This window comes from Zobellia sp. 1_MG-2023 (assembly GCF_030549125.1).
GTDB lineage: Bacteria > Bacteroidota > Bacteroidia > Flavobacteriales > Flavobacteriaceae > Zobellia > Zobellia russellii.
Genome location: NZ_JAUOSY010000008.1, coordinates 1 through 57,671, shown reverse-complemented (window position 1 = coordinate 57,671; position 57,671 = coordinate 1). Strand labels below are relative to the sequence as shown.

Below are 57,671 nucleotides of genomic sequence, written 5' to 3'. Positions count from 1 at the left end.
GATAGAGATTAATGGCTCAACCTACGGTATAAATTACGAGCCCGCAGAATCGTCAACAGATTTGTTTGGAGGAAACTCTAACTGGCGCGGACCTATATGGATGCCTATGAACTATCTATTTATAAGTTCTTTTAAGGAATACCATAATCATTTTGAGGATAATTTAAAGTTTGACTACCCTACAGGAAGCAGCAACCAGCTCAACTTGAAGGAGATAGGATTTGAAATAAGTAAAAGACTAATTGGTATTTTTAGAAAGGACGAAAACGGGAATAGACCCGTGAACGAATTGGAAAAAGAAAAATATACCGATGAGCATTTTAAAGAACTTATCTTGTTCTATGAATATTTTGATGGAAATAATGGTCGTGGTGTAGGAGCATCTCACCAAACCGGTTGGACTGCATTGGTAGCCAACCTAATTGAAGAAATCAATAGATAAGCTAGGCATTAAAGGAACCGAATTAAGCCAGAGAGGACTCTAGAACAATAGGGCTTTTAATGGTAAAGGTAAAAGTTGCACCTTCGCCAACTTGGGATGTAACATGTATGCTACCTCCTAAGCCTTCTACAACCTTTTTTACGGTAGCCAAACCAATTCCCGTCCCTTTTTCCCCATATCTGTCCTTCTCTGATACAACCTCAAATATCTTAAAGATTTTTTCTTGGTTATCCTTATGAATACCGGGACCATTATCCTTTACTGCAAATTCATAAAATCCATTCTCTTCTTTAATTAGCAAATCAATTTTAATCTTGGGCTTATCATTATACTTGATAGCATTAGCTATCAGATTTATCAAAATTTGCTCAACGGCAACTTTATTGGCACGGATTTCAGTCAGTTCACTCGTTACATTTATAGAACATTCCTTTTGACCGCCAAAAAGTTCGTTAATGGTTTGCTGCAAATCAGCTAATAGTATATTGGTCTTATCCTCCATTTTGTACTGACCGGATTTACTGTAACTCAACAAGCCCTCTATCAACTTTTTAAGTGTTTCCGAAGAACTTTTTATGAATCCAATAATTTGCTTGCCCTCATCATCCATTTTAGGGGCATACACATCTTTTAAGCAATTAGACAATGTAATGATATTATTTAAAGGAGATTTTAAATCGTGGGCCGCCACGGCAGCAAAATTATCTAGTTCTCTATTCGCGAGTTGCAAATCTTTATTTGCTTTTTCCAACTCCATTTTCTTCTTACGAAGATTAAGCAGGTTCATTACCTGATCGGAAAGTATCTTTAAAGCACTTAGCTGGCTTTTTGTTAACTGTTTTGGTTCATGGTCAATGACACAAAGTGTTCCTAATGGTAATCCGCTAGCTCCTTTAAGGGTAACACCGGCGTAAAAAATTACATTGGGGTCGCCCACAACTATGGGGTTATCATGAAAACGCTCATCAGCTCTTGCGTCCTCAATTACAAATAAATTGCTCGGTTCATGAATTGTATGGCCGCAAAAGGAATACTTTCTTTCCGTTTCACTTACGTCTAAACCATGATGCGCTTTAAACCACTGTCTATCTTTATCTAAAAGGGTAATTACAGAAATAGGTGTTCCGCAAATTTCGGAAGCCAGTAAAACCAAATTATCATAATCTTCCTCTAGCTGTGTATCCAGAATAGCATAGGACTCAAGAAGCTCAAGACGCTCTGCTTCACGGTCATGATTTTTGGGGGCTATCATAATTGCAAGTTTTTACGGACCAAAGATATCGAATAGAATAACGGTCCTTAATCTAAACGGAATTCATTCGCGAATCTTATAGAAGATTAAAGTTAAAAAATAAACGTAGAACTATTCCTACATTTAACATAATTATGCGAAACGTACGCGCCAAGTAAGCATTTATTTTTGCTAATAACTAAAAACCGAAGCATCAACGGAGCAGTTATCCCAAACCAACATCCAAGGTCATCATAACAATAAATCCCGCAACAAAACCCATTGTGGCTATATCTGTATACTTATCTTGCTGGGTTTCTGGTATGACCTCTTCAACTACAACAAAAATCATCGCCCCGGCTGCAAAAGACAAAGCATACGGTAATATAGGTTGAAAAGTTAAAACCGCCCATGCCCCCAAAACAGCAGCAATGGGCTCAACAATTGCGGAAGCTTGCCCATACATAAAGCTTTTTGTCCTGCTCAGTCCCTGTCTTCGTAATGGCATTGCCACCGCAAAACCTTCAGGAAAATTTTGTAGACCTATTCCCAAGGCCAAAGCTACGGCTCCTCCGATACTAGCGCCTTCAAAACCAGCGGCAACACCACCAAATAATACACCTACGGCCAAACCTTCAGGAATATTATGAAGGGTTATTGCCAATGTTAACAAAGTAGTACGGTGCCAAGGGGTTTTAATTCCTTCTTTTTCGCTTTCCTTAAAATTGATATGCAGATGGGGCAGCACCTTGTCTAAACCAAAAATAAAGAACGAACCCAAAAGAAACCCAACAGCGGCGGGAATCACTTTTACAAAACCCTCACCAGGGCTCATTTCTATACCCGGAGCCAACAGACTCCAAAAACTGGCTGCCACCATAACCCCTCCGGTAAAGCCCAACATACCGTCCAAGAGCGCACGGTTCATACCTTTAAAAAGAAAAACCAAAGCTGCACCAGCTGCGGTCAGGCCCCAAGTAAAAAGCGTAGCATAAAAAGCCGCTAAAACGGGATCAATAGATTCAAAATAAGTAATAATCTCTTGCATATTATTCTGTTATTTTTAGATACAGGTTTGCTGCAATTTGGTCCGAAATTCGAATATCATCTCCTTTGACCTGAATATGCAACGACCCGTCAAACTCCTCCCTCTCCATTACCAAAATGGTATCTCCCAAGGCTATTTTATTTTTATCCAAAAATTTAAGAAATGGGGCTGATGAATCTTTTACACCAACACATGTACCACTTGCACCAACAGGTACCTCGTTTAACAATTTTTTTACCGCTTTCTTAAACTCGCCACTTTTAGAAGGAATAGGGTCTCCATGTGGGTCAACCTGAGGAAAACCAAGTAGTTTATCCAGTCTATCCGTTAATTTTTCGCTTTTAATGTGTTCCAATTGTTCAGCCACCTCATGTACCTCGTCCCAAGCAAAATTCAACTTTTCAACTAAAAAAACCTCCCACAACCTATGCTTCCGCACAAGGGTAAGTGCTACCTTCAGGCCATATTCCGTAAGGCAAACACCTTTGTATTTCCTATAGTTGGCCACTCCCTTATCAGAAAGTTTCTTCACCATATCCGTAACGGAAGAGGGTTTTGTATTCATCTGTTCCGCTACCTCGTTGGTAGAAACCAAGCTGTTTTCACCCTTTCCCAGGTGATAAATGGCCTTTATGTAATCTTCTTCTGAAAGTGTCATAAAATTTCAATCACACAAAAATACATTTTTATATCCAAAAACAAATATTTAGTTTTGTCTAAATTTTAGTTTAAGCTGATGAAAATAAATTTAAAGCCGAGTCTATATTTCATATGTTTCCTAATAACCGGACTCGCATATGCCCAAAACAATACAATTGCCGGAACCTTTTCGGATAACAGTGAGACCGTTCCGTTCGCAAACATTTATCTAAAAGGCACCAAAATTGGCACTTCTACATTAGAAGATGGCTCTTATGTTTTAAAGAATATACCTGCGGGCACTTACAAATTGCAGGTTTCGGTATTGGGATATCAAGATTTCTCCACAAAGGTTACTTTCAAAAACAACGAAGATAAAACACTTGACATAACAATAAATCCGGCTTCCGAGCAATTAGAAGAAATGGTGGTAACTGGAACCCTAAAGGCAGTTAGCCGATCGGAAAGCCCTGTTCCTGTAGAAGTTTACAGTCCTACTTTTCTAAAAAAGAACCCCACCGCCAGCATTTTTGAAGCTCTACAAAACGTTAATGGCGTACGCCCGCAAATCAATTGTAATGTTTGTAATACGGGTGATATTCACATTAACGGACTTGAGGGCCCTTACACCTTGGTTTTAATAGACGGAATGCCTATTGTTAGTGGCTTAGGTACGGTTTACGGTCTTTCCGGAATACCCAATTCGCTCATAGAACAGATTGAAATTATTAAAGGGCCTGCCTCTACACTTTACGGCAGTGAAGCAGTGGGAGGATTAATCAATATTATCACTAAAAACACCTTAGAGACCCCTGATTTCTTCGCAGATGCCTTTGTAACCGGCTGGGGTGAATTTAACATTGATGTTGGGGCCAAAATTAACTTGGGAAAAAAGACCGATATGCTTCTAGGCATCAACTACTTTAATTACGATAACCCAATTGATAATAACGGTGACAACTTTACCGACCTAACTTTACAAGATCGTATTTCTGTATTTCAAAAATGGAACTTTCAACGAAAAGAGAACCGTATTTTCTCTCTTGCAGGGCGATTTTTCTATGAAGACCGCTGGGGCGGTGAAATGCAATGGACTCCGGAATTTAGAGAGGGCAATGAAATTTATGGGGAAAGTATCTACACCCGTAGATGGGAGGTTTTAGGAAAGTATCAACTACCTATTAAGGAAAAAGTGCTTTTTTCTTTCTCGTATAATGACCACAGTCAAAACTCCGTTTACGGAGATACGCCCTATATTGCTGATCAGCGCATAGGTTTTGGTCAGTTTACTTGGGATAAGTCCTTAGGGTCTCATGACCTCCTAATTGGTTCCGCCATACGCTATAATTATTACGATGACAACACCACAGCAACCACTTCCGTAGACGAAGTAGTCATACCTAGTTTATTCATTCAGGACGAAATTTCATTGGCCAAACAACATTCCCTTTTATTGGGCATGCGCTATGATTATGACAAGAGGCATGGCAGCATTTACACCCCAAGAACAGCGTATAGATTTAAAATTACTGATAATGATATCATACGTCTTAATGCAGGCACAGGTTTTAGGGTCGTGAACCTATTTACCGAAGAACATGCCGCGCTAACAGGTGCCCGTGATGTTGTCGTAACGGAAGAACTCAAACCCGAACAATCATTTAACGTGAATCTAAATTACCTTAAAAAAATATATGCGGACAATGGTACTTTTGTTAGCATAGATGCTTCGGTATTTTACACGAATTTTAGCAATGCCATTTTACCCGATTATGATACGGACCCGAATAAAATCATTTACGATAACCTTAAGGGAAAATCTGTTTCAAAGGGAGTAAGCGCCAATGCTGATTTTTCTTTTCCCAGTGGATTTAAGTTCTTACTGGGTGCTACGCTGCAAGATGTGAGTCAAACCGAAAACGGGGTTACGGAACGTCAAATATTAACTGAAAGCTTCACGGGAACATGGAATGCATCTTATGAAATTAAGAACATAGACCTATCAATAGATTATACCGGAAATATTTATGGCCCCATGCGTTTACCCACACTTGGCGAAAGCGACCCCAGAAGCGATTATTCTCCTACATGGAGCATTCAAAACATTCAGTTTACTTGGAAGGGCCTTGAAAATTTTGAATTTTATGGCGGAATCAAAAACCTATTAGACTGGACTCCCAACCGCGGCAACCCCTTTATCATTGCCCGCGCCCATGACCCTTTTGACAAGAATGTCACCTTTGACCCCAACGGAAATGTGGTGGCAACACCCAACAATCCTAATGCATTAACTTTTGACCCATCTTACGTATATGGCCCCAACCAAGGTATTCGAGGGTTTTTTGGTTTGAGGTATCGCATCAATTAAAAATAAAATACGCTCAAGTAGAATCGCTATTTTTGAAAAAGTAACGATTCTATATTAGCCCTTGGAAAACACAAAACATTTTGACTACATCATCATTGGTGCCGGAGCGGCCGGTCTAATGCTTGCCAATGCCATGGTCAAAGATGATTTTTTCAAGAACAAGTCCATTTTACTTTTAGATAAAGATGCCAAAAAAATAAATGATAGAACTTGGTGTTTTTGGGAAAAGGGTGATGGGAAGTTTGATTCCATCGTTTCCAAAAAATGGGACCGTATTTATTTTGGAAGTAAACAATTTTCCAAAGATTACTCCATTGCACCATACCAGTATAAAATGGTGCAAGGCATTGATTTTTATAGGGCCTATTTTGATGCTTTAAAGCAGCAATCTAATGTTACCTTTCAACAAGAACAGGTTACCAAAATAGCGGATCAAGGTTCTAAAGTTATGGTCCTTACAGATAATAATACCTATTCAGTTTCCAAAGTCTTTAGCAGTAGTTTTAATTACAAAATGGCTACGCATCAAAAGAAATATCCAGTACTACAACAGCATTTTCTTGGGTGGACCATAAAAACCGACGAGCCTATTTTCAATCCCCTTCAGGTAACATACATGGATTTTTCCGTTCCGCAGAAAGGAAATACCCGCTTTATGTACATTCTTCCGTTTTCAAAAAATGAAGCTCTTGTTGAATACACGCTATTCTCAAAAAATCGCTTGGAAAAAGAAGAATACGAAGAAGCTTTGATAAACTATCTCGAAGACTTTCTAAAAGGTGATTCCTATAGAATTACCGAAATAGAACAAGGAAGTATACCCATGTCTTCCTATGATTTTAGCGAGCACCACACCAAAAATATTCGTTATATAGGTACAGCTGGCGGATGGGCCAAACCCAGTACGGGCTATACTTTTATGAGTACGGCCAAGAAAATTCCTGTACTTGTTGATTTTATTAAAACCGAAAAACCGTTAAATGAACTAAGTTTTAAAAACCGATTTTGGTTTTACGATTTACTGTTCTTAGATGTCTTATCCCAACACAATGAAAAAGGACATTCCATATTTGAATCGCTTTTCAAAAAATGCCCTCCACAACTGATACTCAAATTTTTGGACGAGGACACCACCTTCTTGGAAGACCTCAGATTTATATCCTCCTGCCCCACAAAACCTTTTGTTAAAGCGTTGTTGGGGAGAATAACCTAAACCCTCCTGCGCATAAGCCCTTCACCAAACTCTTGAAGAATCTGCTTTTTATCGGATGAGATATTTAACGAATCCAAAAGTTTAAAAGACCGTTGGGTATATTCCTCAATAGCCTTCTGAGTATGCTCCGCAGAGCCGCTTTTTATAAAAATTTCTTTTATGGTTTCAATTTTAGCTGAAGGGTCTTTAGGCTGAATGGAATACATATCCAACAAATCTTTCTTTTGATCTGCCGTACCTAGCTCCAAAGCATTAAGGTATAAATAGGTTTTTTTGTTTTCAATAATATCTCCCCCCACTTGTTTTCCAAAAGTCTTGGGATCGCCAAAGGCATCTAAATAATCATCTTGCAACTGAAAAGCGATACCCAAATTCAATCCAAAATTATAAATATCTTCCTGTTCTTTTTCCGAGGCTTCGGCAATAATTGCTCCCATTTGCAAAGCAGCCGCAACGAGTACCGCCGTTTTAAACTCGATCATTTTAAGGTATTCCGGTAGGGTTACATCGTCACGTTCCTCAAAATCTATATCATACTGCTGACCTTCGCACACTTCCAAAGCGGTCTTACTAAAGAGCTTTGCCAAGTTTTTAAAGGTATGCCCTTCATAGTTTTCGAATAGCTGATACGCCGTGATTAACATGGCATCCCCAGAAAGGATTCCCGTATTTATATCCCACTTTTCATGTACCGTTGCTTTTCCCCTACGCAACGGAGCATCGTCCATAATATCATCGTGAACCAAAGAGAAGTTATGAAAAGTCTCTACTGCCAGGGCCGCCTCTAGAGCCTTCTTATAATCGCTTTCAAACAATTCGGCGGACAACAATGTAAGAACTGGCCTTAAACGCTTACCTCCCAGACCCAAAATATAGGATATAGGAGCGTAAAGGTTGTTTGGTTCTTTTTTAACGGACTTCTGTTCTAAAAATGAAATAAACTCTGAACGGTAAAATTCTATGGAATGCATTCAAGAAAATTTTTTCAAAAATAAGACCATTTATATAAAGAATGCCAGTTTAGAAGCTTTTGTAAAAAAATAACCTAAAAAAAATGCAATAGATTTGAAAACCATCGTCTTTACTTGTGAAGAATAGCTGCAAAAAGCATTTTAATGACTTCGGACACAGAAAACTATAAAAACCTAAAAACCTTCTTTGACGAAGAATATCGTTCGCTAAAGGCGTATGCAAAATCTAGAATAGATAATGCAGCGGATAGAGATGCTGATGATATTGTCCAAGATGTTGCTTTAAAGCTCTTCTCTCGTTCAGATAGTGCTCTGCCTATTAACAATATTGCAGGCTTTGTTTACCATTCCCTGCGCAATAAAATTGTGGATTTAATGCGAACCCAAAAGCCGGCGGTTAGTATTGAATCCGAAATGGAAAACAAGTTGGCCGACTTTACCGAGCTCCTCTATGGGTCAGTAGACAATTCATATTCCGAAGAAATGAAAACCGAGCTTAAAAAAGCTATTGCCCAACTTAAACCCCATTACAGAAGTATAATTGTAGCCATAGATTTTGAAGGGTATACCTATCAAGAACTATCTAAAGAAACAGACATACCTGCAGGAACTTTAATGTCGCGCCGGCACCGAGCTCTAGCACTATTGTTAAAACAATTGGAATTGAAAAAACAGAATATAAACTAAAAATAAACGGATTATGGAAGACTATATAGAACAAAAAGTAAAGAGCAAAACCAAAAAATATGTAACAAAGTTTGTTAAGGTCTTGTTCTACATCATAGCAGGAATAGCCTTTGTACTGCTATTTGCCTACGTCTTTATGTACCTATGGAATTGGTTGATGCCAGAACTATTTGGATTGACCGCCCTAACCTATTGGCAGGCGGCTGGACTTCTTTTACTATCAAAAATAATCTTTGGTGGCTTCGGCAACGGAGGTGGTGGTGGTAAGAAAAAAGGAAAGAAAAGGAAATCTAACCGGCCCGGCAAGAGCAAGTTTAGCAGGATGTGTAATGATGATTTTTCTAAATGGAAATTCTACGATGAATTCTGGAAAGAAGAAGGAGAACAGGCATATGACAAATATGTTGAACGTAAGCGTAACGAAAAGGAAATTTGAGCGTCCTAAGGATATGTTAAATAACTGTAAAACTTTGGAAACTTTTAATGTTTTTAAAGTTTCCTAACTTATCTTTGCGCCATCTATGAAAGAAAAAATTTTAGATAAAGCAACAGATATGTTCTTGAGCCTAGGGTTCAAGAGTGTTACAATGGACGATCTTGCCCAAGAGATGGGCATCTCAAAAAAAACTATATATACACATTACGCAAATAAAACGACATTGGTACAGGAATGTACCGCCCATCTTTTTAGTGCCATCTCAGCAGGTATAAACCAAATCTGTTCCCTAAACAAAAACCCAATAGAAGAACTTTATGACATTAAAAAATTTGTGATGGTCAACCTAAAAGATGAAAAATCATCTCCACAGTATCAATTGCAAAAATACTATCCAAAAATCCATGCAACCCTTAGGGATAAGCAATTTGAGGTAATGCAAGATTGTGTGTTGGATAATATAAATAGGGGTATTGAAAAAGGTATTTATAGAGAAGGCCTAAATGTAGAGTTTATTTCAAGAATTTATTTTTCCGGAATAACAAGCATTAAAGACCATCGCCTTTTTCCAATGGAAAAGTTTCCCATGCAAGATTTAATGGACAATTATCTAGAGTACCATATACGGGGTATTGTTACTCCAAAAGGAAGAAAAGTGTTAAATGAAATTATCAATTCAAACCAAGAATAAATGAGAAATATATATTTGACTTCACTAGCATTGCTAACCGCTGTGCTCGGAATTTCTCAAGATCCACCCGAAAAGACCTATAGCTTTACGTTAGAGGAAGCCATAGAATTTGCGCTAGAAAATAATTACAGTGCCATTAATGCGGGTCGGGATATTGTTGATGCCCGAAAACAGAAATGGGAAACCATTGCGGACGGACTACCTCAAATAAATGGTTCCGTTAGCTATCAAAATCAGTTAAAACAACCGGTTTCATTAATTCCCGCTGAATTTGCCGGAGGAACACCCGGAGAGTTTGTACCCATAGTTTTTGGGCAAGCCCACCAAGCATCGGCTACGGCCACTTTAACACAGAAGATTTTTGATGGCTCCTATATAGTTGGGGTACAGGCAACAAAATCATTCTTAAGCTATAGCGCCAATAACGAAGAGAAAACGGATCAAGAGGTAAGGAAGTCCGTTGTAGAAGCCTACGGAAACGTCTTATTGGCCAAAGAAAGTGTAGCCATTCTAGAAAAGAACAAAGCCAATCTGGAAAAAAATCTTTTTGAAACGAACAAACTGTACGAAAACGGTCTGGGCGATGAAGAAAGTGTAGAACAATTACAGATTACCCTTTCTTCCATAGAAAGTCAATTAAAAAATACGGTTCGGCTAGAGAACATTACGCGCCAAATGCTAAACCTTGTAATGGGCATTGCTATAGACGCACCTACAAAGCTGGAAGAAGACCTGGATGACCTTGCCGAATCACAGATAGATTTTGCGCTCATGGAATCCGAGTTCAATATGGCAAATAACGTAGACTATAAGCTGGCCATAAATCTAACGGAACAAAGGTTCTTTGAGTGGAAACTGGCGAGAAGCCGCGCGTTACCAACACTTAGCACTTTTATAAACTATGGCTCTACCGCTTATTCGGACAGTTTTACTTTCTTTAAAAGTGAACAAGATTGGTTTGACTCATCCGTTTTAGGCCTAGACCTCAGTATTCCATTGTTCAGTTCAGGTAAGCGTAGTGCAAGTACGGCACGGGCCAAAATTGCAATGGAAAAAGCAAAGACCCAATTATCCGAAGCCGAAGAGCAAATACGACTTCAACTTGAAAAAGCTAAAAGCGATTATATCTTATCTATTGAGGAATACGAGACCGCAAAACAAAATCTAGGTTTGGCAGAACGTATAGAGAACAAAAATCAAATCAAATACGCCGAAGGTATTGCCACTAGTTTTGACCTTCGCCAAGCACAGACACAACTCTATGATGCACAACAGGGCTATTTGCAATCTATGGTTGAAGTCATTAACAAGAAAACTGAATTAGAGGTCATTATAAACGAACCCGTATCTGATCTTAAGCAATAAGACAAATAACATAACAAACTTTTTACGATGAAAAAAATACTATACTTAGCAACTACTGCCTTACTTTTTTCCGCTTGCGGCGAGAAGGAAGCATCTGTTAGCGATATCATTTCACAGGGTAATTTAGAAAGTATACGAGCCAAAAAAAGTGAGCTTTCGGAAAAACAAAAATCGCTGGAATCGGAACTTAAAAAGCTTGATTCCGTCATTGCTACTATGAGCAATGATGAAAAACTGCCTCTAGTTACCACGGTAACCGCCAAGGCGGAAAAGTTTGATCATTTCTTAGAACTTCAAGGTAATGTCAAGACCAAACAGAACGTTCTTGTATATCCTGAAATGTCTGGTACTTTGCAGCGTGTATACGTAAAAGAAGGTCAAAGGGTAGCCGCTGGGCAGATTTTAGCAACTATTGATGACGGAGGCATGAGCAGCCAACTTTCTCAGCTTAAAACACAGGCAGAGCTTGCCAAAACCACTTTTGAGCGTAGAAAGCGCCTGTGGGAACAAAAAATTGGTTCCGAATTGGAATACTTATCCGCAAAGACCAATTACGAAGCTGCTGAAGATGCCGTAAAACAAACACAGAGTCAATTGGGCAAATCATCCATAAGAGCTCCGTTTTCGGGTATTATAGATAACGTAATAAAAGATCAAGGTACGGTGGTTTCACCAGGGCCAGGATCGGAAGTATTCCGTATCGTAAACCTGTCTGACATGTATATTGAAGTAGATGTTCCAGAAACCTACCTATCCGGCATTAAAGTTGGCAAACAAGCTCAAGTATATTTCCCGGTTTTAGGAGATACCGTAACTACCAAGGTTAGACAGACCGGTAATTTCATTAACCCTAGTAACAGGGCCTTTACCGTAGAAATTTCGGTTCCCAATAAAAAAGGGAATATTAAACCTAACCTAACGGCAAAGGTGAATATAAACGACTACACCAATGAGGAGGCCATAGTTATTCCCCAAAGTATCATATCTGAAAATGCCGAAGGCGACCAGTACGTCTACATTGCAGAACCTACTGACGGAGAGAACGAAGCTATCTTGAAAAAGAGCATAATCAAGACCGGAAAAACCCAAGGGAGCCATATTGAAGTACTATCCGGTATAAACGATGGGGACCATATTATAGAGGAAGGTGCCAGAAGTGTGAAAGATGGCCAGAAGGTTAAAATTTTAAACGACCAGACCGATGAGCAGTAAACAGCAAAAAAACGCTAATAAAGAGTTTAGCCTATCTTCTTGGGCCATAGACAATCCTTCGGTCATTTATGTAATGATCGCCATATTCCTATGGTTGGGGCTAAAGTCATACTTTGCTATGCCTCGGGAAGATTTTCCTGAAATTGTAGAGACAAAAATTTACATAAGTACAGTTTACCCGGGTAACACCGCGGAAGATGTAGAACGATTGATAACCGACCCGCTTGAAGACCGTTTAAAAAACGTGAGCAACGTGGTAGAGGTAACCTCAACTTCTCAAGAGGATTATTCTATTATTACCGTTGAGTTTGATGAAGAACTTTCCGTAGAGCAGGCCAAACAAAAGATAAAGGACGAAGTAGATGGTGAAAAGGCCAGTGAAGATTGGCCCACGTTTAACAACGCAAAAGTTGAACCCAATGTTTTTGACCTGAACCTTTCCGAATCGTTCCCTATCATGAACGTGAACTTCACGGGAGATTACCCTGTTGAAAAGCTAAAGGAGTTTGCCGAATATCTACAGGATGAAATTGAAGACCTTCCCGAAGTTAAGGAAGTGAACATTAGGGGAGCTCAAGAAAAGGAGGTTGAAATTGCTGTGGATGTCTATAAAATGATGGCTTCCAAGGTAAGTTTCCAGGATGTTATCAATGCTATAAGCAATGGAAACTCTACCATGTCCGCAGGTAATATTCTTTCTGGTGGGCAACGGCGTACCATCCGTATTTTAGGAGAAGTGAAAGACCCTAAAGAGCTGAATGATTTTGTAGTGAAATCCGAAAACGGAGCAGTTTATTTGAAGGACATTGCCGAGGTTACTTTTTCTGAAGAGGAAAAGACAACCTATGCCCGAGAATTTGGAACTAGCGTAGTAATGCTGGACATCAAAAAACGTTCGGGCAAAAACATGATCGAAGCCACAACAAAGGTTAGGGAAATTGTCAAAAAGGAACAAGAAAACTATTTCCCCGCAGATTTGAACATCACCATTGCCAACGATTCTTCGGGAAGAACACTTAACCAAGTAGATGACCTTGTAAACAATATCATCTTTGGTATTATCCTAGTGGTTACCGTTCTTATGTTCTTCTTAGGATTTAGAAATGCCCTTTTTGTTGGTTTTGCCATTCCTATGTCTATGTTCATGTCCTTTATGATTTTGAACAACTTGGGCTATACTCTAAACACCATGATACTGTTCGGTATGATTATGGGTCTTGGTATGATGGTAGACAACGGTATTGTGGTGGTTGAGAACGTGTACCGCTTAATGAGCGAAGGCATGTCCCGCACCGAAGCCGCCAAGAAAGGTATTGGAGAAATAGCATTTCCAATTATTATTTCAACCTTAACAACCGTAGCCGCCTTTGTCCCGTTAGGACTATGGCCAGGTATATTTGGGCAGTTCATGATCTACTTCCCTATTACATTATCGGTTGTACTGGGGTCGTCACTTTTCGTAGCAATTTTCATGAACTCCATGTTGGTATCGCAGTTTATGGAAATAGGGGAAAAAGAACTCACAGTAAAGCAGCTGATACGTATTAGCGCCATATTGGGAGGGTTTGGACTCTTTATCCTGATTTTTGGCGGAACCATGAGAGGCCTTGGCTCGGTTATGATTATTACCGCCTTAATGTTCTGGATATACAAATATGCTCTTAAAAAATGGGCCATTAGCTTCCAGAACGGTGCCATGGTACGTTTTGAGAATTGGTATGAAAGACGCATTTCGCATGCGTTAAGGGGCAAGAACGTATATTGGTATTTTGGAATCACCTTTCTTTTATTGATCGGGGTTTTCATGGCCTTTGGAGCATCACTAGGCAGTGGGCGAACTAAAGTGGAGTTTTTCCCTGACAACAAACCCAATGAGATATATGCGTATATAGAATACCCACAAGGTACGGCCATTGAAAAGACCAATAGGCTTACCAAAGAAATAGAGGAAAGGGTTTTTGCCGTTGCTAATCAAGATAAATATACCGATGGTGATTACAACTATTTGGTAGAATCAGCGGTATCCCAAGTAGGAGAGGGAGCGGGTAATCCCCAGACCGATGGTGGTTCTGCAGCGGAAATGCCTCACCGTGGAAAAGTAACTGTATCTATGCGCGAGTTTAAGTATAGAAAAGGTCGTGACACCGAAAAACTGCGTGGAGAAATACAGGAAGCCCTTACCGGAATTTACCCTGGCGTTGCCATTTCAGTAGAAAAAGAGGCCAATGGACCACCAGCAGGTTACCCTATTAACATTGAATTGGAAGGTAAGGACTATACGGAATTGATCAGTACCGCCGAGGATGTTAGAAACTTTATCAACACCAAAAATATTGCTGGTATTGAGGAGTTAAAAATTGATGTGAACAAGAGTAAGCCCTCCATGCAAGTTGTGGTAGACCGAGAAAAAGCGGGTGAACTAGGTGTCTCCGTGGGTCAAGTAGGACTACAGTTAAGACGTTCTCTCTTTGGTGAAAAAGCAGGTGTATATAAGCTAGATGGTGAGGATTACGATATTAACGTTCGTTTTAACGAAGACATCAGGTATAATAAAAATGCCCTGTTCAATCAGAATATTATTTTTAGAGATCCCGCAAATGGCCAGATTAAGGAAATTCCCGTTTCGGCAGTAGCCAAACAGCAGAATTCTTCAGGTTTTAGTGCCATTAAGCACAAGGACAAAAAGAGAGTGGTTACGGTTTATTCTCAATTAAAACCTGGGTTTAGTGATGCAGGAGCTATTGTAGCGGAAATCCAGAAAGAAATGGAAAACTTTAAAGGACTTCCTGCGGACGTAAAAATTGATTTTACCGGTCAGATTGAAGAGCAAAATAAGCAAATGCAATTTTTAGTAGGTGCCTTCTTCTCAGGACTTGGGTTGATCATGCTTATTTTGATATTCCAATTTGGAGGAATTTCAAAACCCCTTATTATTATGATTGCCATCTTCTTAAGCTTTATTGGAGTCTTTGGAGGATTAATGATTACCGGGTGGTCCTTTGTAATCATGATGACCATGATGGGAATTATTTCCCTTGCCGGTATTGTAGTGAACAATGGTGTGGTACTTCTGGATTATACACAGATTCTTATTGACCGTAAAAAGGTGACTCTAGGGCTGGAGGACAAAGACCTTATCTCGTTAGAAGAGGTTACCGAAATCATTACCAAGGGTGGTAAGGCAAGGTTGCGCCCAGTAATTCTTACGGCTATTACTACGGTTTTAGGGCTTATTCCTTTGGCTATTGGACTTAATATTGATTTCTTCTCATTGTTCTCTGAGTTTGACGCAAAAATCTATATGGGAGGAGATAACGTAGTCTTCTGGGGACCATTGGCATGGACGGTTATCTTTGGGTTGATAGTTGCTACTTTCCTAACCCTGATTATTGTTCCGGTATTATTCAATATTATCTATAGAATAAAGATTGCTGTTTGGGGAAGAAAAAAGGAACGCACAATACAAACCGAAAACAATTTGGAAGCATCGGTTTAAAAACCAATCTTCATTACATAAAAAAACCCGCCAATTGGCGGGTTTTTGATTTTTTTATCGATTTCTACTAAAACTTAAATGTTAATCCTGCATTAATGACGGTTCCATTAAATCCAAACTGATTTACTTCCCATGGATATCTAAACCTACCACCTAAATCTGTTACAAAATCTCCTTTGGTATCTATCTCATCCGGGTATACATTAAAAAGATTATTAGCTGAAAGAGAACCCGAAATCTTATCTGTAAAATCATATCCTATGATTAAATCCGTTATTACTTTCCCCGCAAAGGTCTGGTCAAAAGCTTCGTCTTCTGTTGGCAATGGGCCATTACCTAAATCAACGCCATTAAGGCCATTGCTACTATGCATCCAACTTACTTCACCAAAATAAGTATTGTTCAAGGACAAATTAAGCTTCCCAATTTCATAATCTAAGCCCAATAACACTTTGCTCTTAGGCCTAGCAGATGTTATCCTAGATTGCTCTTTTCTATTGAAGATAATATAATCGTTTGCTGCTAATAAAGGAGGAGTGTCTATTTGCCCCTTTATTTTGGTTTCATTAAAGTTAGCAGCCAAGGTCGCTGACAGAGAACCCGCACCAAGCGAAACTCCCCTGTAGTTCAAAACAATATCAGCTCCTGTAGTACTGGTATTTACCGCATTAATAAAAAACCTAATACTGGTAACATCATTATCCTCAAGAATTTGCTCAACCGGATTAATTGTAGTATCATCTCCATCTAAACCTATCTCTCCAGTAAAAAGGACCCTATCATCTACTTTTACATTGTAAAAATCAACTGAAGCAGTAAAGTTTTGGGCTAATTCAAAAGTTATACCGGCCGATATATTTTTGGAAGTTTCCGCAGTAAGCTTTGGAACACCAAGACCATCACGAATGATAGGATCAACATTGTTAAACGTACCTTGGTTTGAAACGGTGCCCCCAGATACTAATGTCTGGATATTACTCAAATAAATCTGATGTAATGAAGGAGCTCTAAAGCCAGTGCTATAAGAACCTCGAATCGCTCCTTTATCTCCTAAAGAATATCTACCGCTTACCTTCCAAGAAACATTATCTCCAAAATCACTAAAGTCTTCATATCTAATGGCTCCACCTACTAAAAGTTTTTCAGTTGGCTCCCACTCTAAATCCCCATAAATACCGTAGTTATTTCTCTTCGCAATAACAGCATTAGCAGGCTGTAACCCTGGGAAGGACTCGGATTGTCCTACAGTATGGGATGCAGGTTCTCCCGCTTCTGCAGTAAATCGCTCCTCCTTTATCTCTGCTCCAAAAGCAATATTTACTTGACCTAGAGAGCGAGAAACATCCAAATTCGCAAGCATATTACTAAAGGAATAAGCCCCCACGTCAAAAGATGTAGGACTATTTGCTCCTAAAGCAGTATTTAAACTATTGTTAACCTCATAGTCTACTGCATTTCTTCCATAAGTTCCGCTCAGGTCGAAATCAAAACCAAGGACCTCACTTGTAACACCTACTGTAGCATTATTATCTCGTATATCAGTCTCAAATGTTGGCTGAAACCCTTGATATTCGGAACCTTCTTCATGTAATAAATTAAACGAATCGGAAACCCAGTAAGGTGCGCGGTATAAAGCAAAACTTTTCCCTTTTCGATAAGTTAAGCCACCGAAGGTATAAAATTCTCCCTTTCCATTTTTAAACGGCACTCCAGCATTAAAGAAAATATCTCCCTTGTAGAGTTCAGGCTGACCAATTGTCATCCCTAAATCTGGGTTAGCGGCTAACCAAGACGACCATTGTGGGTCATCTGCTGAAACGCCAAAAAGCAAATCATTACCTGGCGTACCTGCCCTATTAGTTTCTTCTTGCTGATAATAACCCACAGTCAAATTAAGATACCCGCCATTATTTCCAATATTAACAGAGGTATTAACATCTGCTCCTAATTTAAATCCATCGCCCTCTGTAGTAATTCCAGAGTTTACGTTAACCGTAGTAAACTCAACATTTTTATTCAAGACCATGTTTATTACACCAGCAATGGCGTCAGACCCATATTGTGCAGAAGCCCCATCTCTTAGAACTTCAATTCTAGATATAGCAGCAGCTGGTATACTCTTTAGGTCTACTCCAACTTCCCCTTTTCCTGGTGTATCATTAACATACACCAAAGCACTTTGGTTTTTTCGTTTTCCATTAACAAGAACTAAAGTTCTACTTGGCCCCAAGCCTCTAAGGTCTGCAGGATCAAAATGCGCAGTTGCATCAGATACTGTTTGAGTAGTTGAATTAAAGGATGGTACTTTATACGTCAACATTTTATCAACCGAAGGCTGACCGGTATTACGTAATTCCGAAACCCCAATGTTATCTATTGGTACAGGCGAATCCAAAATTGTTCTCGGTTTTGACCTATTGCCCACCAATATCACCTCGTCAAGAGCAACCCCTTCCTGTAAAATTACATTAACAGTTGAAGCTTCATTGACTTTAACTTCTTTAGTGTTATAACCAATGGAAGAGAAAATTAAAACACTTGGAAACGCAGCTACATCTATAGTATAATTTCCATCAAAATCACTGGTGGTACCATTCGTTGTTCCTTTAACCACGACATTGACACCAGGAAGCGGTTCTGAATTTTGGTCCGTAATATTTCCTGAAATCGTTCCTTGAGCAAAAACCGAAATGGGCAATGTCAAAAACGCTAGAAAATACAACTTTCTAAGTAAAGTTTGTTTCATTTTCAAAATTTTGAATTAGTTAATTTCAAAGCAATATAGTTAAGAATTATCATAAAACTAAAACTTGTGTTAAATTTTAGCATTTATATTAGCGCTCTATTCCGCTATTGTCAAAAACATTCACCATCATAATTTTTTAGCCGATACCATCATATCTTCTTACATTTGTTCTTTCATAAATCAACATTTACTTATGTACAGAAGCCATACTTGCGGAGAATTGCGCGAATCTCATATAAACACAAAAGTTACCCTATCTGGATGGGTACAAAAAACTCGTGATAAAGGGTTTGTTGTTTGGGTAGACCTTCGTGACCGCTACGGCATAACCCAATTGGTTTTCGATGAAGACCGTACCTCTTCTAAATTATTGGAGCAAGCTAGACATTTAGGACGCGAATTTGTTGTTCAAGTAACGGGTGAAGTCATTGAAAGATCTTCAAAAAACCTAAACCTTGCTACTGGCAACATAGAGGTTTTAGTAGACGAGGTCATTGTTCTAAACGAATCCAAAACACCCCCTTTCACCATAGAAAATGAAACCGATGGTGGTGAGGACCTTAGGATGAAATATCGGTATTTGGATATCCGCAGAAATCCTGTTAAAAACAACCTTATTTTTAGAAGTAAGGTTTCTATGGAAGTACGCAAGTACCTGAGCGACCAGAATTTTATAGAGGTTGAAACTCCGTACTTAATAAAATCTACTCCAGAAGGGGCCAGAGATTTTGTGGTTCCCAGCCGTATGAACGAAGGTCAGTTTTACGCTTTACCTCAATCTCCCCAAACCTTTAAACAACTCCTTATGGTAGGGGGAATGGATAAGTATTTCCAGATTGTAAAGTGCTTCCGCGATGAGGACCTTAGAGCGGACAGACAACCTGAATTTACGCAGATTGATTGTGAAATGGCTTTTGTGGAGCAGGAAGATATCCTTGATGCTTTTGAAGGTCTTACCAAACATTTGTTGAAAGAAATTAAGGGGGTAGAGATATCCGCCTTCCCAAGAATTACCTATGATGATGCCATGCGCATTTATGGTAATGACAAACCTGACATTCGTTTTGGAATGGAATTTGGCGAATTGAACACCGTTGCGCAACATAAGGATTTTGGCGTATTCAACTCCGCAGAATTGGTAGTTGGCATTGCGGTTCCGGGTGCAGCAAGCTATACTCGTAAAGAACTGGATGCACTGGTAAATTGGGTAAAGAGACCCCAAGTAGGCGCCAAGGGAATGGTTTATGCAAAATATAATGAAGACGGAAGCTTTAAGTCTACGGTAGATAAATTTTATGACCAAGAGGATTTGGCAAAGTGGGCAGAAGCTACACAAGCCAAACCGGGCGATCTAATTTGTGTGCTTTCCGGAGACGCCAACAAAACACGCGCTCAATTAAGTGCACTTAGAATGGAGCTTGCCGAAAGACTTGGCTTAAGAAAGGCTGATGAATTTGCCCCGTTATGGGTTATAGATTTCCCATTGTTGGAACTTGATGAAGAAACCGGGAACTATCACGCCATGCACCACCCGTTTACATCACCAAAACCAGGTCAATTAGAATTGCTTGAAACAGACCCTGGTGCAGTACGTGCCAATGCTTATGACTTGGTATTGAACGGAAATGAAATAGGCGGAGGTTCTATACGTATCCATGATAGGGATGTACAGAGCGTTATGTTCAAACATCTTGGTTTTTCTCCCGAAGAAGCTCAGGCGCAATTTGGTTTCCTAATGGATGCTTTTCAGTACGGAGCTCCACCGCACGGAGGAATCGCCTTTGGTTTAGACCGATTGGTATCCATCCTTGGAGGACAGGAAACTATTAGGGATTTCATTGCTTTCCCAAAAAACAACAGCGGACGAGATGTTATGATAGATGCCCCTGCACCTATTGACCAAGAGCAACTACATGAATTGAACTTAAAAATAGATATCAAAGCATAGAAACCAAATCCCGCTAATAGGCGGGATTTTTTTAATACTTTTAGGTAGCAAACCTTTCTAATGCCCACCAAACTAAAAAGACTATCTACCCGACTTTTAAAGTGGCGATATAAAAATATCTCCAACAAAACCTTTACGCACATCATGAGCGTTCTGGTAGGTCTTTTGGCCGGTTTGGCATCGGTTACCCTAAAGAACATTGTCTATTTTATAGAAGTCTCCTTGGAACGTGGGATTTTTATCTCTAACAACGGACTTTATTTTATCTTGCCCATAATTGGGCTGACCTTGGTATATCTCTATGTAAAATACATACATAAGGAACAATTACAACATGCCGTTTCCTCCATTCTTTTCTCGCTTTCCAAGAAAAAAGGAGTTATAAAGCCTAAGCATATTTACACCCAATTAATTGCCGCACCGCTTACTATTGGTTTTGGTGGCTCTACGGGGCTATTAGGTCCCGCGGTAGCTTCTGGTGCCGCTATAAGCTCTAACCTTGGGCGTTTCTTTCATATTAATGCCAAGACCCGGTCTCTTCTGATTGCCTGTGCTTCGGCCGGAGCCATTGCCTCTATATTTCAATCGCCTATTGCGGCCATTATTTTTGCGGTTGAAGTCTTTAGTTTGGACTTTACCATGCTTTCTATGCTTCCGCTTTTATTAGCTTCAATTTCCGGAGTTCTTACCTCCTATTTCTTTCTGGGCAATGAAGTGCTTTTCAACTTTACGTTAACGCAGAATTTTGAGGTAAAGGACACCCTCTTTTACATTGCATTGGGAATAGGCACTGCATTTGCATCGATATATTTTACACGAATGTACTTTGGCATACAAAAACTATTTGCCAGATTAAAAACCCCAAAATACAAGCTTCTTGTTGGCGGTCTGGCCATAGGAATCATGTTGTATTTAATACCACCGCTCTACGGGGAAGGCTTCAGTTTTATTAACGACCTTTTGCATGGAGACCATATAAAAGCACTAGGTAAAACTCCCTTTGATAAGTACACACAGAATATTTGGGTGGTTATTGCACTATTATTCGGTATTACTATTTTTAAAGCTGTGGCCATGACCACTACTTTAGCGGCAGGTGGCGCTGGTGGAATTTTCATTCCTACCATGGTTATGGGCAGTGCATTGGGCAATGTTATGGCCAAAATTATAAATCATTCCGGGTTAGGTTTTTCCGTTTCCGAAAGTAACTTCACCTTAATTGGAATGGCCGGTCTTATATCCGGAGTACTTCATGCCCCGTTAACGGCAATATTCTTGATAGCCGAAATTACCGGCGGATATGAACTTTTTGTTCCCTTGATGATAACCGCATCCATATCCTATCTCATTACCAAGAACTTTATTGATTACACTATTTATACCAGGGAACTGGCCCAAAGCGGAGATTTACTGACGCACAATAAAGACCAATCAGTATTAACGCTGATGAAGCTAGATGATGTAATTGAAAAAGACTTTAAGACCGTAAATCCAGATATGACTTTGGGAGACATGTTACACAAATCCGTTGCAAAATCCGCTAGGAATATTTTTCCGGTCATTGATAAAAACCAATCTCTTGTGGGAATTGTTCTGTTAGACGATATTAGAGAATTTATGTTCGATACTTCCCTGTACGGGACTACCAAGGTAGAAACTTTTATGCACAATGCCCCAGAGCACATTTTTCATGGAAAGGACAGCATGCAAAAAGTAATGCAAAAGTTTCAGAACAGTGGTGCATGGAACCTTCCAGTGATAAAAGACGGAAAGTACATTGGGTTTGTTTCAAAATCCAAACTTTTAACCGCCTACCGTAGAGAACTCATCAATTTTACAAGATAAGGTCTAAAAGGTTTTGTAATTTTACCGTTACTATGAAATACCTTATATCCATAATTACTTTAGGGTGTTTTGCCGCCATTATTTACGGCTTCAACATTCAAGAGGAAAATATTGCGCTGAGCCACAAATATATTGGCTCTGGCACCCTTGGTCTTTTTCTTGTTGCAATGCCCCTATTCCTGTTTACATATAGCAAAGGCAAAAAAATGAAAGACTATATGCTAACCGAGGAGAACATCAAAAAAATGAGAGCAAATAAACCCGAAAAGACTGATAATCAAGACGGTTAATTGGAAATATTAGTTCATTTTAACTTCGCCTAATTAAAAAATTTATAATTTAGTTGGAAACTATTATCAACTAATTTTAATTTATCATGATTGGCACAGTAAAATTTTTCAATGAATCCAAAGGCTATGGATTTATTACAAACGACGAGACGGGAAAGGACATTTTTGTACATGCTACCGCATTGAACGGTACAATTCTTAATGAAGGTGATAAAGTAGAATACGCAGAAGAAGAAGGCCGAAAAGGCATTGTAGCCGCACAGGTTCAAGTTGTAGGCTAATATATAAGCTATGACATTCAACCCTGACGAAGTTCAGGGTTTTTTTATGCCCGAAACAATTTGGAATTCTAATTCAGGTTTCTTCTTTCAACAAAAAAGCGCTTTAACAGGTTGCTTGCTTCTTCCTCTAGGAGTCCGCCCACTATTTCTGTCTTTGGGTGGAGTTTAGTTCCCATTACACCACAACCTCTCTGAGGGTCTTTGGCCGCATATACTATTTTAGATATTTGACTCCAGTATAGGGCTCCCGCACACATCTGGCAAGGCTCCAAGGTTACATAAAGCGTACAGTTCTGCAGGTATTTGCCCCCTAAAAAATTAGCCGCCGCGGTAATGGCCTGCATTTCTGCATGAGCGGTAACGTCATTTAATTGTTCCGTGAGGTTATGGGCCCTGGCAATCACCCGATCTTGAATTACAATAACGGCCCCTATGGGCACCTCCCCTTTTTCATAAGCCGCCTCTGCCTCTTGAAGCGCTTTTTTCATATAATAGGTATCATCAAAGGGTTGCAACATGTACTAAAGTTTAATTGATGCCAAAAATACCATTTTTAGCACAACCCTTATAACAATGAAATTTTGAAGTTATAAAAATGGTCCCGCCCAGCTCCCCCGAAAAGGACGAGACCGAAAAAAAACTATTGATTAATTTTCATCAAAGAAAAATGAAGCTTGAAAGAAAATTTAATACTTTTTAGTACCCATACTAATGTGTCAAAGACTGGTTCAGGAGAATTTCCGTGCCCTGGCAAATTCATTGCTGCTAGATGCATAGAACCGAACAAATCAGATGATAATTGGTTTTTCCAGACTACGGAACTTTGTGAGTTTCCTTGAAGAAGTACTACCGTAATTGGCTTAAAATTAGATTGCGTACTATTATACAAAGGATTACTCACCTTGTAAAGGGAAAGCATAAATTGGTTGGTAATGGTTAGGTCTCAACAAGATAAGATTTTTTTGTTGATTTTTTTTGAAGTGCCAAAAAGAATTGTCTTAGCACTGCTAAACACCTATTTTTGCAACTTACATCGCTAATTTGGAATCACTTTTAAGCCATATTACCTACCCCGAAGATTTGCGCAAGTTGGCATTGGACCAACTTCCCCAACTTGCCCAAGAATTAAGGGAGTTTATAATTGATATTGTGGCTACCAAAGAAGGACATTTAGGAGCAAGCTTAGGGGTAGTTGAGCTCACCATTGCTCTACATTATGTCTTCAATACGCCAAATGACAAACTTATTTGGGACGTGGGCCACCAAGCCTATGGACATAAAATATTAACGGGCAGGAAAGCGATTTTTCACTCCAATCGGCAATTAGGCGGAATAAGTGGATTCCCAAAACGTTCCGAAAGCGAATATGATGCTTTTGGCACAGGACACAGTTCTACATCAATTTCAGCAATTCTAGGCATGGCCATGGCCGCGCAACTCCACAACAAAAACGGCAGACAGCATATTGCCGTAATTGGTGATGCGTCCATAGCAAGTGGCATGGCTTTTGAGGCATTGAACCATCTTGGCTCTACAAATTCCAATGTATTGGTAATACTTAATGACAATGCTATTGGTATAGATCCAAGTGTTGGTGCCCTTAAAAAATATTTGACCAATGTAAAAAAGGGTACGGCGAAGGACGAGAACATATTTGAATGTCTCAACTTTCATTATACCGGTCCGTTAGACGGGCATAATATGGAGGCATTGATCGATGAATTAAATCATTTAAAATTGGTATCCGGACCAAAATTATTACATGTCATAACCACCAAGGGGAAAGGCTTAAAAAAAGCCGAGGAGAACCAGGTAACTTACCACGCTCCCGGTAAATTTAACAAGCTTACAGGGGAATTATACAAAAAACCGGTCTTAGCCAACGAACCCGCAAAATACCAGGATGTATTTGGCCATACATTAGTAGAACTGGCGATAAAGAATAAAAATATTGTGGGCATAACCCCTGCTATGCCAACAGGAAGCTCCCTAAAATATATGATGGAGCAAATACCGGATAGGGCTTTTGATGTTGGCATTGCGGAACAACATGCCGTAACCCTATCAGCAGGCATGGCTTCAGAAGGGCTTATCCCGTTCTGCACCATTTATTCCACCTTTTTACAAAGGGCTTATGATCAAGTTATACATGATGTAGCCATACAAGATCTTCCTGTTGTATTTTGCTTGGACAGGGCCGGCATGGTAGGGCAGGATGGAGCTACTCATCATGGTGTTTATGATATTGCTTATTTGAGGTGCATTCCCAATCTGTATATTTTTGCACCAATGAACGAGAGTGAACTTCGTAATATAATGTATACCGCCCAATTGGGCTTAGAGCACTCCATAGCGATCAGGTATCCTCGTGGAAAAGGGGTACAAGAAAAATGGAGGACGCCTTTTGAAAAAATAGAAATTGGTAAGGCAAGAGAACTAAAAACCGGATCGGAACTGGTAGTATTAACCTTGGGGCCTATTGGCAATACGGTTGCAGACGTCATAAATGATATTGCGGAGCATGAAAAAATAGGCCAGGTAGATATGCGATTTGTTAAACCGTTGGATAAAGATTTACTTATAAATATATTTAAACGCTATAAACACATCATCACGGTTGAAGATGGCTCTAAAATGGGTGGTTTTGGATCCGCAATCCTAGAACTTGCTAACGAATTAGGTTATAAAAATAAAATTCATATTCTAGGCATTGGCGATACCTTTATTGAGCACGGAACCGTAGAACAGTTGCACCAACAAGCTAAAATTGACCCCATAAGTTTAACAGAACATATAAAAATGCTATTAAATGAATAACTCCCCAGCCACACCGTTCTTATGTATTCTTTTATTTAGCGTGTGTATTACCTCTATTTTTGGTCAAACCCAAGATTCGTTGCCTCCAGGCCGCGAAATGGAAATTGATTCTATGGTTGTTGACACGGTTATTGTTGATACCGTAGTGATAAGAAAAACACAGGACAAGATAAAATTCGTTCCTCGCAGCGTAGATTTAATGAATCCCGTTATTTCCTTTAAACGTACCAAGGCTCTTAATGAAAAGCCTAACAGATTTAGAGTGCCCTCCTTCTGGACCAAAGTAAATAAATTGGGTGCCAATTTTAGTGAAGTTGCCTTTGTTAACTGGAACGCAGGGGGTAACAATTCCATATCTGCCCTTGGAAACGCCCGTTTTGAACGAAATTATAAGTTTCGGTATATTCAATGGGACAATTATATGGAGATGCGTTACGGCCTCAACATTCAAGATGAGCAAAAACTAAGAAAAACGGACGATGCCATTCGTTTTAGTTCTACTTTCGGGCTTCAGCGAGACACAATTAGTAATTGGTATTATTCGGCGAAAGCCAACTTCAACACTCAATTTTCAAACGGTTATAAATATCCGGACAGATCATCTCCTATTTCACGGTTTATGGCACCAGGTTACTCATTTTTAGGTGCTGGTACGTCATATATTACCAAAGACCAAAAGTTTAACCTGTACATCTCACCTATCACCCAAAAAGCAACATTTGTTTTGGACGAAGAATTAGCGAATAAAGGTGCTTTTGGTGTTAAGAAAGCGGTTTTGGATGCAGATGGCAATGTCGTTGAAAAGGGCGAAAAGATATTTTTGGAATTTGGATTCTTGGTTACCAACCAATTGGAAAAGGAAGTATTTAAAAATATGGTGTTGAAACACCGGTTGAGCTTGTACACGGATTACCTCCAAAAGTTTGGAAATATTGATGTGGACTGGGAGCTTAATTTTGACCTTAAGGTCAATAAATACGTTGTAACCACCATAGGTACTCAGGTTATTTATGATGATGATATTCTTTTTGATGAAGTAAAGGATGCCAACGGAACGATTACCGATGCAGGCCGACCCAAAATTCAGTTTAAACAACTTCTTGGCGTTGGGGTTTCCTATGCCTTTTAAAGTTGTTTCCCCATAATTTTATTGTGGATATGCACTGCGGCACTGTCCGATAAGCTAGCCACATAACAGCAAGTATTCAAGAGTATATGGTAGATAGAACTGTCCGTATCCCTATAAAATTCAGGAAGTGTCTTGAGCATTAGCGTATCATAATTAGATGCCTTGTTCTCCTTTTTTCGGATAAGAGCATTTATGTATACATCCAAAATGTCCGAAATAATCTTATAACCCGCAATCTCTTTCTCTATTACCTCCTGAGAACGATATATTTTTTCCACACTTAAAGAAATGATATCCTCAATCTGGGCCTTAAATGCGCTTTGATCCAGAAGACTACTATCAAAACTACCGTTCAGTATTTTATCTTCATTTTCAATAAATACAGAAATAGCATCACTTATTAATGTATTAATAGCCAGCGCTCGTAAGTAACTTAACCTATCTTCCTTATACTTTAGAGAATTATACTTTTTGGTATTTATTGAATTTTTTACCAGTTTTATGAGGTATTCCAAAGCATAATCTTCAGATATAAGCCCTAGGTTAATACCATCCTCAAAGTCTATTATTGTATAGCAAATATCATCCGCAGCCTCTACCAAGAAAGTTAAGGGGTGTCTAGAAAACGAAATATCTTCTCCGTCTCTAGTCTGTATCAAACCCAAATCATGCGCTATTTCTTTAAAAGCCTCCTTTTCCGTTTGAAAAAACCCGAATTTTTTATCGGCAATATGTTTGGTTGGCTTTTTAGGAAGTGACTCTTTGGGGTACTTCATAAAAGCACCAAGGGTCGCATAACTTAATCGCAAACCTCCAGTAACACCTTCCCTAGATTGTGACAATAAACGAAAACCATTGGCATTTCCCTCAAAATCAACTATATCCTGAAATTCCTTTTCAGTTAGAACCGATTGGTATTTTTTACCATTGCCTGTAATAAAATATTCACCTATAGCCTTTTCTCCACTATGTCCAAAAGGTGGGTTACCAATATCATGGGCTAAAGCCGCTGCCGCAACTATAGCCCCAAAATCATTAAATCTATAACCATAGGTTTCACTTAGGAAGGGATGTTTTTCCAGAATTTTCTTCCCTGCAATACGGCCTAAACTTCTACCAACCACAGAAACCTCTAAACTATGTGTTAAGCGGGTATGTACAAAATCTGTCTTTGAAAGGGGTATAACCTGTGTCTTGTCCTGTAAGCTTCTAAAAGCACTGGAAAAAATGATGCGGTCGTAATCTACCTCAAATCCTAATCGCGTTTCATCTTGCTCTTTCCGCAACCTTTTGTGTGTATCTCCTTGACGCTTAAGAGACAATAAATTTTCCCAATTCATAACAGTTCTTTAAGTCTCGCAAGTTACATTTTTTCAATTTTAGTATCATTTTAAGGCCATAAGAACACCTCATTATTTAACCTTAAGGAAATCAACACTTAAACTTCACGTAACCATAACTTAACACACCACGGTTTTCTTTGCCAAGAAAATAAGAACCAATGAAAACGACACTATTTTTTCTGGCATTTATATGCACCCTAAACCTTTTCGCTCAAGAGGAAGGAGCAATTAGAGGTACTATTTATGACATGGAAATGAATAACGAACCTCTTTTGTTTGCGGACGTTCAAATTAAGGATACTAAATTTAAGACGCAGACCAATTTTAGGGGCAATTTTGAAATATCAAATATAGAACCAGGAAACTATATTCTTAAAGTAACTTTTTTGGGATATGAAAGTCATGAAATTCCGGTTGAAGTAACCGCTCACAATACAGTTGAAGTAATACAAGGATTACAGGCAAAAACCTTAAGCCTATCTGACGTGTCCTTCACGGATAACGGCACATTGCAAAACCAAGAAACTGCATTGACCAGTATAAAGTAACACATTTTAACCAATCCTATCGTTAAAACAAAAAAGGGAGTTTTCACTTAGTGAAAACTCCCTTTTTTTCATACAATAATTGCATTAGTCCTTAGAAACGACGGCAGATTTTTTCTCCTTATTAATAACATTAGCAATAACGTTATTATCAAACTCCACCTCCTTTACAGTCCCTTCATTATAAAAATACCACTTTCCGGTTCTAACACCTTTATTGTAATTTCCTTTGGACACTTTCTCTCCCATTTCATCAAAGCTGATCCATTGACCGTGTAATTTACCTGCAAGGTCAAAAGTTCCTTTTTGGCTCACTTCTCCATTATCATGAAAATAAGTAGCTTCAACCAAGTTGGTCTCCTTGTTTAATTTTACTTCCTTTTCTTTTTGGGCATACCCTATTGCCATTGTTAATGAAAGGGCTAAAAGTATAATTGAATTTTTCATGTGTATTGATTTTAAATATGATTCTGTACCTGTTTGTTATTTCAAAGATAAATAAATTTACGTTAAAAACACTATTACTTAACATTAAATTTACATTGAAAACGACGTAGTTTGTAAAATATTGTCTAAACACCACAACTAAATTTCATCTTATTACAATTTTCCAGTCCCAAACTGCCCTAAATACACTAATTTACCCGATAAATACGACGCTTGGTCGTCTTACGTTTATAACTGCTCAAATTCTTGCATTTAATTAAGTTACTGAATTGGTCATGATACAGAAAGTTACTTCATAACCTTATTTTAACGCAATTAATAAATTATAGTAGCATTTTTGTGCACATTTTATTTTTGATGGGCGAGAACCTTTACCTTTTTATGATTATTGCATTGGCAGTACTTGCCATTACCGATTTGGTAGTTGGGGTAAGTAACGATGCCGTTAACTTTTTGAACTCCGCTATAGGGTCTAAAGCTGTTTCATTCCGGACGGTCATGATTGTGGCGAGCGTTGGTATTGCTTTTGGAGCCATATCATCTAGCGGTATGATGGAGGTTGCTAGAAAGGGGATTTTTAATCCTGAGCACTTTGTCTTTGCCGAAATCATGATTATTTTCATGGCGGTAATGATAACCGACATCCTATTATTGGATTTCTTCAATACTCTGGGAATGCCCACTTCCACAACGGTTTCCATAGTTTTTGAACTTTTAGGAGCCGCCGTAGCCATTTCTTTGGTAAAAATCCTGGGTGACGAAGGCGGTGTGTCGGATTTATGGACGTACATAAACACAGATAAAGCCACTGAAATTATTCTTGGCATTCTCCTTTCAGTAATTATCGCATTTAGTATTGGAGCTTTGGTTCAATTTGTTTCCCGACTTCTAATATCTTTCAAGTTTCAAGAAAAGCCAAAATGGGTAGGTGCTATTTTTGGAGGGTTTGCACTAACATCTATCATCTATTTTATCCTTGTAAAAGGTCTTAAAAGTGCTTCTGTTTTTAGTCCAGAGGTACTAGATATGATCGCCAACAAACAGTTCTTGTTCATTTTGAGCAATTTTGTGGTGTGGACCTTAGTTTCTTGGATGATTTCAACACTAACTAAAATTAATGTATACACCATAGTTATCGTAATGGGAACATTTGCATTGGCCATGGCCTTTGCCGGTAATGATTTGGTAAACTTTATTGGCGTGCCTTTGGCCGCTATGGAATCCTACACTACATGGAGTGCATCAGGTATAGACGCGGATAAATACACTATGGAGGGATTAGCCTCTGCCGTACAAACACCACAATACCTATTACTATTGTCCGGTATGATAATGGTGGTAACCCTATGGTTTTCCTCCAAAGCAAAGAATGTGGTTAAAACCAGCGTAGACTTATCTAGACAAGACGAAGGTGATGAGCGCTTTCAACCTAATTTTCTATCCAGACAGATTGTAAAATTAACCATATCGGCATCTGAAAATATAGCAGGTCTTATTCCCGACTCCCTTTTGAAAAAAATGGACACGCGTTTTGAAAAACCTTACGTATACGTGCCAAAAAGCCGTGTACAGGATTTACCTGCATTCGATTTGGTTCGTGCTTCGGTTAACCTAATGGTTGCCAGTGTACTTATTTCTTTGGCTACTTCCATGAAGCTTCCGTTATCTACCACGTACGTAACATTTATGGTTGCTATGGGAAGTTCTTTGGCAGATAGGGCTTGGGGTGCGGAAAGTGCCGTTTACCGTGTAGCCGGAGTACTTAATGTTATAGGTGGATGGTTTTTTACGGCCATAAGCGCATTTACAGCTGCTGCTCTTATTGCATATATCATTCATTTAGGAGGTATTTGGGCCATTGGTGCCCTATTGATCGTTGCCTTTTTCCTAATCGGAAAAAATTACCTTTCGCACACCAAAAAAATGAAAGAAACCAAGCTAGAGCAAAAGCTTGAAAGAGCAGAAAGCAACTCTATCATTGGTGTTATTGATGAAAGTGCCGCTAACATCTCCCTAGCCATAAGAAGAGCCAACAAAATATATACACAAAGTATTGATGGCCTGGCCAAGCACGATATAGAAACACTTAAGAGAAGTAAAAAAGGTATAAGCAAGTTTGATAAAGAAGTAGAAGACCTACGGGACAATATTTTCTACTTTATTAAAAATCTAGACGAATCCAGTGTTAGCACTAGTAACTTCTATATTTCCATACTGAGCTATTTGCAAGACATGACCCAGTCCTTAGAATATATAGCTAAAGCTGGACATAAGCATGTACACAACAATCATAAAAAACTAAGGTTCAACCAAATCAAGGATTTGAAAGAAACCGACGGTTATCTAGATGAACTCTTTAAAGAAATCGAGACTATTTTTGAAACGAAGGATTTCTTAAAACTCACCGAGCTAATTATTCACAAACAAGAGCTATTCGCAAAAGTGGATATGAAAATTCATAAGCAGGTAGAGCGTACACGAAGTGATGAATCTAGCCCTAAGAACACGGCCCTCTACTTTAGTCTATTGTTAGAAACCAAAGACCTTTTAGTGGCCACTATGAATCTGTTGGAAACCTACGACCAACACGCCAATACCAAAGTTTAATGCGCTATGGAGCTATTGCCTAGTTAAATACGGCACTAGTTCCGTTGTCACTTCATCGAAAAAAAATACCTTTCCACAGATTTAACCGTTAGTAAAAAGATACCCAAATCTTTATCTAATGCGTTTCAAGAATTATATCATACCAACGTTATGTAGTATTTCCCTATTCCTATCCTGTAGCAAAGAAGACACAGATTCCATACAGGAAGAAGAATTAACGACCAAATTGGATGTTAATGCAAGGGCAGAAGCCAAGAAACTATATGAAGACTATTACTTAGCTTCTAGCAATACTACTTCAGATGTTTCATGGACCGGAGACGAGCAAACTTGTGACCCTGGAACCGTTCCGGAATCTATAAAAGCAAAAATCTTAATGCGATTACAGTATTTCCGCAAAGCCGCTGGCTTAAACAACACCATAGAAGAGCGCATCTCTAAGAGCGAAAAATCTCAGCAAGCAGCACTTATGATGCACGCTAATGGCACTTTAAACCACTTTCCACCTGAATCTTGGAACTGCTTTACAAACGATGGAAAAGAAGCTGCTGCAAATGCCCTATTGACTTCCACAAAAAACTCTGCATCAATAGACTCTTATATTCGTGATCAAGGCAATGAAAACTATCCTGTTGGACACAGAAGATGGTTACTATGGCCAAGATTGCAAGAAATAGGCATAGGAAATACTAGTCGGTATAATGCTATTTGGGTGTTAGGAAACCCGGGTAACGTTCCTGAGGATGCACCGGAATTCATTGCTTGGCCACCCGAAGGGTACCTACCAGCTAATCTCGCCTACTCCAGATGGTCGTTCTCCATTGCTAATGCCGATTTTTCGGATACCAAAATTGAAATGAGGGCCGCTAATGGAAATTCAATTCCGGTTCAAATAGAAGAACTTACGGGTATTTATGGAGATAATACCATAGTTTGGGTACCAGAAATTGATAACAACCCTACAGAAGATAGAACATACAGCATAACCATCAAAAATGTTCTAATTGACTCAGAACCACAAGAATTTCAATATGATGTAACCATTTTTGACCCAAACCAGTAGAAACGTCTTTACCTTTAAAAACCAAATAGCTGTTACATTTTGTTTATTTTATAACAACCTGTTCGTTTTCGTAAGTTAAAATTGTATCTTACCTTCATAGATACGCTATGGAGACATCATTACCATTACAGCATAAACTATTGGAAGAGCACGATTTTGGTTTTGCCAAATTTTGGTTCTTTCCTAATTTTTTAGTCGGTGAGTTTGCTGAAGGCGTGCATGTAACCAGAGAAAATTCGCTGGGCCCTATTGAGGTTTTAAAGCGGGTATACGGTACATCTACTCCATTCGTATACATCTCCAATAGAAAAAACTCATACTCAATGGATCCCATGGGCTATAAGGACATAGTAGACATGTTTCCTAACCTAATGGGTATGGCAATTGTATCGGACAACAAATACCGTCGTATGATTGCGACCCTAGAGAAAATGTTCATTAAAAAACCAATTGGTGTTTTTCATAGGCTCGAAGATGCTTACGAATGGGCCGGTAAACAGATATAAAACAAAACAGAATCACTCTTTTCGTTCCTAATTTTACCTACTACACTACTCTTATCCTATCTAATCATTTAATAGCAAACGTTTCTGCTATCCCCTATTTGAATGGTTCTTACGTCTTAAAGTAGACATTAATATTATACCAAAAAATACTGAAGCGTTGATTTTATCGATAAAAATTCATCTCATCCATATACTTCCAAACACTGTTAGGTAACAACGGACGAATATTTTTTCCCTCTTTATGGTTTTTGCGGATGAAAGTAGAGGAGATTTCCATAATTGGAGCGTTTACTTTATGGATTTTAGCGTGTCCCTTAAACTGATGTTCAATTTCACCTTCTGAAATTCTTGGGTAGACGTAAAGGTTGTAATCGCTTAAAATTACCTCATAATTTTTCCATTTATGAAGTCCTTTTAAATTATCCTCACCCATAATTAATGCAAACTCATGATCAGTTCCGTATTTCTCACGTAGGTGAACCAGGGTGTTAACCGTATAGTTGGGTTGTGGAAGGCCAAATTCAATTTTACTAGGTTTTAGCTTAGGATAATCCTTTGTTGCTTCATAAACCATTTGGTATCTATGGTTATCCGCAAGTAAGGTTTTTTTAGTCTTGAACGGACTCTGTGGAGTTACCACAAACCAAACCTCATCCAGATTGGAGGATTCCACCATATGGTTAGCGATAATCATATGACCTATGTGTACAGGGTTAAAAGTACCAAAATAGAGACCTACCTTTTTCATAAGCTATAAAACTAATCTGGGTTGCCTATCTATGATTCTTTAGTTTCAACTTCTACGAAATCCGCTACAAGATCATAAGCTTCTTTTAAGGCCGTATCCAAATCATAATTCTTTATAATCTTATCAAACTGTGGAGCTGTTGCCAGTTCTACGGAAGCTTTAGCGATACGCATATTGATTTTATCCTCACTTTCGGTACTCCGCTTTTTAAGTCTTATTTTCAACTCGTCAACACTTGGTGGTTTTACAAAAACGGCCAAGGTTTTATCCGGAAATTTTCGTTTGATCCGCAAGCCACCTGCTACATCAATATCAAAAATAACATTCTTTCCTTCGGCCCATAGTCGTTCTATTTCCGTTTTTAAGGTTCCGTAGAAATTATCCCGGTATACTTCTTCCCACTCCAAAAAATCATCCTGCTTTATATGATTCTTAAACTCAGAAATAGACATGAAGTAATAATGCTCTTTGTTTTTTTCCTTGGCCCTTCTGGGTCTTGAGGTAGCCGATACCGAAAATGCAAGGTTAAGTTCCTCTTGCTTTAAAAGATGCCGCACTATGGTTGTCTTACCGCTTCCAGAGGGTGCCGAAAATATAATTAGTTTACCGCCTTTCATGAGTTCACTTAATTTGTATGGGTACGTTAGAGAACATTGAGCATCTGTTCCTTTATCTTTTCAAGTTCATCTTTCATCTGAACCACCAACTGTTGCATTGGGGCATAATTGGCCTTAGAACCAATCGTATTGATTTCACGACCAATTTCCTGAGCAATGAAACCAAGCTTTTTACCATTGGAATCTTCTGATTTTAAAGTGCTGGCAAAATACTCAAGGTGATTTGCCAAACGTACTTTTTCTTCCGTGATATCATATTTTTCCAAATAGTAAATCAATTCTTGCTCAAACCTATTGGCATCCAATTCTGTTTTCAAATCAAGAACGGCCTTGTTCAAACGTTCCCGTACATCGGACTGACGGTCTGGATCCATAGCTTTTACCTGATCAAGTAAAGCTTGCAAGTTTTGAATTCGTTCTATAAAATCCTTTTCAAGAACCTCCCCTTCCTCAGAACGAAAGTTGTTTATTTCTTTTAAGGCCTCTTGAAGCGCAAGTTTTATGGACTCATATTCGGTCTCATCAATATCCTCACGGGCAGTCTTTAATGAATCTGGCATTCTCAGGGCCATGTCCAGTAACTTTATGTCATCACCGTCTGCAATGGCCTTTAGTTGCTGCATGTAATTCTTTACGGCCAACTCGTTCACCTCTGTGGAAGTTTCGCCACTGGTAAGCTCCAAATACAGTCCAAAATCTACCTTGCCACGCATTAAAGAACTTGCAATGGTCTTACGTAGTTCTAGTTCCTTTTCACGATAGGCCGATGGCATACGTGCATTTAAATCAAGACTTTTACTGTTTAGGGATTTGAGCTCTACGGTAATCTTTTTTGTCGGTAGCTGAATAACGTGCTTACCGAAACCGGTCATGGACTGAATCATAAATTGCTATGAATTTTGGCAAATATAACGTAAATACAGAAAGTAGAAGTCCCTGTAACACATAAACTAGACCTATAATTCAATGATGGCCCCATCTCAAAATATGAGATGGGGCCATTTGAGCAGTTTTATATAAAACCTCGCTGTTTAAGTTATTTAAAACCTAAAGCTCCTTAATTTTCATATTTTTAAAAGCGACCTTATCTCCATGGTCTTGCAAACCAATCTTGCCAGTAGTGAATTTTCCAAAATGGTCCCAATCTGCAAATTTGGATTTGGACACCATAACATTCCACATTTCATTACCAACAGGAAAATCTACAATATCGGTTCCGTTTAAGGAAATGCTACCTTTTTGCTCTTTATGGTTTACCGTAATTACCATGGTATTCCATTCCCCAACAGGTTTGGTAACATCTTCTGAGGGCGCCACCATATCGTACAACGACCCTGCTTGATGAGTAGTGCCATTTTTAGCATCCGGATGTTTTTCGTTATCCAAAACCTGCACCTCCGGACCCGTTTGGTAAGCTTCGGATAATTCAGGGGTTTCGTTTACGCCCCAAAACACCCCGCTATTACCTCCTTCTGAAATTTTCCATTCCAACGAAAGAATAAAATCTGTATACTCCTTTTCTGTAACAAGGTTAAATGCATCTCCTTTTTTTCTGTCCGCAGGAGGATAAAAAACCATGGCCCCGTCTTCTATCTTCCAGTTCTCGGAAACACCGTCTTTGTTATACTCTTTCCAACCATCAAAAGAAGAACCGTCAAAGAGAAGGGTCCACTCTTTCGGTGGTTTCTCCGCTTCCGCTTCGGCTATACGCTCAGATTCCATTTCTTTCTGGGTTTTCTCAGCTTTATCCTTGCAACTGAAAACAACAGTCGCCATACAAACGATTAATAGTAAATTTTTCATGAGTCTTTGTTTTTAGTATTAAACAAAAACGATTCCCTGGCCTTTTCAACAAGAGAATCGTTTTATATTATTTATAGCTTAATGGGGTTCCTTCAATTATGAGGTACCCAATATTTTTCTAAGCATTTCTTTGTCTACTGCAGCACCTGCAAAATCATCAAAAGTTTTCTCCGTTGCCTCAATAATATGGTCTTGAATAAAAATTGCTCCTTCGCGAGCACCTTGCTCAGGGCTCTTAATACAACACTCCCATTCCATTACCGCCCAAACATCGCAGCCATATTGCGTAAGTTTGGAGAAAATGGTTTTAAAATCGATTTGACCATCACCCAAAGAACGGTATCTACCGGCACGATCGCCCCAGTCATTATACCCCCCAAAGGCACCCTTCTTTCCGGTTGGGTTAAATTCAGAATCCTTAACATGAAATGACTTTATAAATTCATGATAGTGGTCTATGTATTCTATATAATCTAATTGTTGTAAAACAAAGTGACTTGGATCATAAAGGATATTTACGCGCTTATGATTGCCTGTTGCAGCAAGAAAACGCTCAAAAGTATCGCCATCATGTAAATCTTCACCAGGGTGAATTTCGTAACAAACATCTACACCTTGCTCATCAAAATGATTTAAAATCGGCATCCATCTCTTAGCCAATTCTTCAAAGCCCATTTCTACAAGACCTGCTGGTCTTTGTGGCCATGGGTGCCATGTATGCCAAAGTAAGGCCCCTGAAAAAGTAGCATGCGCGTTAAGTCCCAATCTTCTACTTGCCGTTGCCGCCTTTTTAACTACATCTACCGCCCACTCCGTACGTGCTTTTGGGTTATTCTTTACAGCATCGGGTGCAAAATTATCGAACATGAGGTCGTACGCCGGATGAACCGCTACCAATTGCCCCTGAAGGTGAGTGGAAAGTTCCGTGATTTCTAGACCGTACGAGTTTACTTTTCCTTTAAGCTCATCGCAATAATCCTGACTTTCGGCAGCTTTATCCAAATCTATTAAAAAACTCTCCCAAGTAGGAATCTGAATTCCTTTGTAACCTAAATCCGCAGCCCATTTACACATACCGTCCAGCGTATTGAACGGAGCTTTATTGTCTACAAATTGCGCTAAAAAAACGCCAGGTCCTTTAATTGTTTTCATGCTGTTATTATTTGTCTTTAGTACTGGGCTTCCTTTTTTTTAAATTCCCTATAAAGAAAAACCCTATATTTAAATTTGTAAACATCTCAAAATGTCATCTTCTAGAGAAGTTATAAATATAGGGAATACAACACGTTTAATACAAGAAATAAGACCGTGAATAAAGAAGAAATATTCGACGCTATTATTGTCGGCACCGGAATTAGTGGCGGATGGGCCGCTAAGGAATTATGTGAGAACGGATTAAAAACCTTGGTACTTGAACGGGGCCCTATGGTACGGCACGTAGTAGATTACACCACCATGAACGATGATCCTTGGGACTACCCACTAAAAGGAGAACTTTCTAAAGAAGACAAAGAAAAATACCATGTACAATCTAGAGTAGGTTGGGCGCCCAAAGAAGATGTTAAGCACTTTTTTGTGAACGACCTTGATCACCCTTATGTAGAAACCAAACGTTTTGATTGGATCAGAGGTTACCAAGTAGGCGGTAGGTCTTTAACTTGGGGCAAACAAAGTTACCGCTGGAGCGATCTTGATTTTGAAGCGAATAAAAAAGAAGGTATTGGTGTTGACTGGCCTGTACGCTATAAGGATATTGCCCCTTGGTATGACAAAGTTGAAAAGTATATTGGGGTTAGCGGTGAAAATTTAGGACTTCCGCATTTACCTGATGGTATTTTTCAGCCAAAAATGGACTTAAACTGTGTTGAGGAAGATTTTAAGGCTTCCGTTGCTGAGAAATTTGAAGATGGACGTTTGATTACCATTGGGCGTGCAGCGCATATTACCGATCCTGAAGCCGATTTTGAAGGCAGGGGAACTTGTCAAAATAGGAACAGATGCTGGAGAGGTTGCCCTTTTGGCGGGTACTTTAGCAGCAACTCCTCTACACTACCTGCCGCAGAACGTACCGGGAATATGACCTTAAGACCCAATTCTATTGTTTACGAAGTGGTTTATGATGATACTACCAAAAAAGCCACCGGGGTTAAGATTATTGATGCCGAAACCAACGAAAAAATGGAGTTTAAAGCAAAAGTGATTTTCCTTTGCGCGTCCGCAATGGCATCTGTTGGTATTCTTTTACAATCTAAAAGCAAACGGTTTCCCAACGGCCTGGGTAATGACTCCGATGCACTTGGTCGTGGTATTATGGACCATCATTATAAACTGGGAGCCTCTGCTAACGTAGACGGACATTTAGACAAATATTATCAAGGTAGAAGACCTAACGGTTTTTACATTCCTAGATTTGTTAACCTAAACGAAAAGACCAAACGCGAAGGATACTTGCGTGGTTTTGGCTATCAAGGTGGCGCCAGTAGGGAGGATTGGTCAGCTTCCATTGCAGAAATGAGTTATGGCAAAGAACTTAAGGAATCTATTTTAAAACCAGGTCACTGGCAAATTGGGGTTACCGGTTTTGGGGAGTTCTTGCCCTATGATGACAACAGAGTAACCTTGAGCGAAACTAAAAAAGATAAATGGGGCCTCCCTCAATTAGATTTTGATGTTGAGTTTAAAGAAAACGAGTACAACATGCGTGAAGACATTAAAAAAGAGATTGTAAAAATGTTTGAAGCAGCTGGCTTTAAGGATGTTCAATCTTATGATGAAACCACCGGTCCCGGTTTAGGCATCCATGAGATGGGTGGTGCACGTATGGGGCACAGTGCTAAAACTTCTATTATCAATAAAAACAATCAAGTTCATACCGTGCCTAATGTATACGTTACGGATGGCGCTTTTATGTCATCATCTAGTTGTGTTAATCCTTCGTTGACCTATATGGCATTTACTGCAAGGGCGGCCAACCACGCCGCAGAACAATTTAAAGCCGGAAAATTTTCATAATGATGTATAACGACCGATAAATCAACCTGATATTCTAAAATATCACTAAAATTGTTTAGTCGTTCGTATCTTGTTGAACTATGTTTCTCACGTATAGCGTGAAAAATTAGCTAACCGCAATAACTATATGGAAAACGCTTCAGCCCGAAATTTATGGGGAGATTATTTGGATAAGCACCTAGAACATGCTTTTGTAGACGCTCCCAAAGTAGTTCACTTTTGTAATAACGAATTGGATGCCAACGAATGCGCCGCTCTGGTAAAAAAAGGCATCAAACGTGCCACATCTCCCAGTTTATTGGGATTACAGTATATGAAAGAACCTCTGCCAAAGATTGGTGATTTTATGATTGTTACGGACTGGGAAGGGGAAGCACAATGCATTGTTAGAACCACGGCCGTAAAACTAAGACCGTATTTTAGTATTGATGAAGCGTATGCCCGTTTAGAAGGTGAGGGCGATAAGAGCTTAGCCTACTGGAAAAAAGTGCATTGGGACTATTACACTAAGGAATTGGCCGCTTTTAACCGCAAGCCCAACGAAAGCATGATTATTGTCTGTCAAGAGTTCAAAATGGTTTTTGATCGGTAAATTCCATTATCTAAACTTACTTTTCCATAAAATAGGCCGCTATTGGGCCTATTCTATATCATATTACTTGACACTGGTTTATTCTAAAGTTTGTTTACCTTGTACGACATAAATGTAAACAAACTCAACTATGCGCATCTCAACGCCAAAAAAGTCTCTGTTAGGCTTAACTCTTTCTTTATTTACATTATTTCTGTGTATTTCCGTACAAGGTCAAGCTCCAAAATGGGAGAATCCGGAATGGGAAAATCCTGAAATATTTCAAATTAATCGTGAAGCACCTACAGCTTCTTTTTATCGATACGAAACCACCCAAAATGCATTAAAAAATGACAGTTGGGAAAACTCCCCTTTCTATGCATCCTTAAATGGAGATTGGCTTTTTAATTATGCCGATAATGTAATGTCACGACCTCTTAATTTTCAAGACGCAAGTTTTGACACTTCCGCATGGAGCACCATTCCCGTACCGTCCAATTGGGAGCTTGAAGGACACGGAACCCCTATCTACACTAATATTGTATATCCATTCCCAAAGAATCCTCCTTTTATTCCTCATGATCAAAACCCCGTAGGAAGTTATAAGCGTGATTTTGACATTTCGGAGGACTGGAACGGGAAGACTATCTATTTACATTTTGGAGGCGTTAGTGGCGCTATGTACGTTTGGGTAAACGGACAAAAAGTGGGGTACAGCGAAGGCAGTAAAACCCCAGCCGAATTCAATATTACCAAATACATACAGCCCGGAAAGAACACCTTGGCCGTACAAGTTTTACGCTGGTCCGATGCCAGCTATATGGAGGACCAAGACTTTTGGCGTCTGAGCGGTATTGACCGGGATGTTTATCTCTATGCCACCAAAGCAACCACCATTAAAGACTACCGCGCTATTGCCGACTTGCAGAATAATTATAAGGACGGTCTTTTAAAAGTGAATCTTGAACTTGAAAATACAGCCAAAAAAGCCAAAGGCTATAAAGTTACCGTGCAACTTTTGGACGGCGACAAGGAACTTTATTCCGAAGAGAAAGATGTGGTTTTCAGTGGAAAGTCAGCCGAGGTAAACTTTGAAAAAAACCTGGAAAACATAAAAACCTGGAATGCCGAAAAACCGAACCTTTACACTTTGCTTTTCGCTCTTAAAAATAAAAAAGGAGAAGTTACCGAAGCCGTAAGTTCAAAAATAGGCTTCAGAAAAATTGAAATTAAGAACAATCAGTTCTTGGTCAACGGCCAACCTGTACTTATTAAAGGTGCCAACCTTCATGACCATGATGAAAACACGGGTCATGTTATCAGTAGGGCGGTAACCCTTAAAGATATGGAGGTAATGAAGCGCAACAACTTAAACGCCATACGTTGCAGTCATTATCCTAAAAATGAGTTCTTCTACCGCATGGCGGACAAATATGGTTTCTATGTGGTTGATGAAGTAAATATTGAGATTCACGGTATGGGCACCACCAACCAAGGTCTTGATAATGATGAGGAGGCCAAGAAAATTCACCCAGCTTATAGACCGGAGTGGAAAGCCATGCATATAGACCGCACAAAGCGTATGTATGAACGTGATAAAAACTACACCTCTATTGTTACTTGGTCTTTGGGCAATGAAGCGGGTAACGGAGAAAATTTCTTCGCCACATATGACTGGCTCAAAAATCAGGACAATACGCGCCCGGTGCAATATGAAGGGGCCACTCAATACGCCAATACGGACATTCAGGCACCCATGTACGCAACTATAGAACAGACTATTAAATATGCCGAAAACAACCCAAAAAGACCCCTCATTCAATGTGAGTATGCACATGCCATGGGAAACAGTGTTGGCAACCTTCAGGATTACTGGGATGTTATTGAAAAGTATGATGTGTTACAAGGTGGCTTTATTTGGGATTGGGTAGATCAAGGCCTAAAAACCAAAAATGAAGACGGCGTAGAATTTTATGCCTTTGGAGGCGATTTTGGCGCATCGCATCTTCAAAACGATAATAATTTTTGCCTAAACGGATTGGTAAATCCTGACCGTTCTGCACACCCAGCGCTTCACGAAGTAAAAAAGGTATATCAATATATTAAGTTTAAATCTGAGGATCCTAAATCAGGTAAAATCACCATTACCAACAAGTATGATTTTACTAACCTTTCTGAGTATAATTTTACATGGAAATTGTTCAAAGACGGTACTGAGGTACAGGCCGGAACCATTCCTGATGTTGCCATAGCCCCTTACGGATCTAAAGAAGTTCAGATTGAATTACCGGAATTGACCGATGATAAAGCCGAATATTTCTTGAATGTTTATGCATCTACTAAAAATGCAGATGCCCTTATACCCCAAGATTATATGTTGGCCTATGAACAATTTCAACTTACCAATTACACCCCAAGCGTTTTTGAAATGGAAACCAGTGGACTTTCGGTTACCAATATAGACGGCACCGTAAAAATTAAAGGTGATGGATTTGAAGTGGGCTTTAATAGTACCGATGGTAGCTTGACCACACTCGACTACGGCCAAGGAAATCTAATCAAAAACGGACCGAGCGTAAACTTCTGGCGAGCACCAACCGATAATGACTATGGCTACAACATGCCAAAATTATTGCAGGTATGGAAAGAGGCTACGGTAACGCAAAACCTAACTAGCTTTCAACTGAATTCCAATGATGGAAAGAAAGTTATAGACGCCGTAAAATTGAGCAAGAATCCGTTTAAAATAAAAAACGATTTACAGCTTACGGCCACTTACAGTTTACCTTCCGTACAAGGTGAAGCCACGGTGACCTATGCAATCAACAACAAGGGAGAGATTCTAGTGCGTACGGACCTTTCCAACATTAAGGGTAGTTTGCCCATCGTGCCCCGTTTTGGCAACAACTTTATTATAGACCCAGCCTATGACAATGTAAGTTGGTACGGTAGAGGGCCACATGAGAATTACCAAGACCGAAAAACTTCGGCACTGGTTGGTGTATATAATGCAAAGGTGAAGGACTTGTATTTTGAATACATACGCCCACAAGAAAACGGTTACCGAACCGACATCCGTACCGTATCATTTTTAAATGCGGAAGGCAAAGGAATTGAAGTTTCGGCATCAAAACTGTTTGGGTTTAGTGCCCACAACCAATATAATTCTGACTTTGACGAAGGCATGGAAAAGCAACAGCGCCACACCTATGATATTCCTCAAAGAGACCTCATCAACATCAATATTGATTATAGCCAAATGGGCGTTGGAGGCGACAACAGCTGGGGACTTTTACCGCATGAAGCATATCAAATTAAACCGGGCAATCTATCCTTTAGTTTTATGATACAACCGGTGAAATAAGAGTTAGTTTGAACCAAATCGATTAACAATAAAAACCCCCGAAAGTAAAATACTTTCGGGGGTTTTGTTTTATAGGTACTTTAGAAAGACTAGTCCTCTAATTCTACCCAAGTATTTCCGTTTTTGTGAGATTCAACTGTTGCTTCAATGAAGTTCATACCACGAACACCATCGGTCATTGTTGGATACTCACCGCTGTCATATTGCTCTCCTCTAATAGCTTTTGCCACACCAAGGTAGATATTCGCCATAGAATCAAAAATACCTTCTGGGTGTCCTGGAGGAAGTTTGGTTCCACCTAAAGAAAGCTCACTATTGTAAGCGTGTCCAGGTTTGTACACTTGAGTAGGTTTGGTATCGCTCATTACGTAAAGGTAGTTAGGATTCTCCTGCTCCCATCTGAAAGCTCCTTTTTCACCATAAATGGCAATCCCAAGACCGTTTTCCTCACCTGTAGCAACTTGGCTACTTCTAATAACACCTTTAACATGATCGCTCATTCTAATAAGCACGGTTCCATCTACATCCATCTGGTTGTCTTCATACAGATAGTTGAAATCGCTCAAAATAGACTTGATCTTTAGACCTGTGGTATATTCTACCATATTAAAAGCATGCACACCTATATCTCCGATACAAGAACTGATTCCCGCTTTTTTAGGATCCAAACGCCAAACTGATGAACGTTTTTCCTGATCATGGATAATTTCATTGATCCACCCTTGATAATAAACCGCATCAACTTTATGAATTCGGCCTAGTTCTCCGTTCTTTATCATTTCACGCATTTGGCGCACCATTGGGTAACCGGTATATGTGTGAGTTAAAGCAAAAACAGTACCTGCCTTTTCATGTGCGGCCTGTAGTTTTTTAGCTTCTTCCAATGTAGTAGTCATTGGTTTCTCGCAAATAACACTAAAACCGTTTTCCAACAATTTTAATGCCATTGGAAAGTGAAGAAAGTTTGGGGTAAGAACGGAACATACCTGAATACGTTCATCTTTTGGCAACTTCATTTCTTCTTCCAGCATCGTATCAAAATCTTTATAGATACGATCTGTAGGCACATCTATTTCTTTGGCGAAAGCCATATTCTGATCAAAATCCGGGTTAAAAACAGCCCCTACAATTTGATAGTTATCATTTATATGCGATGCTACACGATGTAGCACACCTATTAAAGAGTCTCCTCCTCCTCCTAAAATTCCGAGTCTGATTTTTTTTGGCATTTTGTAATCCTTTTAATTAGTAAAAAACCTTGTTAGGGTCTTTTTGTGTTCCTTATTTTTTAAGAGTTTGAATTTAATAAAATAACTATGATTTATAAGCTATTTTTTCATTTTTGAACAAAATGACGAACAGGAGTAACACGAGAAACGCAAAAGCTGATGGATACAACCAAATGGTACTCCAATCATGTTGCCCGTCATCTAATACATAGGCATCGGTAATGGTACCTGCCACCCAAAACCCAATGAGCATTCCCACACCATAAGTAGCCAAAGTAATTAACCCTTGCGCTGCACTTTTATACTTTGCCCCAGCTTTACTATCTGTATAGATTTGGCCCGAAACAAAGAAAAAATCATAGCATATCCCGTGCAAAGCAATACCGGTCAATAACATGAAAACCGATTCTCCGGTATCTCCGTAAGCGAACATCAAATATCTTAAACCCCATGCCAGCATGGCCGCCACAATGGTCATTTTAAACCCGAACCGTTTAAAAAAGAACGGCAAGAGCAATAGAAATAGAATTTCCGAAATTTGTCCAATAGTCATTTTTCCGGCCGGGTTGGCCACTCCTATTTCGCCTAAAAACTGGCCTGCATGTTGGTAATAAAAGGCCAATGGAACACAAATTAGCACCGAGGCCAGAAAAAAAATCAAGAAATTACGGTTCTTTAAAAGCGCCAGTGCATCAAGACCTAAAATATCGGCTAATTTTATTTTTTGCGATTTGTCTGCCGTGGGCGGAGTTTTGGGCAATGTAAAACTAAAGATTCCCAATATAGCCGATGAAACCGAAGCCATTAAAAAGGTATTTCTTAAAAAACCTTGGGTTATACCTTCTTGGGAGTCCCAATTAAAAAAGCTTATCAGCAGTCCAGCAGTTATCCATCCAACGGTTCCAAAAACACGTACTAGAGAAAACTCTTTAGCTGGATCTTTCATTTGATTGAAAGAAACCGAATTTACCAAAGCCAAAGTTGACATATACATAATCATATATGCCAGCAGAAACGGAAAAAATCCGGAAAAATCCGTGGCTTGATACATTACATACATGAGCGCCGCGCCTATTAAATGGAGGGCTCCCAAAATACGTTCGGCATTAAAATACCTATCGGCAATAAGACCAATAATAAAGGGCGCCAAAATTGCGCCCCATGATTGTGTTGAATATGCCAATGCTATTTCACTTCCTGTTGAACCTAAGGTATTTGGAAGATAAATTCCCAGAGTAACGAACCAGCCGCCCCAGATAAAGAATTCCAAAAACATCATTATAGAAAGCTGTGTCTTGATCTTTACCGTCATGGCTATTTGCACTAATGTTTATAGGTAATATAATTTGTTCTGAGCGGCTCCAGCCCATTCGCTTTAAAGTCCATGTCTATTAGAGCCCTGTAATGGGTAGACTCATTAATGATATGAAAAAGCATGTCCTGCATGGTATGAATCAGCAACTCACCCTTACTATCTTCATAGTCTATGCGCTTCTCAAAATCTTCGCTTTCAGAAGTAATATCAAAAGAGTTCCGCTGGTTTTCATAATGAATATCTCCCCATGTACTTACTTCGTGCAATTGACCAAATGTGTATTTAGGCACACGTTTGGCAATACGCTCATTATAAATATGGTGCATGTTCAGAATATCCGAAAACAGGGCAATGCTATTCTGTGGAACAACATTAAGTGCTGTACTGGCCTCTATTATTTTCTTGTTGCAATAGAAATTATAGTCGAATAGTTGATTGAAAAATACTTTCACGGCAACGGGTATCTATTAAAATTTAACTTACTTCTTTTGCTGCATTCAATAGCAATTCTCTAGTCGCTATGATACCCTCTTCCTCGCTCAATATGCTGCCCTCGTACTCAACACCAACAAAACCGGTATATCCATTGTCCTTTACCATTTGGAGCATTTTAACATAGTCTATGTCGGTTTCGTTTCCATCGGCATCAAAATCATGCGTTTTGGCACTGACCGCCTTGGCATACGGCATTAATTCTTTTACACCCTTGTATTTGTCATACATAACCTCACAATCGCGACTTCCTTGTTTGCGTGTAATACAGAAGTTTCCAAAATCAGGAAGTGTCCCGCAATTATCCATTGCCACGGCTTTCATAACCTCTGCATGCATGGCTCCGTTAGAAGACAGACCACCATGGTTCTCTACTAAAATATTAATGTTCTTTGTTTTGGCATAGGTAGACAGTTTGGTAAGGCCATCTATGGAGTTTTTCTTCCACTCCTCCGGCTCACTGCTGCCGTTAAGGTTTACCCGAATGGAATGGCAGCCCATTGCAGCTGCTGCATCTACCCATTTTTTATGTTTTTCTACGGTTTCGTTTCTTTCTTTTTCATCACTTACGGCAAGGTTTCCTTGACCATCAATCATGATCAAGACATTTTGCATTCCGTGTTTTTTAGCCTCTGCATTGGATTTTTCAACAAAGGCGGCCATAGCCTCATCTGAATAACCGGCATCCGCTAATTCAGGATTATATAATTGACTAACATATTCCAAACCGGAAAAACCCCAATTCTTCGCTTTTTCCGCAAAAGTATAAGGATCTACACCATCCTCTTTTATCATTCTATGAATAGACCATTGCGCCAAAGACAATTTAAAGAAAGGTTCTGCCATTGTCTCTTCCGTTTCAGGAGCTACATCACCAACTTTTTCACTTTTTTTAGTCTCTTTACAAGCGGCAACACCTAGAATTGAAAGTGCCAAACCGGCCTGAGAGCTATTCCTTATAAAGTTTCTTCTTTTCATTATGTAAGATTAGTTTATTGAATTTTAAGGATTTGAGGATAGACCACCTGCAAATGTGTCACCTTAACAAGATGTATAGCGAATAAATGTAGAAAATTAATTTAATATTTAATAAATTTATGGACTAAACAATTTTGTACATGAGCAAATTTTATTACAACGAAGAGCAAGAGTCTTACGACGCGATTGTGGTGGGTACAGGTATAAGTGGTGGCTGGGCAGCAAAAGAGCTGTGCGAGGCCGGACTAAAAACCTTGGTGCTGGAGCGCGGACGTATGGTGAAGCACATCGAAGACTATGAAACTGCGAACATGGACCCTTGGGATTTCCCTAACGGAGGAAAACCAACAAAAGAGGACATCGCAAAACAGGAAAAACAGAACCGAACCGGCTATACCACCAATGCCGCAAGTAAAATGTGGTTCGTAAACGATCTTAAACATCCGTATAACGAAATACAGCGTTTTGACTGGATGCGAGGTTATCACGTAGGTGGACGTTCATTACAATGGGGGCGCCAGAGTTACCGCTGGAGCGACATTGACTTTGAAGCAAATAAAAAAGATGGTATTGCCGTAGATTGGCCGGTACGTTATAAAGATATAGAACCCTGGTACGCAAAAGTTGAAGATTACATTGGTGTTAGTGGCGAGGCGCTAAACCTTCCACAACTACCGGATAGTAACTTCCTACCACAAATGGAACTTAATTGTGTGGAAGAGCACTTTAAGGAAAAAGTAGGTGAGGAATTTGATGGTCGTGCCGTAACCGTTGGTAGAGTTGCCCATATTACAGGAACTAAAAACTTTGATGGACGTACCAAATGTCAATACAGAAATAGATGTATTAGAGGGTGTCCTTTTGGAGGTTACTTTAGTAGCCTTTCCTCTACGTTACCTGCTGCCGAAGCAACAGGAAATATGACGCTACGCCCAGATTCAATTGTTCATGAGGTTATTTATGACCCAGAAACAAAAAGAGCAACTGGTGTAAAAGTTATAGATCGTGTTACCAAAGAGGCGTACGAATTTAAAGCAAAGGTTATTTTCCTTTGTGCTTCGTCCATAGCTTCTACATCAATTTTAATGCAATCAAAATCTGACCGTTTCCCTAACGGCATGGGTAATGACTCGGACCAATTGGGCCGTAATATTATGGACCACCACCTAGGTGTTGGTGCCTCAGGTAAATTTGATGGTTTTCAAGACAAATATTATAAAGGTAGAAGACCTAACGGAGTTTATATTCCAAGGTTTAGAAACTTAGGAGGAGACACCAATAGAAAAGACTACAAGCGCGGGTTTGGTTATCAAGGTGGCGCAAGTAGAGGCGATTGGGAAGAACTAGTTGCGGAACTATCCTATGGTAAAGACCTAAAAGATGCTATTTTAAAACCAGGCGGATGGACCATTGGTATTGGTGGTTTTGGAGAGGTACTTCCTTACGAAGATAACCGCATGACCCTTGATTACGATAAATTGGATGATTGGGGATTACCAACCGTAACTTTTGATGCCGGTTTTAAGGAAAACGAATTGAACATGCGTAAAGACATGATGCAGTCTGCTATTGAAATGCTTGAAAAAGCAGGAGTAAAAGACGTTAAAGGTCATGATCGCGAAACAGGCTTAGGTCTAGGTATTCATGAAATGGGTACGGCACGTATGGGTAGAGACCGTAGAACATCTGTATTGAACGGCAACAACCAAATACATGATGTACCAAACGTTTACGTAACAGATGGTTCGTTCATGACTTCTGCGAGTTGTGTAAACCCATCTTTAACTTATATGGCCTTTACAGCAAGAGCTGCTAACCACGCCGTAAACGAACTTAAAAAAGGAAATATATAATGGATAGGAGAAAAGCACTCAAGAATATGGGTATGGCACTGGGTTACACCGTAGCCACCCCAACTCTGCTCAGCATTGTTCAAAGTTGCAAAAACGAGACCGTACTTGAATGGACCCCAGACTTTTTTACAAAAGACCAAGGGGCGGTATTGACTAAATTAGTTGATATCATTCTTCCTAAAACAGATACGCCTTCCGCTTCGGAAACTCAAGTAAATATTTTCATTGATCGGTTTGCCGATCAGGTTATGGAAAAAGGTCAACAAGATTTCCTTAAAATGTCTATGGACCGATTTATTGAAAAGGCGTTGAAAGATTCCGGAAAAGAAAAAGGAGCAGACTTAACTGCCGAAGATTTAGAACCGGTTCTTGCCGAATCCTTAAAAGTCACCAAAGAGGATGAAGTACAGAACTTTGAATCTATAAAACAATACAACGAGGCTGTGGCCGAGGGTAAAGAAGCGCTACTTGATGACGGTATTGCTCGCTTTGCTTTTGCAAACAACCTTAGAGGAATGACTATTTGGGGTTACAAAACTTCTGAATATGTTGGTGAGAAGGTCCTGGCCTACTTACCTGTTCCCGGAGAATATATTGCTTGCGCGGACACGCAAGAGCTGACAGGCGGCAAAGCTTGGTCGCTTTAATAAAGCAATAGAGCCTATTGAAGAGTCGCTGGTAAATTACTGTTTACTTGCGGCTCTTTTCTATTTTACGATTACTCATCCAACCTATATACACAATGAAAAGAAGAAACTTCATTCAAAAAACCGCCCTTACCGGTGGAGCCATTTCACTAGGAGGCAATTTTGCCTACTCCAGCCCAACTAACAATCTTGTTAAACCTCATAAGTTCAATCTTAAATATGCCCCACATTTGGGTATGTTCAAAGAATTAGCGGGCGAAGACCCTATTGATCAGATCAACTTTATGGCCGATCAAGGTTTTACCGCTTTTGAAGATAACGGTATGATGAAGCGAGATGTAGCCCTACAGACCAAAATGGGCGAAACCTTGGCCAAAAGAGGTATGACCATGGGTGTTTTTGTTATAGACAAAGGGGGCAACATGAAAAATACGCTAGCCGCCGGAAAACAAGAATATATTGATATTTTTTTAGATGGATGTAAAAGAGCCGTGGAAACTGCAAAACGTGTCAATGCCAAATGGATGACCGTTGTACCCGGTGGATTTGAAAGAAAACTACCTATTGGTGTACAAGATGGCAATGTAATTGAAGCTTTGAAAAGAGGTGCCGAGATTTTAGAACCTCATGGGCTTACGATGGTTCTGGAACCCCTATCCGATTCACCTGACCTGTACTTACAGAACTCGGACCAAACCTATATGATTTGTAAAGGAGTTGATAGTCCGGCCTGTAAAATATTGTTCGATATCTACCATATGCAAAAAACAGAAGGGCACCTTATCCATAATATGGACCTTACTTGGGATGAAATAGCCTATATTCAAATTGGTGACAATCCGGGGCGTAAAGAGCCCACTACAGGGGAAATCAATTATAAAAATGTATTTAAATGGATACACGAAAAAGGTTTTAAAGGGGTACTTGGTATGGAACATGGCAACTCCAAAGACGGAAAAGCAGGAGAGCAAGCCGTTATTGACGCCTATATTCAAGAGGATTCATTCCTGTAAAACATAAAGTCTTTATTTGATAGGTCCTACTTTTAAAAAAAGTAGGACTTACTTTTTGCTTCAAATCCAATCTTCAAAAGTAAAAAAGGGGTGTTTCATCGGCATATTGATGCAAATCGTGCATTTTAACGAGTTTTTTGACCTTTTTCGACCTTCTACATACTAAAGAGGTAAGATACCTTCTAGTGAAGGCGTTAGTTTATATGACCTCATACATATACCTACTTATCGCCTACGCATCGCTAATGCTTTTATCTAAACTTGCGTTTCATTATTTTAAACGAAAGCAAGTAAATAATTAGATTGAAGGCAAAGCTTTGAATATCGCATCAATGGAATTTCTTAACTCCATGATGATGCTATCTTACGCACAAAAACGGAAAAATCGCTTTACAAGTGCGATTTTATCTTAAAAATCTCCCAATTTTTTAAGTTTTTGTCACTTTTATGTAATCTTTTCATCCTTTTTACTACGTATATAGTGAACAACGTTTTATTGGGGCACAATGGACAAATATATTATCATACTGATCGTTTATATTGCTGCATACGTCTTTTCTGTAGTAGCAAGACCGTACTTGGAGAAATAGTCATTTCCCATGTATATAGCATTACCTCTCAGGTAGTGCCTTTTTGTGCCATACTTTCTCAAAATTTTCCTTTAACCTATTGTGACTAAGCCGTTCCTGTTTAGGGCCAACTTTGCTCTATTATAGAAAAGCATACATCCTTAATGGGTTATTAAAATCCATCCGAAATACGCATAAAAAAACCCTGACCAAACGGACAGGGTTTTATAAGTATAAAAACTTCTTTGATTAAGAACCGCACATTAAGCAATCGTCATCTGCTTGACCTTCTTTGGCCCGAGCAATCATTTCTTTCATTTCTTCAGGAGTCATTGGTTGAATGTCCAACTCTGCCTGTGCCTGTGGCGCACTAGAAGTAGTGTTCACTTCCATTGCAACAGCTGCCTCTACTGGCGGTGTAGTTGCGGCCGCCTCTGCTTCTGCAGCAACACTTACCGGAGCAGCGTTCTTCTTGCTATTATCCAATGTAAATTTAATAGCATCTACAGCAGCTTTAGTTCGCAAGTAATACATACCTGTTTTTAAGCCACTTTTCCATGCATAAAAGTGCATTGAGGTCAATTTAGAATAGTTTGCGTTTTCCATGAACAAGTTCAAAGACTGACTTTGATCAATGAAATATCCTCTTTGGCGGCTCATGTCTATAATATCTTTCATACTAAGCTCCCAAACCGTTTTGTACAAGTCACGTATGTCCTGTGGTATGGTTTCTATATGTTGGATAGAACCGTTTGCACGCATTAACTCTTGCTTCATGTTCTCGTTCCAAAGACCTAGGTTTACCAAATCTTCCAATAAATGTTTGTTTACCACAATAAACTCACCAGAAAGCACCCTTCTCGTGTAAATATTAGAAGTATAAGGCTCAAAACATTCATTGTTACCCAAAATCTGAGACGTTGAAGCTGTTGGCATAGGCGCTACTAAAAGTGAGTTACGAACTCCGTTTTTCTTAACCTCCTTACGCAGTTTATTCCAATCCCATCTTCCTGATAGTTCTTCGTCCTTAATACCCCAAAGGTTGAACTGAAAATCTCCCTGAGAAATAGGCGAACCTTCAAAAGTAGAATATGCTCCTTCTTCTTTTGCCATTTCCATAGAAGCGGTAACAGCAGCAAAATATAAGGTTTCAAAAATCTCTTGGTTCAATTTCTTGGCACCGTCACTTGTAAAAGGCAAACGCAACAGAATAAAAGCATCAGCAAGCCCCTGTACTCCAAGACCAATTGGTCTGTGACGCATATTGGAGTTTTCCGCTTCTTTTACCGGATAGTAATTTCTATCTATAACACGGTTTAAGTTTCTGGTTACCCTTTTGGTTACCTTGAACAGTTCTTTATGATCAAAGGCCCCATTCTTAATGAACATTGGCAAAGCAATGGATGCCAAGTTACATACCGCTACCTCATCCGGAGAGGTATATTCCATAATCTCGGTACACAAGTTAGAAGAACGTATAGTACCTAAGTTTTTCTGGTTGCTCTTACGGTTAGCCGCATCTTTGTACAACATGTAAGGTGTACCGGTCTCTATTTGAGACTCCAATATTTTTTCCCAAAGTTCACGAGCCTTAACGGTTTTTCTTCCTTTTCCTTCCGCTTCGTATTTGGTATATAATGCTTCAAACTCTTCACTGTGGTGTGTGAACAATCCTGGGCATTCGTTAGGACACATTAACGTCCAATCTTCGTTAGCCTCTACCCTTTTCATGAATAAATCTGAAATCCACATGGCATAAAAAAGATCACGTGCACGCATTTCTTCTTTACCATGGTTCTTTTTCAAATCTAAGAATGCGTAAATATCTGCATGCCATGGCTCCATGTAAATAGCAAAGCTTCCTTTACGCTTTCCACCACCTTGATCTACGTAACGTGCCGTATCATTAAACACCTGTAGCATAGGAACTATACCGTTAGACGTACCATTTGTTCCTGCAATATAAGAGCCTGTTGCACGTACATTATGTATAGATAGACCAATACCACCAGCAGACTGAGAAATCTTAGCCGTTTGCTTTAACGTATCATAAATACCATCTATACTATCATCTTTCATTGCCAATAAGAAGCAAGAAGACATCTGTGGTTTTGGTGTTCCTGAGTTAAAAAGTGTAGGTGTAGCGTGGGTGAAATATTTTTTGGACATGAGCTCATACGTCTCAATGGCCGCATCCAGATCATTTAGGTGAATACCTACGGAAACACGCATAAGCATGTGTTGAGGACGCTCTGCAATCTTTCCGTTCAATTTTAAAAGATACGAACGCTCAAGTGTTTTAAAACCGAAGTAGTCATATCCAAAATCTCTGTTATAGATAATTGTGGAGTCCAACCTTTCCGAATTTTCCGAAATTACCTTATAGACCTCATCGGATAAAAGTGGCGCCTCTTTGTTCGTACGTGGGTTTACATACTCATAAAGGTCCTTCATTGTTTCTGAGAACGACTTTTTAGTATTCTTGTGCAAGTTTGACACCGAAATACGGGCTGCTAACTTTGCATAATCCGGGTGGGTCGTGGTCATAGTGGCCGCAATCTCCGCCGCTAAATTATCTAGCTCAGATGTGGTTACACCATCATACAATCCTTCTATAACGCGCATAGCAACCTTTAAAGGGTCTACAAGCCCGTTTAGGCCATAACATAACTTTCTTACTCGGGCCGTGATCTTATCGAACATGACCACTTCTTTTCTGCCGTCTCTTTTAACTACAAACATGTGAATACTTTTTTAGTGGGGTGTGATACGTTGGTTTGTTTATGCTGAATTGTTAAAAAAATTAACAATTTTAAAATTGGGAACAAAAACCCTTTCTGAGAAAGGGTCCTCTATTTTATATATTATCTAAAAATCTGCGTCGAAGCTTATTTTCTGTGCGTCCTCATCATTATCCTTGTTCAAAACGCCCGCTTTTTGGTATTCAGAAACACGTTTTTCAAAGAAGTTGGTCTTTCCTTGTAGGGAAATCATATCCATAAAATCAAACGGATTGGTTGCGTTGTACACTTTATCGCACTCCAGCTCCACAAGAAGCCTATCCGTTACAAATTCTAGGTATTGTGTCATTAATTTTGAGTTCATCCCAATTAAACTTGCCGGAAGCGACTCTGTAATGAACTCACGTTCAATATCCAATGCATTGGTCAAAATCTCGGCAATACGTTCTTTTGGAACTTTATTGATCAAGTGTTTGTTATGAAGATGTACCGCATAATCACAGTGCATACCTTCATCTCTTGAAATCAACTCATTGGAAAAAGTAAGCCCTGGCATTAAACCTCTTTTCTTTAACCAGAAAATAGAGCAGAATGCACCGGAGAAGAATATACCTTCAACAGCTGCAAAGGCTATCAACCTTTCTGCAAAACTTGGAGACTCGATCCAATTCAATGCCCAATCTGCCTTTTTCTTAATGGCAGGAAAGTTTTCTATTGCTCTAAAAAGAAGGTTCTTTTCCTTTTCATCCTTTACGTAAGTATCAATCAAAAGCGAATAGGTCTCCGAGTGTATATTCTCCATCATAATCTGGAACCCGTAGAAAAACTTAGCTTCGGCATATTGCACTTCACTAACAAAGTTCTCTGCCAAATTCTCGTTTACGATACCGTCCGAAGCTGCAAAAAAGGCAAGTATATGCTTCACGAAGTAACGCTCGTCATCACTCAGCTTATTATTCCAGTCATTTAAATCTTCACCAAGGTCTATTTCCTCAGCCGTCCAAAAACAGGCTTCGCATTTCTTGTACCATTCCCATAAATCATGATGTTTAATAGGAAAGATTACAAAGCGGTCGTTGTTTTCTTCCAAAATAGGCTCTAAAGCTGCGGACATATTAAATTATTTTTAAAAAATTCGTGTATTGGGAAGAAAATTCTCCCCTTGTGATGGGATAACAAAGATGGCAAAAAAGCACCAAAATATGCGTGCTGTTCGATCATTTCGGCCACAAAGTTTTTAACACAAATTGTTGAAATGTATGCTCGCATTGTATATACACTGACGTTAACGAGGATCGACAGTTAACGTAAATTTTACATGAAAGTTGAATACAAAAAATTAAACCAAAAAGTATGTTTTTAATATACTTTTTGGTTTAAAATTGTAATCTACAAAAGGGCGATTATTTACCAATTCTAGCTTCCAGTCTACGTAATCTTTCTTCTAAATTGGATATTTTTTCTGATTGTTCTTGAACTACAGCTTGTTGTTCCTGAATTGCTCGTAACGCCACAACACTAAAACCCGAGTAATTAACTCCGAGCATACCATCATCGTCACTTTTACTGACTAGCTCAGGAAATAATGGCTGCACATCTTGAGCTACAAGTCCTAAAGTTTTTGTTCTTGTTGTATCTGCCTTGTAGACATACGTTGATGGCTTAAGAAGAGAAACTTTATCTAAAACGCCTGGCAAAGGCTTAATATCAGTTTTAAGTCGTCTATCGGAACCAACAGTATAAGCCCCTGTACTGGCATTTATAAGAGCTTTTAATGTGCCCCCATAATGAAACCTTAAGCCATAACCATGGGTAATGTGCCAATCTAGATTTGCAGTACCATCACGAAAGCTCAAGCCACTACCCACAGATTGACTAGCTTGATTGATAGTTAATCTTGCAGAGGGACTACTGGTATTGACACCTACCCTACCATCTCCTGTAATTGTCATTCTATCCGCAGCTCCACTAGCATTACGAAAATAAAAATTAAGCTTTGCATCACTAGCATTGGCGGAGGGCAAACCCGCTACGTGCCAGAAAGCACCGTTTGCTGCATTATTGGTAAATTCTAATCTTGCATAATCATTCCCTTCCTCGTCTAATTTTAACAAGGGCTTAAGCACAGTTGAGTTATTTCGAATATGTGCCCATGAAGAGACATCTGCAATATCACCAAATTGAAATTCCCCTCCTTTATGCATTCTAAAATGTGCGAACCAACTATTGGAACCACTTTCTTTAAACCTATACTGTAAAGTTGCGCCCTGATTACGTGTACTAAGTTGCCATTGATTCCCATTTTCCGGAAAACCCATTACTAATTCCCCCAAATTAGTCTGAATAAAGAGATCTCCTCCAACATGCATTTTCTTTTCAGGATTACTAACACCAACACCTACATTTCCACTATATCTATATATATTATCTTCATCTTCTTCCCAAAGAGAACTTCCTCCGGCACCCGTCCCAATCATCAAATTTCCGTCAGCATCGGCCATAACGTTGCGTTCTCCTGTTCCAGCCAAATCACCTGAGCGAATTCCCTTTACAACATCTAACGTTCCATCATCAAGCAATCGAGTATGTACACTTCCACCCGTCAAATCTGTAGAAGAATACATTAATTCCATTCTTCCTTCTCCTGCCGTAAATGCCCAATCAGTATTTGCAGCTCCAGTCCGCATCCATTGTAAACTAACACTTCCGGCATCTGTAGATGTCATTCTATTACGTAAAGTTCCTATACCTGATACTTCAAAATTTGTATCTGGTGAATCTGTACCAACACCCACCTTACCACTATTAAAATAAATATCACCTGCATTATCTGCCCATAAAGAGCTTCCTCCTCCTCCAACTTCATCAGTACCGGCCACCCACATGCTTGTACCCGCATCCCATTTAGCTACTTGACCATCTGCCGTACCCTCAAGTCCGCTTATATTCGTGCCATCACCTAAAAGCAATCCGCTTTCCCCTGTAACATCCACATAATCACTTAAATCAACCGAACCCGTACCATCTTCAATGCTTAACACATCTCCGGTCATTATAAGTCCTTGATCATCCGTATCTACCAACCCACCAGCTGCCAATTCTTCTATTGCCGCTTGGGCATCAGCAGCTGCAAGCCCCGTTCCCGTATTATCAAAAGGAACTTCGGAGGCGTTCTGGTCATCTGTTCCTCCCGGTGGAATAATCGTAGAAAGATCAACACCCGTTCCATCTTCTATCTGTAGCATGGTTCCTGAAAGTGATAAATTCTGATCATCCGTATCTACCAACCCACCAGCTGCCAATTCTTCTATTGCCGCTTGGGTATCGGCAGCTGCAAGTCCCGTTCCCGCATT

The 57,671-nt window shown here is 39.4% G+C and carries 45 protein-coding genes (1 of these 45 running past the window's edge); 25 read left to right on the top strand and 20 right to left on the bottom strand.

Annotated features, from left to right (window positions below; translation table 11 throughout):
• Positions 1-442 carry the 3' end of an MGH1-like glycoside hydrolase domain-containing protein gene (locus Q4597_RS15660; RefSeq protein ID WP_303407041.1) on the top strand. It extends 2,192 nt beyond the left edge of the window, so the window shows 442 of its 2,634 coding nt (coding positions 2,193-2,634); its start codon lies off the left edge, out of view; the stop codon is at positions 440-442.
• Positions 443-464: 22 nt separating this feature from the next.
• On the opposite strand, the gene Q4597_RS15655 is transcribed toward Q4597_RS15660, so the two are convergent.
• The 3 genes from Q4597_RS15655 to Q4597_RS15645 all read right to left on the bottom strand — a co-directional run bounded on the left by Q4597_RS15655 (position 465) and on the right by Q4597_RS15645 (position 3,379).
• Positions 465-1,694, bottom strand: a complete 1,230-nt coding sequence (locus Q4597_RS15655; protein WP_303407040.1) for a GAF domain-containing sensor histidine kinase — start codon at positions 1,692-1,694, stop codon at positions 465-467.
• A gap of 205 nt (positions 1,695-1,899) precedes the next feature.
• Positions 1,900-2,721, bottom strand: a complete 822-nt coding sequence (locus Q4597_RS15650) for a ZIP family metal transporter (RefSeq protein WP_215436244.1) — start codon at positions 2,719-2,721, stop codon at positions 1,900-1,902.
• 1 nt (position 2,722) lies between these two features.
• A complete protein-coding gene (locus Q4597_RS15645; protein WP_303407039.1) occupies positions 2,723-3,379 on the bottom strand; it encodes a metal-dependent transcriptional regulator in 657 nt (218 codons plus the stop codon).
• 78 nt (positions 3,380-3,457) lie between these two features.
• On the opposite strand from Q4597_RS15645, the gene Q4597_RS15640 reads away from it, so the two are divergent.
• Entirely contained in the window at positions 3,458-5,728 is a 2,271-nt protein-coding gene (locus tag Q4597_RS15640) for a TonB-dependent receptor (protein WP_303407038.1), read from the top strand.
• A gap of 61 nt (positions 5,729-5,789) precedes the next feature.
• Positions 5,790-6,941 carry a lycopene cyclase family protein gene (locus Q4597_RS15635; RefSeq protein WP_303407037.1) on the top strand — a complete coding sequence of 384 codons (1,152 nt, stop codon included), beginning with the start codon at positions 5,790-5,792 and terminating at the stop codon, positions 6,939-6,941.
• Here Q4597_RS15635 and Q4597_RS15630 read toward each other — a convergent pair.
• On the bottom strand, positions 6,938-7,912 hold the full coding sequence (locus Q4597_RS15630; RefSeq protein ID WP_303407036.1) for a polyprenyl synthetase family protein: 975 nt from the start codon (positions 7,910-7,912) through the stop codon (positions 6,938-6,940). The two genes, Q4597_RS15635 and Q4597_RS15630, sit on opposite strands and share 4 nt — an antisense overlap.
• A 144-nt stretch (positions 7,913-8,056) precedes the next feature.
• Between Q4597_RS15630 and Q4597_RS15625 the strand changes: the two genes are divergently transcribed.
• From Q4597_RS15625 to Q4597_RS15600, 6 genes are all read left to right on the top strand, one after another.
• A complete protein-coding gene (locus tag Q4597_RS15625; RefSeq protein WP_289063646.1) occupies positions 8,057-8,599 on the top strand; it encodes an RNA polymerase sigma factor in 543 nt (180 codons plus the stop codon).
• Between the two features lie 13 nt (positions 8,600-8,612).
• The gene (locus tag Q4597_RS15620) at positions 8,613-9,035 is read left to right on the top strand and encodes a hypothetical protein (protein WP_303407035.1); all 423 of its coding nucleotides are present in this window, start codon (positions 8,613-8,615) and stop codon (positions 9,033-9,035) included.
• 85 nt (positions 9,036-9,120) lie between these two features.
• On the top strand, positions 9,121-9,726 hold the full coding sequence (locus tag Q4597_RS15615; protein WP_215913275.1) for a TetR/AcrR family transcriptional regulator: 606 nt from the start codon (positions 9,121-9,123) through the stop codon (positions 9,724-9,726).
• The gene (locus tag Q4597_RS15610) at positions 9,727-11,091 is read left to right on the top strand and encodes a TolC family protein (protein WP_289038170.1); all 1,365 of its coding nucleotides are present in this window, start codon (positions 9,727-9,729) and stop codon (positions 11,089-11,091) included.
• A gap of 27 nt (positions 11,092-11,118) precedes the next feature.
• Complete coding sequence (locus Q4597_RS15605; RefSeq protein ID WP_289038169.1) at positions 11,119-12,303, top strand: efflux RND transporter periplasmic adaptor subunit; 1,185 nt, start codon at positions 11,119-11,121, stop codon at positions 12,301-12,303.
• Positions 12,293-15,799 (top strand): efflux RND transporter permease subunit, encoded by a 3,507-nt coding sequence (locus Q4597_RS15600; protein WP_303407034.1) that lies wholly within the window; start codon positions 12,293-12,295, stop codon positions 15,797-15,799. Before Q4597_RS15605 ends, Q4597_RS15600 begins: the two co-directional genes overlap by 11 nt.
• Positions 15,800-15,866: 67 nt before the next feature.
• Here the strand turns inward: Q4597_RS15600 and Q4597_RS15595 are convergent, their stop codons facing one another.
• Positions 15,867-18,545 (bottom strand): TonB-dependent receptor, encoded by a 2,679-nt coding sequence (locus Q4597_RS15595; RefSeq protein ID WP_303407032.1) that lies wholly within the window; start codon positions 18,543-18,545, stop codon positions 15,867-15,869.
• 193 nt (positions 18,546-18,738) lie between these two features.
• Between Q4597_RS15595 and aspS the strand changes: the two genes are divergently transcribed.
• The 4 genes from aspS to Q4597_RS15575 all read left to right on the top strand — a co-directional run bounded on the left by aspS (position 18,739) and on the right by Q4597_RS15575 (position 22,909).
• Positions 18,739-20,493: an aspartate--tRNA ligase gene (aspS, locus tag Q4597_RS15590; protein WP_303407030.1), complete on the top strand. Its 1,755-nt coding sequence runs from the start codon at positions 18,739-18,741 to the stop codon at positions 20,491-20,493.
• 60 nt (positions 20,494-20,553) lie between these two features.
• Entirely contained in the window at positions 20,554-22,338 is a 1,785-nt protein-coding gene (locus tag Q4597_RS15585; protein ID WP_215913282.1) for a chloride channel protein, read from the top strand.
• 32 nt (positions 22,339-22,370) lie between these two features.
• Positions 22,371-22,628, top strand: coding sequence for a hypothetical protein (locus Q4597_RS15580; protein ID WP_215913283.1), 258 nt, complete (start codon positions 22,371-22,373; stop codon positions 22,626-22,628).
• Positions 22,629-22,714: 86 nt separating this feature from the next.
• Entirely contained in the window at positions 22,715-22,909 is a 195-nt protein-coding gene (locus Q4597_RS15575) for a cold-shock protein (protein WP_215436285.1), read from the top strand.
• A gap of 68 nt (positions 22,910-22,977) precedes the next feature.
• On the opposite strand, the gene Q4597_RS15570 is transcribed toward Q4597_RS15575, so the two are convergent.
• On the bottom strand, positions 22,978-23,427 hold the full coding sequence (locus Q4597_RS15570) for a nucleoside deaminase (protein ID WP_215436287.1): 450 nt from the start codon (positions 23,425-23,427) through the stop codon (positions 22,978-22,980).
• A 523-nt stretch (positions 23,428-23,950) separates the two neighbouring features.
• On the opposite strand from Q4597_RS15570, the gene Q4597_RS15565 reads away from it, so the two are divergent.
• Positions 23,951-25,726, top strand: a complete 1,776-nt coding sequence (locus tag Q4597_RS15565) for a 1-deoxy-D-xylulose-5-phosphate synthase (RefSeq protein WP_303407025.1) — start codon at positions 23,951-23,953, stop codon at positions 25,724-25,726.
• A complete protein-coding gene (locus Q4597_RS15560; protein WP_289038142.1) occupies positions 25,719-26,855 on the top strand; it encodes a DUF3078 domain-containing protein in 1,137 nt (378 codons plus the stop codon). Before Q4597_RS15565 ends, Q4597_RS15560 begins: the two co-directional genes overlap by 8 nt.
• Here Q4597_RS15560 and Q4597_RS15555 read toward each other — a convergent pair.
• Positions 26,852-28,195 carry a deoxyguanosinetriphosphate triphosphohydrolase gene (locus Q4597_RS15555; protein ID WP_303407024.1) on the bottom strand — a complete coding sequence of 448 codons (1,344 nt, stop codon included), beginning with the start codon at positions 28,193-28,195 and terminating at the stop codon, positions 26,852-26,854. The genes Q4597_RS15560 and Q4597_RS15555 overlap by 4 nt on opposite strands.
• Before the next feature lie 161 nt (positions 28,196-28,356).
• Between Q4597_RS15555 and Q4597_RS15550 the strand changes: the two genes are divergently transcribed.
• On the top strand, positions 28,357-28,746 hold the full coding sequence (locus Q4597_RS15550; protein WP_303407022.1) for a carboxypeptidase-like regulatory domain-containing protein: 390 nt from the start codon (positions 28,357-28,359) through the stop codon (positions 28,744-28,746).
• A gap of 84 nt (positions 28,747-28,830) precedes the next feature.
• On the opposite strand, the gene Q4597_RS15545 is transcribed toward Q4597_RS15550, so the two are convergent.
• The gene (locus Q4597_RS15545) at positions 28,831-29,190 is read right to left on the bottom strand and encodes a nicotinic acid mononucleotide adenyltransferase (protein WP_303407021.1); all 360 of its coding nucleotides are present in this window, start codon (positions 29,188-29,190) and stop codon (positions 28,831-28,833) included.
• Between the two features lie 357 nt (positions 29,191-29,547).
• On the opposite strand from Q4597_RS15545, the gene Q4597_RS15540 reads away from it, so the two are divergent.
• The 3 genes from Q4597_RS15540 to Q4597_RS15530 all read left to right on the top strand — a co-directional run bounded on the left by Q4597_RS15540 (position 29,548) and on the right by Q4597_RS15530 (position 33,366).
• Complete coding sequence (locus Q4597_RS15540) at positions 29,548-31,797, top strand: inorganic phosphate transporter (RefSeq protein WP_303407020.1); 2,250 nt, start codon at positions 29,548-29,550, stop codon at positions 31,795-31,797.
• 118 nt (positions 31,798-31,915) lie between these two features.
• The gene (locus Q4597_RS15535; RefSeq protein ID WP_303407018.1) at positions 31,916-32,860 is read left to right on the top strand and encodes a CAP domain-containing protein; all 945 of its coding nucleotides are present in this window, start codon (positions 31,916-31,918) and stop codon (positions 32,858-32,860) included.
• A gap of 107 nt (positions 32,861-32,967) precedes the next feature.
• Positions 32,968-33,366: a hypothetical protein gene (locus Q4597_RS15530; RefSeq protein ID WP_303407017.1), complete on the top strand. Its 399-nt coding sequence runs from the start codon at positions 32,968-32,970 to the stop codon at positions 33,364-33,366.
• Positions 33,367-33,529: 163 nt separating this feature from the next.
• Here the strand turns inward: Q4597_RS15530 and nadD are convergent, their stop codons facing one another.
• The 5 genes from nadD to Q4597_RS15505 form a co-directional block, all read right to left on the bottom strand.
• The gene (nadD, locus tag Q4597_RS15525) at positions 33,530-34,114 is read right to left on the bottom strand and encodes a nicotinate (nicotinamide) nucleotide adenylyltransferase (protein ID WP_303407015.1); all 585 of its coding nucleotides are present in this window, start codon (positions 34,112-34,114) and stop codon (positions 33,530-33,532) included.
• A gap of 29 nt (positions 34,115-34,143) precedes the next feature.
• Complete coding sequence (gmk, locus tag Q4597_RS15520; RefSeq protein ID WP_215913291.1) at positions 34,144-34,731, bottom strand: guanylate kinase; 588 nt, start codon at positions 34,729-34,731, stop codon at positions 34,144-34,146.
• Positions 34,732-34,757: 26 nt separating this feature from the next.
• Positions 34,758-35,615, bottom strand: coding sequence for a YicC/YloC family endoribonuclease (locus tag Q4597_RS15515; RefSeq protein WP_303407012.1), 858 nt, complete (start codon positions 35,613-35,615; stop codon positions 34,758-34,760).
• Between the two features lie 163 nt (positions 35,616-35,778).
• On the bottom strand, positions 35,779-36,534 hold the full coding sequence (locus Q4597_RS15510; RefSeq protein WP_303407010.1) for a DUF1080 domain-containing protein: 756 nt from the start codon (positions 36,532-36,534) through the stop codon (positions 35,779-35,781).
• A 96-nt stretch (positions 36,535-36,630) separates the two neighbouring features.
• Positions 36,631-37,686: a sugar phosphate isomerase/epimerase gene (locus Q4597_RS15505; protein WP_215436321.1), complete on the bottom strand. Its 1,056-nt coding sequence runs from the start codon at positions 37,684-37,686 to the stop codon at positions 36,631-36,633.
• A gap of 156 nt (positions 37,687-37,842) precedes the next feature.
• On the opposite strand from Q4597_RS15505, the gene Q4597_RS15500 reads away from it, so the two are divergent.
• The 3 genes from Q4597_RS15500 (at position 37,843) to Q4597_RS15490 (ending at position 43,481) form a co-directional block, all read left to right on the top strand.
• On the top strand, positions 37,843-39,546 hold the full coding sequence (locus Q4597_RS15500) for a GMC oxidoreductase (RefSeq protein ID WP_303407008.1): 1,704 nt from the start codon (positions 37,843-37,845) through the stop codon (positions 39,544-39,546).
• Positions 39,547-39,673: 127 nt separating this feature from the next.
• On the top strand, positions 39,674-40,138 hold the full coding sequence (locus Q4597_RS15495) for an ASCH domain-containing protein (protein WP_303407006.1): 465 nt from the start codon (positions 39,674-39,676) through the stop codon (positions 40,136-40,138).
• Between the two features lie 130 nt (positions 40,139-40,268).
• Entirely contained in the window at positions 40,269-43,481 is a 3,213-nt protein-coding gene (locus tag Q4597_RS15490; RefSeq protein WP_303407004.1) for a glycoside hydrolase family 2 TIM barrel-domain containing protein, read from the top strand.
• Positions 43,482-43,570: 89 nt separating this feature from the next.
• On the opposite strand, the gene Q4597_RS15485 is transcribed toward Q4597_RS15490, so the two are convergent.
• The 4 genes from Q4597_RS15485 to Q4597_RS15470 all read right to left on the bottom strand — a co-directional run bounded on the left by Q4597_RS15485 (position 43,571) and on the right by Q4597_RS15470 (position 47,495).
• Positions 43,571-44,710, bottom strand: a complete 1,140-nt coding sequence (locus Q4597_RS15485; protein WP_303407003.1) for a Gfo/Idh/MocA family protein — start codon at positions 44,708-44,710, stop codon at positions 43,571-43,573.
• Positions 44,711-44,795: 85 nt separating this feature from the next.
• Entirely contained in the window at positions 44,796-46,022 is a 1,227-nt protein-coding gene (locus Q4597_RS15480; RefSeq protein ID WP_303407001.1) for an MFS transporter, read from the bottom strand.
• An 11-nt stretch (positions 46,023-46,033) separates the two neighbouring features.
• On the bottom strand, positions 46,034-46,477 hold the full coding sequence (locus Q4597_RS15475) for a damage-inducible protein DinB (RefSeq protein ID WP_215436335.1): 444 nt from the start codon (positions 46,475-46,477) through the stop codon (positions 46,034-46,036).
• 22 nt (positions 46,478-46,499) lie between these two features.
• Positions 46,500-47,495 (bottom strand): sugar phosphate isomerase/epimerase, encoded by a 996-nt coding sequence (locus tag Q4597_RS15470; RefSeq protein WP_215436337.1) that lies wholly within the window; start codon positions 47,493-47,495, stop codon positions 46,500-46,502.
• Between the two features lie 140 nt (positions 47,496-47,635).
• On the opposite strand from Q4597_RS15470, the gene Q4597_RS15465 reads away from it, so the two are divergent.
• From Q4597_RS15465 to Q4597_RS15455, 3 genes are all read left to right on the top strand, one after another.
• On the top strand, positions 47,636-49,348 hold the full coding sequence (locus Q4597_RS15465) for a GMC oxidoreductase (protein ID WP_289063611.1): 1,713 nt from the start codon (positions 47,636-47,638) through the stop codon (positions 49,346-49,348).
• Entirely contained in the window at positions 49,348-49,995 is a 648-nt protein-coding gene (locus tag Q4597_RS15460; protein WP_215436341.1) for a gluconate 2-dehydrogenase subunit 3 family protein, read from the top strand. The genes Q4597_RS15465 and Q4597_RS15460 overlap by 1 nt, the downstream gene beginning before the upstream one ends.
• A gap of 95 nt (positions 49,996-50,090) precedes the next feature.
• A complete protein-coding gene (locus tag Q4597_RS15455; RefSeq protein ID WP_215436342.1) occupies positions 50,091-51,008 on the top strand; it encodes a hydroxypyruvate isomerase family protein in 918 nt (305 codons plus the stop codon).
• A gap of 818 nt (positions 51,009-51,826) precedes the next feature.
• Here the strand turns inward: Q4597_RS15455 and Q4597_RS15450 are convergent.
• From Q4597_RS15450 to Q4597_RS19800, 3 genes are all read right to left on the bottom strand, one after another.
• A complete protein-coding gene (locus tag Q4597_RS15450; RefSeq protein ID WP_289038068.1) occupies positions 51,827-54,319 on the bottom strand; it encodes a ribonucleoside-diphosphate reductase subunit alpha in 2,493 nt (830 codons plus the stop codon).
• A 126-nt stretch (positions 54,320-54,445) separates the two neighbouring features.
• On the bottom strand, positions 54,446-55,432 hold the full coding sequence (locus Q4597_RS15445) for a ribonucleotide-diphosphate reductase subunit beta (protein ID WP_303406990.1): 987 nt from the start codon (positions 55,430-55,432) through the stop codon (positions 54,446-54,448).
• Positions 55,433-55,721: 289 nt separating this feature from the next.
• Positions 55,722-56,270 carry a tail fiber domain-containing protein gene (locus Q4597_RS19800; RefSeq protein ID WP_408065842.1) on the bottom strand — a complete coding sequence of 183 codons (549 nt, stop codon included), beginning with the start codon at positions 56,268-56,270 and terminating at the stop codon, positions 55,722-55,724.
• Positions 56,271-57,671: the final 1,401 nt, after the last annotated feature.

Excerpts from the sequence above, each read along its gene's own strand:
- Q4597_RS15655 (WP_303407040.1), bottom strand. The coding sequence starts at position 1,694 with ATGATAGCCCCCAAAAATCATGACCGTGAAGCAGAGCGTCTTGAGCTT.
- Q4597_RS15650 (WP_215436244.1), bottom strand. The coding sequence starts at position 2,721 with ATGCAAGAGATTATTACTTATTTTGAATCTATTGATCCCGTTTTAGCG.
- Q4597_RS15645 (WP_303407039.1), bottom strand. The coding sequence starts at position 3,379 with ATGACACTTTCAGAAGAAGATTACATAAAGGCCATTTATCACCTGGGA.
- Q4597_RS15640 (WP_303407038.1), top strand. The coding sequence starts at position 3,458 with ATGAAAATAAATTTAAAGCCGAGTCTATATTTCATATGTTTCCTAATA.
- Q4597_RS15630 (WP_303407036.1), bottom strand. The coding sequence starts at position 7,912 with ATGCATTCCATAGAATTTTACCGTTCAGAGTTTATTTCATTTTTAGAA.
- Q4597_RS15625 (WP_289063646.1), top strand. The coding sequence starts at position 8,057 with ATGACTTCGGACACAGAAAACTATAAAAACCTAAAAACCTTCTTTGAC.
- Q4597_RS15620 (WP_303407035.1), top strand. The coding sequence starts at position 8,613 with ATGGAAGACTATATAGAACAAAAAGTAAAGAGCAAAACCAAAAAATAT.
- Q4597_RS15615 (WP_215913275.1), top strand. The coding sequence starts at position 9,121 with ATGAAAGAAAAAATTTTAGATAAAGCAACAGATATGTTCTTGAGCCTA.
- Q4597_RS15610 (WP_289038170.1), top strand. The coding sequence starts at position 9,727 with ATGAGAAATATATATTTGACTTCACTAGCATTGCTAACCGCTGTGCTC.
- Q4597_RS15605 (WP_289038169.1), top strand. The coding sequence starts at position 11,119 with ATGAAAAAAATACTATACTTAGCAACTACTGCCTTACTTTTTTCCGCT.
- Q4597_RS15600 (WP_303407034.1), top strand. The coding sequence starts at position 12,293 with ATGAGCAGTAAACAGCAAAAAAACGCTAATAAAGAGTTTAGCCTATCT.
- Q4597_RS15595 (WP_303407032.1), bottom strand. The coding sequence starts at position 18,545 with ATGAAACAAACTTTACTTAGAAAGTTGTATTTTCTAGCGTTTTTGACA.
- aspS (WP_303407030.1), top strand. The coding sequence starts at position 18,739 with ATGTACAGAAGCCATACTTGCGGAGAATTGCGCGAATCTCATATAAAC.
- Q4597_RS15585 (WP_215913282.1), top strand. The coding sequence starts at position 20,554 with ATGCCCACCAAACTAAAAAGACTATCTACCCGACTTTTAAAGTGGCGA.
- Q4597_RS15580 (WP_215913283.1), top strand. The coding sequence starts at position 22,371 with ATGAAATACCTTATATCCATAATTACTTTAGGGTGTTTTGCCGCCATT.
- Q4597_RS15575 (WP_215436285.1), top strand. The coding sequence starts at position 22,715 with ATGATTGGCACAGTAAAATTTTTCAATGAATCCAAAGGCTATGGATTT.
- Q4597_RS15570 (WP_215436287.1), bottom strand. The coding sequence starts at position 23,427 with ATGTTGCAACCCTTTGATGATACCTATTATATGAAAAAAGCGCTTCAA.
- Q4597_RS15560 (WP_289038142.1), top strand. The coding sequence starts at position 25,719 with ATGAATAACTCCCCAGCCACACCGTTCTTATGTATTCTTTTATTTAGC.
- Q4597_RS15555 (WP_303407024.1), bottom strand. The coding sequence starts at position 28,195 with ATGAATTGGGAAAATTTATTGTCTCTTAAGCGTCAAGGAGATACACAC.
- Q4597_RS15550 (WP_303407022.1), top strand. The coding sequence starts at position 28,357 with ATGAAAACGACACTATTTTTTCTGGCATTTATATGCACCCTAAACCTT.
- Q4597_RS15545 (WP_303407021.1), bottom strand. The coding sequence starts at position 29,190 with ATGAAAAATTCAATTATACTTTTAGCCCTTTCATTAACAATGGCAATA.
- Q4597_RS15540 (WP_303407020.1), top strand. The coding sequence starts at position 29,548 with ATGGGCGAGAACCTTTACCTTTTTATGATTATTGCATTGGCAGTACTT.
- Q4597_RS15535 (WP_303407018.1), top strand. The coding sequence starts at position 31,916 with ATGCGTTTCAAGAATTATATCATACCAACGTTATGTAGTATTTCCCTA.
- Q4597_RS15530 (WP_303407017.1), top strand. The coding sequence starts at position 32,968 with ATGGAGACATCATTACCATTACAGCATAAACTATTGGAAGAGCACGAT.
- nadD (WP_303407015.1), bottom strand. The coding sequence starts at position 34,114 with ATGAAAAAGGTAGGTCTCTATTTTGGTACTTTTAACCCTGTACACATA.
- gmk (WP_215913291.1), bottom strand. The coding sequence starts at position 34,731 with ATGAAAGGCGGTAAACTAATTATATTTTCGGCACCCTCTGGAAGCGGT.
- Q4597_RS15515 (WP_303407012.1), bottom strand. The coding sequence starts at position 35,615 with ATGATTCAGTCCATGACCGGTTTCGGTAAGCACGTTATTCAGCTACCG.
- Q4597_RS15510 (WP_303407010.1), bottom strand. The coding sequence starts at position 36,534 with ATGAAAAATTTACTATTAATCGTTTGTATGGCGACTGTTGTTTTCAGT.
- Q4597_RS15505 (WP_215436321.1), bottom strand. The coding sequence starts at position 37,686 with ATGAAAACAATTAAAGGACCTGGCGTTTTTTTAGCGCAATTTGTAGAC.
- Q4597_RS15495 (WP_303407006.1), top strand. The coding sequence starts at position 39,674 with ATGGAAAACGCTTCAGCCCGAAATTTATGGGGAGATTATTTGGATAAG.
- Q4597_RS15490 (WP_303407004.1), top strand. The coding sequence starts at position 40,269 with ATGCGCATCTCAACGCCAAAAAAGTCTCTGTTAGGCTTAACTCTTTCT.
- Q4597_RS15485 (WP_303407003.1), bottom strand. The coding sequence starts at position 44,710 with ATGCCAAAAAAAATCAGACTCGGAATTTTAGGAGGAGGAGGAGACTCT.
- Q4597_RS15480 (WP_303407001.1), bottom strand. The coding sequence starts at position 46,022 with ATGACGGTAAAGATCAAGACACAGCTTTCTATAATGATGTTTTTGGAA.
- Q4597_RS15470 (WP_215436337.1), bottom strand. The coding sequence starts at position 47,495 with ATGAAAAGAAGAAACTTTATAAGGAATAGCTCTCAGGCCGGTTTGGCA.
- Q4597_RS15465 (WP_289063611.1), top strand. The coding sequence starts at position 47,636 with ATGAGCAAATTTTATTACAACGAAGAGCAAGAGTCTTACGACGCGATT.
- Q4597_RS15460 (WP_215436341.1), top strand. The coding sequence starts at position 49,348 with ATGGATAGGAGAAAAGCACTCAAGAATATGGGTATGGCACTGGGTTAC.
- Q4597_RS15455 (WP_215436342.1), top strand. The coding sequence starts at position 50,091 with ATGAAAAGAAGAAACTTCATTCAAAAAACCGCCCTTACCGGTGGAGCC.
- Q4597_RS15450 (WP_289038068.1), bottom strand. The coding sequence starts at position 54,319 with ATGTTTGTAGTTAAAAGAGACGGCAGAAAAGAAGTGGTCATGTTCGAT.
- Q4597_RS15445 (WP_303406990.1), bottom strand. The coding sequence starts at position 55,432 with ATGTCCGCAGCTTTAGAGCCTATTTTGGAAGAAAACAACGACCGCTTT.
- Q4597_RS19800 (WP_408065842.1), bottom strand. The coding sequence starts at position 56,270 with ATGACAATTACAGGAGATGGTAGGGTAGGTGTCAATACCAGTAGTCCC.